The 56,977-nt window shown below is 71.3% G+C and carries 51 protein-coding genes (2 of these 51 cut by a window edge); 29 read left to right on the top strand and 22 right to left on the bottom strand.

The features are described 5' to 3' along the window. Window positions 1-66: the start of an SPFH domain-containing protein gene (locus tag ACGFNN_RS11890; protein ID WP_393554968.1), read on the bottom strand. 906 nt of this gene lie to the left of the window's left edge; only the first 66 of its 972 coding nucleotides appear in the window; the start codon lies at window positions 64-66; its stop codon lies off the left edge, out of view. Window positions 67-301: 235 nt separating this feature from the next. Here ACGFNN_RS11890 and ACGFNN_RS11885 point away from each other — a divergent pair, with 235 nt between their 5' ends. Further along, window positions 302-2,503 (top strand): transglycosylase domain-containing protein, encoded by a 2,202-nt coding sequence (locus ACGFNN_RS11885; protein WP_393554966.1) that lies wholly within the window; start codon window positions 302-304, stop codon window positions 2,501-2,503. Between the two features lie 52 nt (window positions 2,504-2,555). Here the strand turns inward: ACGFNN_RS11885 and ACGFNN_RS11880 are convergent, their stop codons facing one another. The 6 genes from ACGFNN_RS11880 to ACGFNN_RS11855 all read right to left on the bottom strand — a co-directional run bounded on the left by ACGFNN_RS11880 (window position 2,556) and on the right by ACGFNN_RS11855 (window position 11,392). Further along, the gene (locus tag ACGFNN_RS11880) at window positions 2,556-4,019 is read right to left on the bottom strand and encodes a catalase (protein ID WP_393554964.1); all 1,464 of its coding nucleotides are present in this window, start codon (window positions 4,017-4,019) and stop codon (window positions 2,556-2,558) included. Between the two features lie 232 nt (window positions 4,020-4,251). Beyond that, entirely contained in the window at window positions 4,252-6,159 is a 1,908-nt protein-coding gene (locus tag ACGFNN_RS11875) for a SpoIIE family protein phosphatase (RefSeq protein ID WP_393554962.1), read from the bottom strand. Window positions 6,160-6,559: 400 nt separating this feature from the next. Continuing rightward, window positions 6,560-7,276, bottom strand: a complete 717-nt coding sequence (locus ACGFNN_RS11870; protein ID WP_393554960.1) for a DUF402 domain-containing protein — start codon at window positions 7,274-7,276, stop codon at window positions 6,560-6,562. A 44-nt stretch (window positions 7,277-7,320) separates the two neighbouring features. After that, window positions 7,321-8,724 (bottom strand): class II fumarate hydratase, encoded by a 1,404-nt coding sequence (locus ACGFNN_RS11865; RefSeq protein ID WP_393554958.1) that lies wholly within the window; start codon window positions 8,722-8,724, stop codon window positions 7,321-7,323. A gap of 183 nt (window positions 8,725-8,907) precedes the next feature. Then, complete coding sequence (locus ACGFNN_RS11860) at window positions 8,908-9,423, bottom strand: hypothetical protein (RefSeq protein WP_393554956.1); 516 nt, start codon at window positions 9,421-9,423, stop codon at window positions 8,908-8,910. Window positions 9,424-9,724: 301 nt separating this feature from the next. Further along, a complete protein-coding gene (locus ACGFNN_RS11855) occupies window positions 9,725-11,392 on the bottom strand; it encodes a fumarate hydratase (RefSeq protein WP_362539075.1) in 1,668 nt (555 codons plus the stop codon). Between the two features lie 230 nt (window positions 11,393-11,622). Here ACGFNN_RS11855 and ACGFNN_RS11850 point away from each other — a divergent pair, with 230 nt between their 5' ends. Both ACGFNN_RS11850 and ACGFNN_RS11845 read left to right on the top strand, forming a co-directional pair. Further along, window positions 11,623-12,294, top strand: a complete 672-nt coding sequence (locus tag ACGFNN_RS11850) for a DUF1707 domain-containing protein (protein ID WP_393554953.1) — start codon at window positions 11,623-11,625, stop codon at window positions 12,292-12,294. A 163-nt stretch (window positions 12,295-12,457) separates the two neighbouring features. Further along, window positions 12,458-12,829 carry a WhiB family transcriptional regulator gene (locus tag ACGFNN_RS11845; protein ID WP_362539079.1) on the top strand — a complete coding sequence of 124 codons (372 nt, stop codon included), beginning with the start codon at window positions 12,458-12,460 and terminating at the stop codon, window positions 12,827-12,829. A 64-nt stretch (window positions 12,830-12,893) separates the two neighbouring features. Here the strand turns inward: ACGFNN_RS11845 and glpX are convergent, their stop codons facing one another. Beyond that, complete coding sequence (gene glpX / locus ACGFNN_RS11840; RefSeq protein WP_393554951.1) at window positions 12,894-13,925, bottom strand: class II fructose-bisphosphatase; 1,032 nt, start codon at window positions 13,923-13,925, stop codon at window positions 12,894-12,896. Between the two features lie 144 nt (window positions 13,926-14,069). Between glpX and ACGFNN_RS11835 the strand changes: the two genes are divergently transcribed. After that, entirely contained in the window at window positions 14,070-14,594 is a 525-nt protein-coding gene (locus ACGFNN_RS11835) for a DUF4245 domain-containing protein (RefSeq protein ID WP_393554949.1), read from the top strand. Window positions 14,595-14,666: 72 nt separating this feature from the next. Here the strand turns inward: ACGFNN_RS11835 and ACGFNN_RS11830 are convergent, their stop codons facing one another. The 4 genes from ACGFNN_RS11830 to ACGFNN_RS11815 form a co-directional block, all read right to left on the bottom strand. Continuing rightward, window positions 14,667-15,257 (bottom strand): malonic semialdehyde reductase, encoded by a 591-nt coding sequence (locus ACGFNN_RS11830; protein WP_362539085.1) that lies wholly within the window; start codon window positions 15,255-15,257, stop codon window positions 14,667-14,669. A 183-nt stretch (window positions 15,258-15,440) separates the two neighbouring features. Then, on the bottom strand, window positions 15,441-15,695 hold the full coding sequence (locus tag ACGFNN_RS11825; protein WP_393554947.1) for an exodeoxyribonuclease VII small subunit: 255 nt from the start codon (window positions 15,693-15,695) through the stop codon (window positions 15,441-15,443). 40 nt (window positions 15,696-15,735) lie between these two features. Beyond that, complete coding sequence (gene xseA, locus ACGFNN_RS11820) at window positions 15,736-16,947, bottom strand: exodeoxyribonuclease VII large subunit (protein WP_393554946.1); 1,212 nt, start codon at window positions 16,945-16,947, stop codon at window positions 15,736-15,738. A gap of 30 nt (window positions 16,948-16,977) precedes the next feature. Further along, on the bottom strand, window positions 16,978-18,327 hold the full coding sequence (locus ACGFNN_RS11815; protein ID WP_393554945.1) for an APC family permease: 1,350 nt from the start codon (window positions 18,325-18,327) through the stop codon (window positions 16,978-16,980). Window positions 18,328-18,475: 148 nt separating this feature from the next. Here ACGFNN_RS11815 and ACGFNN_RS11810 point away from each other — a divergent pair, with 148 nt between their 5' ends. Continuing rightward, window positions 18,476-19,465, top strand: a complete 990-nt coding sequence (locus ACGFNN_RS11810) for a 4-hydroxy-3-methylbut-2-enyl diphosphate reductase (protein ID WP_393554944.1) — start codon at window positions 18,476-18,478, stop codon at window positions 19,463-19,465. A 286-nt stretch (window positions 19,466-19,751) separates the two neighbouring features. Continuing rightward, the gene (gene ppgK / locus ACGFNN_RS11805; RefSeq protein WP_362539095.1) at window positions 19,752-20,489 is read left to right on the top strand and encodes a polyphosphate--glucose phosphotransferase; all 738 of its coding nucleotides are present in this window, start codon (window positions 19,752-19,754) and stop codon (window positions 20,487-20,489) included. Between the two features lie 56 nt (window positions 20,490-20,545). Here ppgK and ACGFNN_RS11800 read toward each other — a convergent pair whose 3' ends face one another. Continuing rightward, a complete protein-coding gene (locus ACGFNN_RS11800) occupies window positions 20,546-21,163 on the bottom strand; it encodes a DUF6542 domain-containing protein (RefSeq protein WP_393554943.1) in 618 nt (205 codons plus the stop codon). A gap of 229 nt (window positions 21,164-21,392) precedes the next feature. Here ACGFNN_RS11800 and ychF point away from each other — a divergent pair, with 229 nt between their 5' ends. The 3 genes from ychF (at window position 21,393) to ACGFNN_RS11785 (ending at window position 23,430) form a co-directional block, all read left to right on the top strand. Then, the gene (ychF, locus tag ACGFNN_RS11795; protein WP_362539097.1) at window positions 21,393-22,481 is read left to right on the top strand and encodes a redox-regulated ATPase YchF; all 1,089 of its coding nucleotides are present in this window, start codon (window positions 21,393-21,395) and stop codon (window positions 22,479-22,481) included. Window positions 22,482-22,750: 269 nt separating this feature from the next. After that, window positions 22,751-23,035, top strand: a complete 285-nt coding sequence (locus tag ACGFNN_RS11790) for a hypothetical protein (protein WP_028438980.1) — start codon at window positions 22,751-22,753, stop codon at window positions 23,033-23,035. After that, on the top strand, window positions 23,017-23,430 hold the full coding sequence (locus ACGFNN_RS11785; RefSeq protein ID WP_037661709.1) for a PIN domain-containing protein: 414 nt from the start codon (window positions 23,017-23,019) through the stop codon (window positions 23,428-23,430). The genes ACGFNN_RS11790 and ACGFNN_RS11785 overlap by 19 nt, the downstream gene beginning before the upstream one ends. A gap of 40 nt (window positions 23,431-23,470) precedes the next feature. Here the strand turns inward: ACGFNN_RS11785 and ACGFNN_RS11780 are convergent, their stop codons facing one another. The 3 genes from ACGFNN_RS11780 to ACGFNN_RS11770 form a co-directional block, all read right to left on the bottom strand. Beyond that, window positions 23,471-23,710 (bottom strand): type II toxin-antitoxin system RelE/ParE family toxin, encoded by a 240-nt coding sequence (locus tag ACGFNN_RS11780; protein WP_393554941.1) that lies wholly within the window; start codon window positions 23,708-23,710, stop codon window positions 23,471-23,473. Further along, window positions 23,703-23,972: a type II toxin-antitoxin system Phd/YefM family antitoxin gene (locus ACGFNN_RS11775; RefSeq protein WP_393554939.1), complete on the bottom strand. Its 270-nt coding sequence runs from the start codon at window positions 23,970-23,972 to the stop codon at window positions 23,703-23,705. The genes ACGFNN_RS11780 and ACGFNN_RS11775 overlap by 8 nt, the downstream gene beginning before the upstream one ends. Window positions 23,973-24,181: 209 nt before the next feature. Next, window positions 24,182-25,840 (bottom strand): helix-turn-helix domain-containing protein, encoded by a 1,659-nt coding sequence (locus tag ACGFNN_RS11770; RefSeq protein ID WP_393554937.1) that lies wholly within the window; start codon window positions 25,838-25,840, stop codon window positions 24,182-24,184. A 142-nt stretch (window positions 25,841-25,982) separates the two neighbouring features. Here ACGFNN_RS11770 and ACGFNN_RS11765 point away from each other — a divergent pair, with 142 nt between their 5' ends. The 8 genes from ACGFNN_RS11765 to ACGFNN_RS11730 all read left to right on the top strand — a co-directional run bounded on the left by ACGFNN_RS11765 (window position 25,983) and on the right by ACGFNN_RS11730 (window position 36,930). Further along, window positions 25,983-27,866, top strand: a complete 1,884-nt coding sequence (locus ACGFNN_RS11765) for an SIP domain-containing protein (RefSeq protein WP_393554935.1) — start codon at window positions 25,983-25,985, stop codon at window positions 27,864-27,866. Between the two features lie 119 nt (window positions 27,867-27,985). Continuing rightward, entirely contained in the window at window positions 27,986-28,999 is a 1,014-nt protein-coding gene (locus ACGFNN_RS11760) for an ABC transporter substrate-binding protein (RefSeq protein ID WP_393554933.1), read from the top strand. Window positions 29,000-29,040: 41 nt separating this feature from the next. Then, window positions 29,041-30,039 carry a FecCD family ABC transporter permease gene (locus ACGFNN_RS11755; RefSeq protein WP_393554931.1) on the top strand — a complete coding sequence of 333 codons (999 nt, stop codon included), beginning with the start codon at window positions 29,041-29,043 and terminating at the stop codon, window positions 30,037-30,039. 44 nt (window positions 30,040-30,083) lie between these two features. Next, complete coding sequence (locus tag ACGFNN_RS11750) at window positions 30,084-31,148, top strand: FecCD family ABC transporter permease (RefSeq protein WP_393554929.1); 1,065 nt, start codon at window positions 30,084-30,086, stop codon at window positions 31,146-31,148. Between the two features lie 51 nt (window positions 31,149-31,199). After that, window positions 31,200-32,405 carry an alpha/beta hydrolase gene (locus ACGFNN_RS11745; RefSeq protein ID WP_393554927.1) on the top strand — a complete coding sequence of 402 codons (1,206 nt, stop codon included), beginning with the start codon at window positions 31,200-31,202 and terminating at the stop codon, window positions 32,403-32,405. Further along, entirely contained in the window at window positions 32,402-34,195 is a 1,794-nt protein-coding gene (locus ACGFNN_RS11740; protein WP_393554925.1) for an ABC transporter transmembrane domain-containing protein, read from the top strand. The genes ACGFNN_RS11745 and ACGFNN_RS11740 overlap by 4 nt, the downstream gene beginning before the upstream one ends. Beyond that, window positions 34,192-35,973 (top strand): ABC transporter ATP-binding protein, encoded by a 1,782-nt coding sequence (locus ACGFNN_RS11735; RefSeq protein ID WP_393554923.1) that lies wholly within the window; start codon window positions 34,192-34,194, stop codon window positions 35,971-35,973. Before ACGFNN_RS11740 ends, ACGFNN_RS11735 begins: the two co-directional genes overlap by 4 nt. A gap of 240 nt (window positions 35,974-36,213) precedes the next feature. Next, window positions 36,214-36,930: a haloacid dehalogenase type II gene (locus tag ACGFNN_RS11730; protein ID WP_393554921.1), complete on the top strand. Its 717-nt coding sequence runs from the start codon at window positions 36,214-36,216 to the stop codon at window positions 36,928-36,930. A 132-nt stretch (window positions 36,931-37,062) separates the two neighbouring features. Here the strand turns inward: ACGFNN_RS11730 and ACGFNN_RS11725 are convergent, their stop codons facing one another. Both ACGFNN_RS11725 and ACGFNN_RS11720 read right to left on the bottom strand, forming a co-directional pair. Continuing rightward, the gene (locus ACGFNN_RS11725; protein WP_393554919.1) at window positions 37,063-37,527 is read right to left on the bottom strand and encodes a DUF1772 domain-containing protein; all 465 of its coding nucleotides are present in this window, start codon (window positions 37,525-37,527) and stop codon (window positions 37,063-37,065) included. A 146-nt stretch (window positions 37,528-37,673) separates the two neighbouring features. Next, window positions 37,674-39,254: a hypothetical protein gene (locus ACGFNN_RS11720; protein WP_393554917.1), complete on the bottom strand. Its 1,581-nt coding sequence runs from the start codon at window positions 39,252-39,254 to the stop codon at window positions 37,674-37,676. Window positions 39,255-39,537: 283 nt separating this feature from the next. Between ACGFNN_RS11720 and ACGFNN_RS11715 the strand changes: the two genes are divergently transcribed. Further along, on the top strand, window positions 39,538-40,266 hold the full coding sequence (locus ACGFNN_RS11715) for an AroM family protein (RefSeq protein ID WP_393554915.1): 729 nt from the start codon (window positions 39,538-39,540) through the stop codon (window positions 40,264-40,266). 15 nt (window positions 40,267-40,281) lie between these two features. Here the strand turns inward: ACGFNN_RS11715 and ACGFNN_RS11710 are convergent, their stop codons facing one another. Next, complete coding sequence (locus ACGFNN_RS11710) at window positions 40,282-41,055, bottom strand: IclR family transcriptional regulator (RefSeq protein WP_393554913.1); 774 nt, start codon at window positions 41,053-41,055, stop codon at window positions 40,282-40,284. Between the two features lie 234 nt (window positions 41,056-41,289). On the opposite strand from ACGFNN_RS11710, the gene ACGFNN_RS11705 reads away from it, so the two are divergent. From ACGFNN_RS11705 to ACGFNN_RS11690, 4 genes are all read left to right on the top strand, one after another. Next, on the top strand, window positions 41,290-42,924 hold the full coding sequence (locus tag ACGFNN_RS11705) for an OPT/YSL family transporter (RefSeq protein WP_393554911.1): 1,635 nt from the start codon (window positions 41,290-41,292) through the stop codon (window positions 42,922-42,924). A gap of 79 nt (window positions 42,925-43,003) precedes the next feature. Beyond that, complete coding sequence (locus tag ACGFNN_RS11700; RefSeq protein WP_393554909.1) at window positions 43,004-44,068, top strand: DUF917 family protein; 1,065 nt, start codon at window positions 43,004-43,006, stop codon at window positions 44,066-44,068. Continuing rightward, window positions 44,061-45,515: a M20/M25/M40 family metallo-hydrolase gene (locus ACGFNN_RS11695; protein ID WP_393554907.1), complete on the top strand. Its 1,455-nt coding sequence runs from the start codon at window positions 44,061-44,063 to the stop codon at window positions 45,513-45,515. The genes ACGFNN_RS11700 and ACGFNN_RS11695 overlap by 8 nt, the downstream gene beginning before the upstream one ends. A gap of 171 nt (window positions 45,516-45,686) precedes the next feature. Next, a complete protein-coding gene (locus ACGFNN_RS11690) occupies window positions 45,687-46,187 on the top strand; it encodes a cupin domain-containing protein (protein WP_362539135.1) in 501 nt (166 codons plus the stop codon). A gap of 48 nt (window positions 46,188-46,235) precedes the next feature. Here the strand turns inward: ACGFNN_RS11690 and ACGFNN_RS11685 are convergent, their stop codons facing one another. Next, window positions 46,236-47,531 carry a DUF2993 domain-containing protein gene (locus ACGFNN_RS11685; protein WP_393554905.1) on the bottom strand — a complete coding sequence of 432 codons (1,296 nt, stop codon included), beginning with the start codon at window positions 47,529-47,531 and terminating at the stop codon, window positions 46,236-46,238. A 118-nt stretch (window positions 47,532-47,649) separates the two neighbouring features. Further along, window positions 47,650-49,002: a glycoside hydrolase family 18 protein gene (locus ACGFNN_RS11680; RefSeq protein ID WP_393554903.1), complete on the bottom strand. Its 1,353-nt coding sequence runs from the start codon at window positions 49,000-49,002 to the stop codon at window positions 47,650-47,652. Between the two features lie 276 nt (window positions 49,003-49,278). On the opposite strand from ACGFNN_RS11680, the gene ACGFNN_RS11675 reads away from it, so the two are divergent. From ACGFNN_RS11675 to ACGFNN_RS11645, 7 genes are all read left to right on the top strand, one after another. Beyond that, window positions 49,279-50,031 carry a GntR family transcriptional regulator gene (locus tag ACGFNN_RS11675; RefSeq protein ID WP_362539141.1) on the top strand — a complete coding sequence of 251 codons (753 nt, stop codon included), beginning with the start codon at window positions 49,279-49,281 and terminating at the stop codon, window positions 50,029-50,031. 201 nt (window positions 50,032-50,232) lie between these two features. After that, window positions 50,233-51,954: a purine-cytosine permease family protein gene (locus tag ACGFNN_RS11670; RefSeq protein ID WP_393554901.1), complete on the top strand. Its 1,722-nt coding sequence runs from the start codon at window positions 50,233-50,235 to the stop codon at window positions 51,952-51,954. Window positions 51,955-52,138: 184 nt separating this feature from the next. After that, window positions 52,139-52,339: an SPOR domain-containing protein gene (locus ACGFNN_RS11665; RefSeq protein WP_362539247.1), complete on the top strand. Its 201-nt coding sequence runs from the start codon at window positions 52,139-52,141 to the stop codon at window positions 52,337-52,339. Window positions 52,340-52,464: 125 nt separating this feature from the next. Continuing rightward, complete coding sequence (locus ACGFNN_RS11660; protein ID WP_393554899.1) at window positions 52,465-52,860, top strand: NUDIX domain-containing protein; 396 nt, start codon at window positions 52,465-52,467, stop codon at window positions 52,858-52,860. Beyond that, the gene (locus tag ACGFNN_RS11655; RefSeq protein WP_393554897.1) at window positions 52,857-53,474 is read left to right on the top strand and encodes a hypothetical protein; all 618 of its coding nucleotides are present in this window, start codon (window positions 52,857-52,859) and stop codon (window positions 53,472-53,474) included. The genes ACGFNN_RS11660 and ACGFNN_RS11655 overlap by 4 nt, the downstream gene beginning before the upstream one ends. A gap of 219 nt (window positions 53,475-53,693) precedes the next feature. After that, complete coding sequence (locus ACGFNN_RS11650; protein WP_362539148.1) at window positions 53,694-54,128, top strand: ATP-binding protein; 435 nt, start codon at window positions 53,694-53,696, stop codon at window positions 54,126-54,128. A gap of 193 nt (window positions 54,129-54,321) precedes the next feature. After that, entirely contained in the window at window positions 54,322-56,901 is a 2,580-nt protein-coding gene (locus ACGFNN_RS11645; RefSeq protein WP_393555126.1) for a SpoIIE family protein phosphatase, read from the top strand. A 41-nt stretch (window positions 56,902-56,942) separates the two neighbouring features. Here ACGFNN_RS11645 and ACGFNN_RS11640 read toward each other — a convergent pair whose 3' ends face one another. Then, on the bottom strand, window positions 56,943-56,977 hold the 3' end of the coding sequence (locus tag ACGFNN_RS11640; RefSeq protein ID WP_393554895.1) for a PspA/IM30 family protein. Its footprint extends 679 nt past the window's final position; 35 of the gene's 714 nt are visible here — the last part of the coding sequence; its start codon lies off the right edge, out of view; the stop codon is at window positions 56,943-56,945.

Here is a 56,977-nt window from a genome sequence, read left to right as displayed (position 1 = left end):
GGGTGTGTCAGGTGCGAGATCGGCGCCAGGGCTGTCGGTGCCGGGAAGGCCGTGCGGTGCGGACATGTTTCCCCCGTCTCGTGCGACCGTGCGTCGCGCTAGCAATGTGATTACACATTAATCCATGTCGCAACCCTTCGCAGCCCCCGTGAGTCGGTTCCTTCGGGGGTGGGTGCTGATTCTCACGTCCGGAAAAGGCCGGATCGACTGCCATTTGTCCGAGTGTCCGGTGTTAGCTGGAACGTCTGTCCGGAACGAACCGGAACGGACGAGACGAGCAGAGAACGGGAGCACCGGAGCGATGGGTCGAGCGGATGCACGCCGGGCCGCCAGGAGTGGTGGCATACGCCGGCTCTTCACCTGGCGGAAGATGCTGGGGACGTTCTTCGGGCTCTGCCTGCTCGTGATGGGGGCGTTCGTCGCGCTCTACGCCTTCGTGGACGTACCGAAGGCCAATGCCCAGGCCGAGAAGCAGAGCAACGTCTACAAGTACAGCGACGGCAGCGTCCTGGCCCGCACGGGCTCGGGCGTCAACCGGGAGATCGTCGACCTCGACGTCGTGCCCAAGAAGGTCCAGCACGCCTTCGTCGCCGCCGAGAACAAGTCCTTCTACCGGGACCGGGGCGTCGATCTCAAGGGCACCACCCGCGGCCTGCTCAACACGCTGTCCGGCAAGGGCAAGCAGGGTGGCTCCACCATCACCCAGCAGTACGTGAAGAACTACTACCTCACGCAGGACCAGACGGTCACCCGCAAGCTCAAGGAGCTGGTGATCTCGCTCAAGGTCGACCAGCGCATGGAGAAGGACGACATCCTCGCCGGGTACCTGAACACCGTCTACTACGGCCGGGGCGCCAGTGGCATCCAGGCGGCGGCACAGGCCTACTACGGCGTCGACGCCAAGGATCTCGACACCGCCCAGGGCGCCTATCTCGCGTCCCTGCTCCAGGCCCCCAGCCAGTACGACTGGGCGTACGCCTCGCCCACCGGCAAGAGGCTGGTGAAGGAGCGCTGGGCGTACACCCTGGACAACATGGTCGAGGAGGGCTGGCTGGACCGGGCCGAGCGGGACAAGCTGACCTTCCCGGTGCCGGACGCCCCGAAGGGCACCCCCGGCCTGGACGGGCAGGCCGGCTATCTCGTCGAGGCGGCCAACCAGGAGATGAAGCGCCAGGGGATCACCGAGGAGCAGCGCGAGGCCGGCGGCTGGACGATCACCCTCAACATCGACAAGAAGAAGCAGAAGCAGCTCGAGAAGTCGGTGAAGCGGCAGCTGGAGGACCACCTCGACCGCAAGGGCAACAAGGTCGACGCGACCGTGCAGGCTGGCGCGACCTCGGTGGACCCGAAGACGGGCAAGGTCGTCGCGCTGTACGGCGGTGTCGGTGCCACCGAGCACTACATATCCAACGCCACCCGCCGCGACTACCAGCCCGCCTCCACCTTCAAGCCGCTGGTGCTCGCCTCCGCCCTGGAGAACGAGTCGACCACCCAGAACGGCGACCTGATCGGCCTGAACACGGTCTACGACGGCACCAGCAAGCGCCCGGTCGTCGGCAGCGACACCCCGTTCGCCCCGCAGAACGAGGACGACCGCAGCTACGACGACCCGACCGTCCAGACGGCGATGAACAAGTCGATCAACTCCGTCTTCGCGCAGATGGTCGTCGACGTCGGTCCCGCCGAGGTGAAGAAGACCGCCCTCGGCCTGGGCGTGCCCGACCTGAACTTCCCCGAGCGGCCCGCGATCACCCTCGGCACCATGAACGCCTCGACGTGGGACATGGCCGGGGTCTACGCGACCCTCGACAACCACGGCAAGAAGGTCACCCCGACCATCGTCAAGTCCGCCGAGCACCGCGACCGCACCATGGAGCCCGTCGACGGCATCGGCGGCCAGGTGATCAGCCGGGCCTCCGCGGACACCGTGACCAAGGCCATGACCGGCGTCGTCGACTCCGGCTCCGGCCACGAGGCGAACACCACCGCCTACGACGCGGCCGGCAAGACGGGTACGTCCGAGAACAACAAGGCGGCCCTCTTCACCGGCTACACCCCGGAACTCGCCACCGCGGTGGCCCTCTACGGAGAGTCCCCCAAGGAGGGCGGCGGCCAGGTCAGCCTCACCGGCACGGCCAGCTCGGGCCGGGCCAACGGTGGCGGATTCCCCGCGAAGATCTGGGCGGACTACACCCTCGGCGCCCTCGGCGGCGGCTCGGACGCCACCTTCGACCTCCAGGGCGTGGAGCGCGGCGAGACCCCGGTGACCGAGACCCCCTCGACCACCCCGTCCGAGACGGAGGAGCCTTCCGAGACCCCGTCCGAGGAGCCCGAGGAGCCCTCCGAGTCGCCGAGCGGGACGCCGAGCGAGGAGGCTCCGTCGCAGACGCCGAGCGAGACCCCCTCGTCGACCCCGAGCGGGACGCCCGGCACCACGCAGGAGCCAGGTGAGGGCGAGCAGCTCCCGGGATGGCCCGGCGGGGACGCGGTCCCCGGGCAGTGACCACGGGTGAGGGGCGGTACCGGCCGGTACCGCCCCTCACCCGTGTCCTGCGTCAGCCGCCGTCGACCTTCTTGGCGACGCGGTCACCGAGGTCCTTGTCCACGTTGCGCCAGTACTGCAGCGCCCGCGCCAGGACCGGCTTGCTCACACCGTCCAGCAGATGGCCGGAGATGTTGCCGACGAGCCGCAAACGGGCCGCGTCGTCCATCACCTCGCGCACCAGGGTGCCGGGCTGGCCCCAGTCGTCGTCCTCGCTGCGCAGCTTGTACGCCTCGTGGACCATCTCGCCCGCCGTCGCCCAGCCCGCGGGGTCGCCGAAGCGCTCGGTGTCCGCCGCGGGGCCGCCGTACGAGTTCGGCGCGTAGACGGCACCGGTGCGGGACGGCTCGTACCGCATGGGCCCGTCCTTCGCGTACGAGTGGACCGGCGAACGCGGCCGGTTCGGCGGGAGCTGGAGATAGTTCGGGCCGATCCGGTACCGGTGGGTGTCCGGGTACGAGAAGAGCCGGCCGAGCAGCATCTTGTCGGGCGAGGGACCGATGCCGGGCACCATGTTCGACGGCTCGAAGGAGGCCTGCTCGATGTGGACGAAGAAGTCCTCCGGATTCTTGTTCAGCGTCATCCGGCCGACCTCGATCAGCGGGTAGTCGCCCTGGGGCCACACCTTGGTCAGGTCGAACGGGTTGAAGCGGTAGTCCGGAGCGTCCTCGAACGGCATGATCTGGACCTTCAGGGTCCAGCTCGGGAAGTCGCCGCGGCCGATCGAGTCGAACAGGTCGCGGCGGTGGACGTCGCCGTCCTTGCCGGCCATGGCGTCGGCCTCGTCCTGGGTGTAGAAGTCGATGCCCTGATCGGTCTTGAAGTGGTACTTCACCCAGAACCGCTCACCGCCCGCGTTCACCCACATGTAGGTGTGCGAGCTGTAGCCGTTCATGTGGCGGTACGTCTTCGGGATGCCCCGGTCACCCATCAGCCAGGTGACCTGGTGGGCGGACTCCGGCGACAGCGTCCAGAAGTCCCACTGCATGTCGTGGTCGCGTACCCCGCTGTCGGGGCGGCGCTTCTGGGAACGGATGAAGTCCTGGAACTTCATCGGGTCACGGACGAAGAAGACCGGCGTGTTGTTGCCGACCATGTCGTAGTTGCCGTGCTCGGTGTAGAACTTCAGCGCGAACCCACGGGGGTCGCGCCAGGTGTCGGGCGAACCCTGCTCCCCGGCCACCGTGGAGAAACGGGCCAGCATCTCGGTGCGCCTGCCCGGCTGGAAGAGATCGGCCTTGGTGAACTGACTGACGTCATTCGTCACTTCGAAGATGCCGTACGCACCGGAACCCTTGGCATGGACCACCCGCTCAGGCACCCGTTCACGGTTGAACTGGGCCATCTTCTCGATGAGGTAGTGGTCCTGCAGCAGGATCGGGCCGTCCGGGCCGACGGTGAGCGAATGCTCGTCGCTCTCCACCGGGATCCCGGCACTGTTCGTGGTGTACGGAACCTTCCTGGCTTCCTCGGTCACGAGCGTCCTCCCGTCGGTGTGGGGTTTCGGTCAGGTCGCTTCGTTCACCCATGCAGTCAACTCCGCCGACAAGGTGTCGGCAACACGGGAAGGGGAGGGGCCGGTGCGAATCCGGAGGATGCGGGCACCGGTGATGCCCTCTCGAAGCCTGATCGACGCCTGCCGGAGCAGGCCGGCGGACTGTCCGCGTACCGCCCGCCTACCCGCGCGCGGCCCGCCGATGCCCGTCGGCTCAGGGGGTGCTCATCTCGAACCAGACCACCTTGCCCGTCGAAAGCCGGGTGGCTCCCCACCGCCGGGCCAGCCGGTTCACCAGGAACAGTCCTCGTCCGCCCTCGTCCGTCTCCCGCGCCCGCCGCTGCCTCGGCAGCTGCGGAGAGTCGTCACCGACCTCGCACCGCAGCGTGTCCGTACGCAGCAGCCGCAGGGTCACCGGCCGCTCCGCGTAGCGGACCGCGTTGGTCACCACCTCGCTGACCAGGAGCTCGACCTCCTCCGAGAGGCTGTCCAGACCCCACCGGCTCAGCGCCCTGCGCGCCAGCCTGCGGGCCCGCCCCGGGGCCGCGTCCTCCGGTTCCAGGAACCAGTACGCGACGTCGCTCGGCGCGATCCCGTCGAAGCGCGCCGCGAGCAGGGCGATGTCGTCGTCGCGGTCGCCCGGGCCGAGCATGTCCAGCACGTCGTCGCAGAGCGCCTCCAGCGGAGGCGAGTGGTCCGGCCCGGTCAGCTGGGCGGTCGCGGCGAGCCGCTCCCGCAGGATCTCGATGCCCGTCCACACGTCCCGCATCCGCGACTCGACCAGCCCGTCGGTGTACAGCAGGAGGGTGGCCCCGGCGGGCGCGTCCAGCTCGACGGCCTCGAAGTCGACCCCGCCCACGCCGATCGGAGCGCCCGGCGGCACCCGGAGGACCTCGGCCCGGCCGCCCAGATGGAGAAGGACGGGCGGCGGGTGGCCGGCGTTCGCGACGGTGATGCGGTGCGCGACCGGGTCGTACACCGCGTAGAGGCACGTCGCCATGCGGTCGCTGCCGAGCCGCTGTGCCTGCTCGTCCAGATGGTGCAGGACCTCCTGCGGCGGCAGGTCGAGCCCGGCCAGCGTCTGGGCGGTGGTGCGCAGCTGGCCCATGATCGCTGCGGAGGTCATGGAATGACCCATCACGTCCCCGACGACCAGGGCGACCCGGCTCCCGGGCAGCGGGATCGCGTCGTACCAGTCGCCGCCGACCCGGGCCGTCTCGGCGGCGGGCAGGTAGCGCGAGGCCAGGCGCACCCCGGTGGGCTGCGGCAGGGAGTCGGGCAGCATCGTGCGCTGGAGCTCGTCCGCGATGTACGCCTCGCGGCCGTACAGCACGGCCTTGTCGATCCCGAGGGCGGTGTGTGTGGCCAGCTGGGCCGCCACCAGCAGGTCGTCGGCCTCGAAGGGCGGACGGTCGGCACCGCGCAGGAAGACGGCGGCACCGATCACCCTGCGGCGCCCCCGCAGCGGCGCCAGGATCGCGCGGTGCCCGCTCGGCACGGTCCGGCCCGGTCCCAGCAGCTCGGGCAGGGCGACGCGGGCCGCGGCGGCGTCGCCGAAGACCGGGCGCACCCCGCGCAGCACCTCGTCGAGCGCGCCGCCCGTCACGACCTCGCACAGCTCGGCGGCAGGCAGGAGCCCGGCCGGCTGATCGCTCACCGGCAGCCGCAGCCGGTCGCCCTCCGGCCCGCTCTCGCTCTCCTCCTCCGGCGTCCTCAGCCGGTCGGTGCGGCGCAGCCTCAGGACGAAGGGAACGACCGGCCGCTCGTCGCCCACCGGAAGCGGATCACGGAGGTAGACGAGTATGGCGTCGGAGAACGTAGGCACACTCGCCCGGCACAGACCCAGCACGATCTCGTCCAGGTCCATGCCCCGGGCGATGCGGCGGGTCGCCGCTCCGACGAAGCGCAGCCGGTCGCCCTCCCGGGTGACCGTCTGGGTGTCCGCCACGGGCCTGCCGGCCGCGGCGCCGGGCGCCGGGGCGGGCAGGGAGTTCGGGACCGGGGAAGGGCCGGGGATCGCGGCGGCGGTGGCGGGCGCCTCCTGCTGCCGCGGCCGGGCGCGTTCCTGAGGCCGGGCAGTCAGCGGCTGCCGGCCTTCGTGGGAGGTGGGATGCTCCGTCACGCGTGGGATTCCGTCCGTCCGGGCCGGTTGTATGAGGCGGGCGCAGTCACCTCGGGGCGTCGCGCCACTGTGCCCCGGCGAGAGCGGTGAGAACAACGGCTGTCACCGGATGCCCCCTGGGAAGGGGCCGAAACCGTACGGCCGTCCGGGGGCCCCGTGTCGGGTCTTCCCGTGGCCGGGCAGCGGACAGCGAACATGTCTCCACCCCCTCGTCGTGGTTCTCGTAGTGGTCCGGGCAGCCGCACGCCCGCCCGGCCCGCGGGCCGTGTGACGCGTGCGACCTGTGTGGTGACTGTCGGTCAGACCCTTGGCTGGATACGGCGGTTGCGGCGCATCGGTCCGGAGGAGCGGTTCATGGGGGGTGATCCTACGTTTACCCCCCTGGGGTGCGACAAGGGTCTCACGACCGTGTGGGGGCGGGTGTGCGGTCCCAGTCATCCGGCAGCGGCGGGACCTGCCACCCGGAGTCCGGCCGCCAGTGCTCCCAGCCGTCGCTGAAGGGCGCGCCCCAGCGCTGGATCACCTCGACCGCCGCCAGCCCGGCCTCGCGCACCCGCCGCGCGGTGGCCGCGTCCATCAGTCCGACCCGCTGGGCCTGGGCGAACTCGTCCTCGTCCAGCCACTCCCAGCTGTGGTCGGGGCGTACGGAGATGTCCAGGAAGTGGTCCTGCGAGTCGACGCCCCCCTCCCAGCGTGAGTGGGGCTCCTCGAGGTTGACGTACCAGTTGCGGAAGAGCCAGCCCCGGTCCCAGAACAGCCACACCGACCAGGGGTCACCGGGCCGGGCCAGCTTCAGCACACCCGAGCCGAACCACCGCGAGCGCACCGTCGTCCGGGGCCGGGTGTAGCGGGTGGCGAGCGGCTCGGCGTGCACCTGCGTCCCGTCGGCCAGCACCGGTCTCACGCACTCGGTGCCGGACGCCATCCAGACCGCCAGCAGATCCTCGGTGTCCTGGACGACGGTGACCGGCCGGCAGATGTGCACCGCGTGCCCGCCGTCCGAGGACCGCTCGTTGGCCCGGTAGCGCCACAGAATCCGGTCCCCGGGCGCCCATCGCGCACCGTCCCCCGCACCCGCCCCGGTGCCTGCTCCCGTACCCGCGTCCGTCGCTGTCATGAAGAGATCTTAGAGACGCGCGGGGCGAAGAGGTGATCCACTCCTCAAGGACGGGTCATACGCAACACGTCCAGGGCCTCGTCCAGCTGCTCCCGCGTCAGGTCGCCCCGCTCGACGTACCCGCCGGCCAGGACCGTCTCCCTGATCGTGGTGCCTTCGGCAAGGGACTTCTTGGCCACCTTCGCGGCCTCCTCGTAGCCGATGTACTTGTTCAGCGGGGTCACGACCGACGGCGAGGACTCCGCGTAGCGCCGGGCCCGCTCGACGTCGGCGGTGATGCCGTCCACCGTGCGGTCCGCGAGCAGCCGGGAGGCGTTGGTGAGCAGCCGCACCGACTCGAGGAGGTTCTTCGCGATGACCGGGAGCATCACGTTGAGCTCGAAGTTCCCGGCCGCGCCGGCGGCGGCGACCGTGGCGTCGTTGCCCGTCACCTGCGCCGCGACCATCAGTACCGCCTCGGGGATGACCGGGTTGACCTTGCCCGGCATGATCGACGACCCGGGCTGCAGGTCGGGCAGGCTGATCTCGGCCAGCCCGGTGCGGGGCCCGGAGGCCATCCAGCGCAGGTCGTTGGAGATCTTGGTGAGCGAGACCGCGACGGTACGCAGCTGCCCCGACGCCTCGACCAGCCCGTCCCTGGCCCCCTGCGCCTCGAAGTGGTTGCGCGCCTCGGTCAGCGGAAGCCCCGTCGTACGGGCCACCTCCGCGATCACCGCCGCGGAGAAGCCGGGCGGGGTGTTGATCCCGGTCCCCACCGCCGTGCCGCCCAGGGGCAGTTCGGCCAGACGCGGGATCGAGGACCGCAGCCGCTCCACGCCGTTGCGGATCTGCGCCGCGTAGCCCCCGAACTCCTGGCCCAGCGTCACCGGGGTGGCGTCCATCAGATGGGTGCGGCCCGACTTCACGACGTCCGCGAACTCGGCCGATTTCCGTTCCAGGGCCGCGGCCAGGTGTTCGAGCGCGGGGATCAGGTCGGTGGTGACGGCCGCCGTCGCGGCGATGTGGATCGACGAGGGGAAGACGTCGTTCGACGACTGCGAGGCGTTGACGTGGTCGTTGGGGTGCACCTCGCGTCCGAGCCGCTCGGCGGCGAGCGTGGCCACGACCTCGTTGGTGTTCATGTTGGACGACGTGCCGGAACCCGTCTGGAAGACGTCGACGGGGAAGTGCTCGTCCCAGCGCCCCTCGGCCACCTCGGCCGCTGCCTCCTGGATCGCGGCCGCGATGTCCGGATCCAGCACCTTCAGTTCCGCGTTGACCTTCGCGGCCGCGGCCTTGATCCGGGCCAGCGCCTCGATGTGGGCCCGCTCCAGCCGCTGCCCCGAGACCGGGAAGTTCTCCACCGCCCGCTGCGTCTGCGCCCGCCACTTGGCGTACGCGGGGACCCTCACCTCGCCCATCGAGTCGTGCTCGACGCGGTACGCCGTTCCGCCGGCGGTTTCGTCCATGGTGTTCAGACCTCCTGATGCGATGAGCACGTGCGGTGTTCCCCGTATTCCCCGGAGACCGCCCGCTCTCCCGGACACCGCACTGCCTGGCCGCCTCCGCCGGAACATACCGGGAGAGGAGGCCGGCCCGCCCGACACCCGGAGCGGGCGCCGGGGACGCGCCCGCTCCTGAAGCCGGCCGCGTCAGTTGCAGGGGAACACGTAGTCGCTCGCGTAGTTGATGAAGAGGCTGCTGGACGAGGTGCCCATCTTCGCCGTCACCTTGGCGCAGGCGATGCTCGAGACGTAGACGGGGCCGGCGTACTGCGAGAAGTTCCCCGTGTCGGTGTCGCAGCCCGTTCCGTCGACCTTGCAGACCTTCAGGGACATGTAGCGGGAGGCGCCGACGTTGTTGTCCATGATCGCGCACCCCTTGCCCCCGTTGGTGTACGAGAACAGGGTGGCCAGGCGCATGCCGGGATCGGTGCCCTCGGGCAGCGGTATCGCCTTGTTCAACGCGTATCCGGTGCCGCACACCGTCGCGGCGGCGGCCGCCGCCTGGGGGTCCTGCCGGGCCAGGGTTCTGGTGAGGGAATCGGCCTTCGCGGAGATGGTCACCTCGGGCCGGTCGGCGGCGACGGCCTGGGGCGCACTGAGCGCCGCGGAGGCGAGGGCGGCGACGGCGAGGGCCGTGCGGACGACTGCTGCGGATCGGGACATGGCTGAGCACGCTTTCTGCCGGAACGGGTGTGTGCCCGGCAGCCTGGAGGCGTTCCGAGCGCCATCAATCTAGGTGCGGCCTGCACAGGAAACCGTGAGTGCGGCGATCTCTGGCGCGAACTCGTCCTGCCCGCCGCGGCAGCCGCGCCCGGGCGCCCTTCCGTCCGATGCCGCCGCACTCGGGGCCGGAGAACGAGGCCGCGCGGGTGGCCGGAACCGCTCCTCCGTCCGGCCGCCCCCGGAACACCGCAGGGGTGCCCCGGCCGGTCGGCCGGGACACCCCTGGAGGGCGGAGCGAGGGTCAGGCGAGGCCGGGGCCGCGGACCGGGATGCTGGTGAAGGTCGGTGCCGGGGCGGGCTCGGTGAAGAAGTCGTTGCCCTTGTCGTCGACCACGATGAAGGCGGGGAAGTCCTCGACCTCGATGCGCCAGACGGCCTCCATGCCGAGCTCCTCGTACTCGACGACCTCGACCTTCTTGATGCAGTCCTGGGCCAGGCGCGCCGCGGGACCGCCGATCGAGCCGAGGTAGAAGCCCCCGTGGGCGTCGCACGCGTCGGTGACCTGCTTGGACCGGTTGCCCTTGGCCAGCATCACCTTGGAGCCGCCCGCCGCCTGGAACTGCGCGACGTAGCTGTCCATGCGGCCGGCCGTCGTCGGGCCGAAGGAACCGGAGGCGTAACCCTCGGGGGTCTTCGCCGGGCCGGCGTAGTACACCGGGTGGTCCTTGAGGTACTGCGGCATCTCCTCGCCCGCGTCCAGCCGCTCCTTGATCTTGGCGTGCGCGATGTCGCGCGCCACGACCAGCGGGCCGGTCAGCGAGAGCCGGGTCTTCACCGGGTACTTGGTGAGCTCGGCGAGGATCTCGTCCATCGGGCGGTTCAGGTCGATCCGCACGACGTCCCCGGCCTCGTCCAGGTGCTCGTCGGTGGTGTCGGGCAGGAAGCGTGCCGGGTCCTTCTCCAGCTGCTCCAGGAAGACGCCCTCGGCGGTGATCTTCGCGGTGGCCTGGCGGTCGGCCGAGCAGGAGACGGCGATGGCGACGGGCAGCGAGGCGCCGTGCCGGGGGAGGCGGACCACCCGCACGTCGTGGCAGAAGTACTTGCCGCCGAACTGCGCGCCGATGCCGATCTTCTGGGTCAGCTCGAAGACCTTCTGCTCCAGCTCCTTGTCACGGAAGCCGTGGCCGGTCGGGGAGCCCTCGGCGGGCAGCTCGTCGAGGTAGTGGGCGGAGGCGTACTTCGCGGTCTTCAGCGCGAACTCCGCGGACGTCCCCCCGACGACGATCGCCAGGTGGTACGGCGGGCAGGCCGCCGTACCCAGCGAACGGATCTTCTCCTCCAGGAACTTCATCATGGAGGCCTCGTTGAGGACCGCCTTGGTCTCCTGGTAGAGGAACGACTTGTTGGCCGAGCCGCCGCCCTTGGCCATGAAGAGGAACTTGTAGGCGCCGCCGTCCGTCGCGTACAGCTCGACCTGCGCCGGCAGGTTCGAGCCGGTGTTCTTCTCGTCCCACATGGTCAGCGGCGCCATCTGCGAGTAGCGCAGGTTGAGCTTGGTGTAGGCGTCGAAGATGCCGTGCGACAGGGCTTCCTCGTCGCCGCCCTCGGTGAGCACGTTCTGGCCGCGCTTGCCCATGACGATCGCCGTACCGGTGTCCTGGCACATCGGCAGGACGCCGGCCGCGGCGATGTTCGCGTTCTTCAGCAGGTCCAGCGCGACGAACTTGTCGTTGGACGAGGCCTCCGGGTCGTCCACGATGCGGCGCAGCTGCGCCAGGTGGGCGGGCCGCAGGTAGTGCGAGATGTCGTGCATGGCCTCGGCGGCAAGGGTGCGCAGGGCCTCCGGGTCGACCTTGAGGAACGTACGGCCGTCGGCCTCGAAGGTCGAGACACCCTCGGCGGTCACCAGCCGGTACGGCGTGGTGTCCTCTCCCAGCGGGAGCAGATCGGAGTACGCAAACTCTGGCATTACGGCCATTCCTCACTCGGCGACAGCGGCTGACCACCCTTGGGCAGCGCATCCACCAGGGTAGAGCTCCGGGGGTGCGCCGAGCCTGTGAGGTAAGGCTCACCCGGGGCGGGCCCGCCGACGGCCCCGGAAGTACCGCCCTGGGCGGGCCGGGCGCGGGCCGGACAGGGATCGCGGACAGGCCGGAGAGCCACCTGTCGCGATCTATCGCGTTTGGGTACGCTGGTCCGGTGGACCTCGAGAAGCAGCCCCAGCAGCCCGTCGCTCCGGCCGGTCCCGCGCCCGCCGGGATCCGCGCGTCCGACGCGGACCGCGACCGGATCGCGGACATCCTGCGGGAAGCCATGGCCGAGGGCCGGCTGACCGCCGACGAGCACGCCGAGCGGGTCGACCTGGTCTACCGGGCCAAGACCGTCGGTGAACTCCAGCCCCTGATCCAGGATCTGCCCGTACCGGGCGGCGGCACCCAGCAGTCCGCAGGGCTGTACGCGTCCGGTCCGGAAGCGACGCCCGGACCCGCCGAGAACCTGGTGGCGGTGTTCAGCAGCTCCACCCGCAGGGGGCGTTGGCGCGTCGGCGGCCGCACCAACGCGTTCGCGCTCTTCGGGAGCGTCGAGATCGACCTGACCGAGGCCCTGTTCGGCCAGCGGCTCACCGTCGTCAACGCGACGTCCATCTTCGGGAGCGTCGAGGTCAAGGTCCCCGAGAACATCTCGTTGCGCGGCAGCGGAACGGGTGTTTTCGGCAATTTCGAGGTCGAGACGCTGGAGTCCGCCGACCCCGAGGCGCCGGTGGTCGTGGTGAACGGCTACTCCGTCTTCGGCAACGTCGAGGCGAAGCCCAAGCGTGGCAAGCTCATCGCCAACCTTCACAAGCATTTGCGCAAGCACCTCGGTACCTGAGCCGGTCCGGCCGGTCAACGGCCAATTCGAGCCATGGGGTGACGCGGGGTCACCGTGGCGGGGGTGCGGCGGCACCACGCAGTGCATAGGCGTGCGTACAGCGGGTAGGGAGTGCTGCATCGCCTCTCGCTCACGAAGCCCAAGCCGTCGTCAGGAGTGGACCGTGCTGCACATCCCGCATCAGCCCCTGCAGGTAGCCGCCGCGCCGTCCCAGCGCGCCCCCGCGCGGGAGGACCAGGCGGGCCCCTGGCACTCGGAGGCGGTGTGCCGCCGCGACGAGGCCGGGCTGTTCTTCGCCCCGTCGAAGGAGCCGACCGCCGCCCGGCTGTCGCGCGAGGAGGCCGCGAAGCAGGTCTGCGCGAGGTGCCCGGTGATGGTGGAGTGCCAGGAGCACGCCCTCGTGCAGCCGGAGCCCTACGGGGTGTGGGGCGGACTGACCGCCGCCGAGCGCCGTGTGGTGCTCGCCCGGCGCCGCAGGCGCGACATGGAGCTCAAGGCCGCCGCCCGCGCGGGACGCATAGCCGCCGCGGGCTGAGGCCCGTACGTACGGATGTGGGGCCGCCTGCACCGGGCGGCCCCACATCCGTATGCGGCCGCCCCTACTTGGCGCGGTCGAAGTCGATCGCGCTGTAAGCGCGCAGCTTCGAGAGCCGGTGCGTGGAGTCGATCGTCCGGATCGTGCCCGACTTGGAGCGCATCACCAGGGACTGGGTGGTGGCCGTCTCGGCGCGGTACCGCACACCGCGCAGCAGCTCACCGTCGGTGATACCCGTGGCGACGAAGAACACGTTGTCCCCGCTGACGAGGTCGTCCGTCGACAGCACCCGGTCCAGGTCGTGGCCGGCGTCCAGGGCGCGCTGCCGCTCCGCGTCGTCCTTGGGCCAGAGCTTGCCCTGGATGACACCGCCGAGGCACTTTATGGCGCAGGCCGAGATGATCCCCTCGGGGGTGCCGCCGATCCCCATCAGCAGGTCGACGCCGGTGCCCTCCCGGGCGGCCATGATCGACCCCGCGACGTCACCGTCGGAGATGAACTTGATGCGGGCGCCCGTCTCGCGGATCTCCTTGACGATGCCGTCGTGCCGGGGCCGGTCGAGGATGACGACGGTCACGTCCTCCGGGGTGGAGCTCTTGGCCTTGGCGACGCGCCTGATGTTCACGGACACGGGTGCGTTGATGTCGACGAAGTCGGCGGCCTCGGGGCCGGTGACCAGCTTGTCCATGTAGAAGACCGCGGACGGGTCGAACATCGCGCCGCGGTCCGCGGCGGCCAGCACCGCGATGGCGTTGGGCATGCCCTTGGCGTTGAGGGTGGTGCCGTCGATGGGGTCGACCGCGATGTCGACCTCGGCCCCGGTGCCGTCGCCGACGCGCTCGCCGTTGAACAGCATGGGGGCTTCGTCCTTCTCGCCCTCACCGATGACGACGACGCCGTTCATCGACACCGTGGAGACGAGCGTGCGCATGGCCTTCACGGCAGCGCCGTCGGCGCCGATCTTGTCGCCGCGGCCGACCCAGCGCCCCGCCGCCATGGCTGCGGCCTCGGTGACCCGTACGAGTTCCATGGCCAGGTTGCGGTCGGGGGCCTCGGGGGAGACCTCGAGCTGGGACGGCAGATGATGCTCGGACATCGGAGCGCACCTTTCTGTACGACGACGACCGGAAAAGAGGGTGCTGTGACTCTATCGGTAGGTCGATAAAATGAGCAGAGCGGGTCACCGATGAGCGGGTGCCCGCCGGTCGGGCGGCCGAGGGGCCATGCCACCATTGACCCCGTGGCAAGCAAGCGAGGCAAGCAGACCGTCCGGGACATGTTCCTGTCGATGCTCGTGATCACCGCGGTGGCGGGCGTCGTCTACATCTTCATCCCGCACGACGACAAGGCCGACCCGATCAAGGCGGTCGACTACAGGGTCGAGCTCGCGACGGCTCGTCGCGCCGCCCCGTACCCGGTCGCGGCCCCCTCCGGCCTGCCGCAGGGGTGGAAGCCGACCTCCGTCTCGTACACCGGGCAGGACGGATCCGGCTGGCACCTCGGCTTCCTCGACCCCGACGGCAACTACGTCGCGGTGGAGCAGTCCACGACCCCCGCGAAGAAGTACGTCCCCGACGTCAGCCAGGACGCCGAGGACACCGGGCGCACCGAGCGGGTGGCCGGCCGGGAGTGGCAGCGCTGGGAAGGGCCGAAGTACGACGCCCTCGTGCTGCACGCCGAGGACGTGACCACCGTGGTCACCGGCTCGGCCCCGCGCGAGAGCCTGGTGGAGATGGCCGCGGCGCTGAGGACCGCCTCCTCCTGAGGCACTGCTCACGTACGACGAAGGGGCCCGCGGCGCACAGCGCTGCGGGCCCCTTCGTCGTGCGGGCGGGGATCAGACGGTGGTGACGACCTCGTCGTAGGAGAGGCGCGGCAGGCGCGGGAACCAGGCGTCCTCGCCGGGCTTGCCGATGTTGACGGCCATGAGCAGCTTGTGGTCGCCGTCCAGGAACTCCTTCTCGATGCCCGCGGCGTCGAAGCCGGTCATCGGGCCGGCGGCCAGGCCGGCCGCGCGGACGCCGATGATGAAGTAGGCGGCCTGGAGCGCGGCGTTCAGCGCGGCGGACTGCTCGCGGACCGGGCGCTCGGAGAAGAAGGCGTCCTTGGCCTGCGGGAAGTGCGGCATGAGCGCCGGGAGCTCCTCGTGGAACTCGTGGTCGGCGACGAGCAGTGCGACCAGCGGGGCGGCCGTGGTCTTCGGGCGGTTGCCCTCGGCCATGTGCTTGACCAGGCGCTCGCGGCCCTCGGCGGAGCGCACCAGGACGACGCGCAGCGGCGACTGGTTGAAGGCCGTCGGCCCGTACTTGACCAGGTCGTAGATCGCCTGGACCTGCTCGTCGGTCACCGGCTCGTCGGTGAACGTGTTGGCGGTGCGGGCCTCGCGGAAGAGGAGGTCCTGAGCGGCGGGGTCAAGAACGAGAGACATCTGGGGCGTTACCTTCCGGACGGATACGGGCTGAGCCGTGGGGCGAACTCATGGCACCGTAGCCGAAAGATAGATTAAAGTTCAACTAAATCTCGCCCGTAGTGATCCACGGCACAGGAGTAGCGCGCGGGTCCGGTCTTCGGTGGAACGACGGTGCCGGACCGCACGGCCCGGCCCCTCGGCTCACTCCGCGGGGTCGGCCTCCGGGGAGTCCTCCTCCGGCCGGGCAAGCGCCGCGTCCAGACGGGCGCGCGCGCCCTCCAGCCAGCGCCGGCACACCTTGGCCAGCTCCTCGCCGCGCTCCCACAGGGCCAGCGACTCCTCCAGGGTCGTGCCGCCCGCCTCCAGGCGGCGTACGACCTCGATCAGCTCGTCCCGCGCCTGCTCGTACCCGAGCGTGCCCGTCGCGGCAGGCGCCGTCGTCCCGTCGTCCGTCATGACGCCCACCCTATGCGGGGGCTACGACAGCGCAGGCCGTTCATTCGGCGACCTGAACGGTGAACTCACCTTCCGAGACCCGCGCCCGCAGCTCCTCGCCCGGCGCCCCGGCCTCCTCGGGGGAGCGCACCACATGGCCGTCGGGCCGCTGGAGGACCGCGTAGCCGCGTTCGAGCGTCGCCGCGGGGGACAGCGCCACGACCCTGGCACGGGTGTGCGCGAGCTCGGAGTCCGCGCGGTCCAGCAGATGTCCGAGTACCCTGCGACTGCGTCCCGTCAGCGCCTCGATCTCCGCGGCACGCTCGTCCACCATCCGCTGCGGCCGCTCCATGGAGGACCTGCCCAGCGCGTGGGCCAGGCCGCGCTCCTCCCGGTCGATCAGCCCCCGCACCGTGCGCAGCGCCCGGTCCCTGAGCTGCTGCACACGGTCGAGCTCCTCGCCGACGTCCGGGACGACCTTCTTCGCCGCGTCCGTGGGCGTCGAGGCGCGGACATCGGCCACCAGGTCGAGCAGGGGCGAGTCCGGCTCGTGCCCGATGGCGGACACCAAAGGCGTGCGGCACGCGGCCACCGCCCGGATCAGCGCCTCGTCGGAGAACGGCAGCAGGTCCTCCACACTGCCGCCCCCACGGGCGACGACGATCACATCGACCTCGGGCATGCCGTCGAGCTCCTGGACGGCCTGGACCACCTGGTTGACCGCGTGCACCCCCTGCACAGCGGTGTTGCGCACCTCGAACCGCACCGCCGGCCAGCGCCGCCGCGCGTTCTCCAGGACATCGCGCTCGGCCGCCGACGCCCGCCCGGAGACCAGGCCGATCAGCTGGGGCAGGAACGGCAGCGGCTTCTTGCGGTCCAGGGCGAAGAGGCCCTCGGCGGCCAGCGACTTCTTCAGCTGCTCCAGGCGCACCAGCAGCTCGCCGATGCCCACCGGCCGTATCTCCGTCGCCCGTAGCGACAGCTGCCCCCGGGGCGCGTACCACTCGGGCTTGGCGAGGACGACGACCCGCGCGCCCTCGGTGACCACGTCGGCGATGCGGTCGAAGACCTGGCGGAAGCAGGTCACGCTCACCGAGATGTCGTGGGACGGATCGCGGAGCGTCAGGAACACCACCCCGGCGCCCGGCCTCCGCGACAGCTGGGTGATCTGCCCCTCTACCCAGACCGCACCGAGCCGGTCGATCCACCCGCCGATCAGCCGCGAAACGTCGCCGACGGGCAGCGGGGCTTCCGGAGACGTAGTGAGAGCCATACGGGCGAGCGTATAGGCCGGAGCCGACAGTCAGGCGGCCCGCCGCCCCCACTGCAACGCCAGCACCACCAGGCCGATCCCCAGCCAGCACACGCCCACCAGCTGCGCGCTCGTCGTGGCCTCCAGGATCACCGCCACCAGGACCGCCGCGCCCACCACCGGCACCAGCACATGGCGCCACCAGCTCGGCGGGCCCTCCATCCGGCGTACGGCGAACCAGCCCACCACCGAGGCGTGCAGCAGCACGAACGCCGTCAGCGCGCCGACGTTGACCACCGACACCAGATGGTCCAGTCCGTCGTCACGCCGGGCCGCCCACACCGCCGCCACCAGAGTCACCGCCGCGGCACCCGAGATCGCCACGCGCGGCACACCGGACCGCGCGTCGACCCGGGACAGGAGCGACGGCAGCCTGGCGTCGCGCGCCATGGCGAACACCAGCCTCCCCGCCGCCGCCTGGCCGGCCAGAGCCGCGAAGGCGGCGCCGATCGCCTTGCTGACGGCGACGAGGTCGTGCAGCCACGTCCCCACGGACGCGTCGACCGCGTCGTAGAACGCCGACCCCTGCTTCACCGGATCAGCCGCCAGTTCCGCCGAGGAGACCGGCTCCAGCAGAGCGGCCAGATACGACTGCGCCACGAACAGCGCACCGGCGAGGACCAGGCAGAACAGCACCGCGCGCGCCACCTTCGTAGAACCGCCCGTCACCTCCTCCGCGAACGAGGCGATGGCGTCGAAGCCCAGGTAGGACAGCACCGCGACGGAGACCGCCCCCAGGACCGCCGACGTCGAGAAGCCGGAGTCCCCGGTGAGCGGGGTCAGCCAGCCACGCTCGGCGCCGTCCCTGACCAGCACCACCACCGCCGACACCACGAACACCAGCAGCACCACGATCTCCATGGCGAGCACCGCGAAACCCACCCGGGCCGCGGCCCTGACCCCCCAGAGGTTCAGCGCGGTCGTCACCACCACCGCGATCGCCGTCCACACCCACCGCGACACCTCGGGGACCAGCGCGTTCATCGCGATCCCGGAGAAGAGGTACGCGACCGCCGGGATGAGGAGGTAGTCGAGCATCGCCATCCACCCCGCGATGAACCCCGGTCCCTCGCCGAGTCCCTTGCGGGCGTAGGCGAAGACCGACCCGGCGAGCGGGGCGACCCGCACCATCTGCGCGTAGCTGAACGCGGTGAAGGCCATCACCACCGTCGCCACCAGGTACACCAGGGCCACGGCCCCGTCGGACTTGGCGTCCAGCGTGCCGAAGACGCCGACCGGGGCCATCGGGGCGATGAACAGCAGCCCGTAGACCACCAGGTCCCGGAACCCGAGTGTGCGCCGCAGCCCTCCTTCGGCCGTGCTGCCGCCGCTGCCCGCCATGAACCCCTCCGTCGCTGGATTGCGTTCGCCCCAGTCTCCCGACGTCGAAGGGCCCGCGCCTGTTCGGTACGTCGTTAGGGGGTGTCCGGCGCGTCGGGCCCGCGGCCACGACCTCCGGACCCGAGACGCCCGTCCGGCACCCCCTACGATGGGACGCATGACTGCAAAGCCTGCCCGCCGTGTCCTGCTCGCCGCACCCCGGGGGTACTGCGCGGGCGTGGACCGCGCCGTGATCGCCGTCGAGAAGGCCCTGGAGCAGTACGGCGCCCCCATCTACGTGCGTCACGAGATCGTGCACAACAAGTACGTCGTGCAGACGCTCGAGAAGAAGGGCGCGATCTTCGTCGACGTCACCGCCGAGGTGCCCGAGGGCTCCATCGTGATGTTCTCCGCGCACGGAGTCGCCCCGACCGTCCACGCGGAGGCCGCCGAGCGCAAGCTCGCCACCATCGACGCGACCTGCCCGCTGGTCACCAAGGTCCACAAGGAAGCCGTGCGCTACGCCAAGGAGGACTACGACATCCTCCTGATCGGCCACGAGGGCCACGAGGAAGTCATCGGCACCAGCGGCGAGGCCCCCGAACACATCACCCTCGTCGACGGCCCCGACGACGTCGCCAACGTCGAGGTCCGCGACGAGAACAAGGTCGTCTGGCTCTCCCAGACCACCCTCTCCGTCGACGAGACGATGGAGACGGTCGGCGCCCTGAAGAACAAGTTCCCGAACCTCCTCTCCCCGCCGAGCGACGACATCTGCTACGCCACGCAGAACCGCCAGGTCGCCGTGAAGAAGCTGGCCGAGGACGCCGAACTGGTCATCGTCGTCGGCTCCAAGAACTCCTCCAACTCGATCCGCATGGTCGAGGTCGCCCTCGACGCAGGCGCCCCCGCCGCCCACCTGGTCGACTTCGCCGCCGAGATCGACGAGGCCTGGCTTGAGGGCGTCACCACGGTAGGCCTCACCTCGGGCGCCTCGGTCCCCGACGTCCTCGTCGACGGGGTGCTGGAGTGGCTCGCCGAGCGCGGCTACGCGGACGTGGAGACGGTCAAGACCGCCGACGAGTCGATCACCTTCTCGCTGCCCAAGGAGCTCCGGCGCGACCTGCGCGCCGAGGCCGCGGCGCTGTCGGCCGAGTAGTACCCACCCGGCGCCCCGGGCGCGGTGCGGGGCGCGGGAGCGCACCGGGAGCCCCGGCGGGGCTCCGAGCACCACGCTCACGGCGGGGCGCCGGGCGGCTTCCGGGGGAGCGTGGGCCGGGTCCGGGGCGCGAGGGCTTTCCCGAGGCGCGTGGGCGGGCCCTGGCGCAGGGTCTGCCCCGAACGCGCATGCCGGCGCCCCGAGGTGCACGGTCTGCCCCCGGGGCCGCCGCCGGATCGGCCGCTCCGGGGAGTGATCCGCGCCACCTGGCCGTACCGTTGGTCCCATGGAGATCTTCGGTGTGGACATCGGCGGTTCGGGCATCAAGGGTGCGCCCGTGGACCTGGACCGCGGAGAGCTGGCGCAGGAGCGCCACAAGGTACTGACTCCCCACCCGGCCACGCCCGACAGCGTCGCCGACGGCGTGGCCGAGGTCGTCGGCCACTTCGACTGGCAGGGGCCGATCGGCATCACGTTCCCCGGGGTCGTCACCGGCGGGATCACCCGGAGCGCGGCCAACGTCGACAAGGGCTGGATCGACACGGACGCCAGGGCCCTGCTCGGCGAGCGCATCGGACAGCCCGTCACCATCCTCAACGACGCGGACGCGGCGGGAGTCGCCGAGATGACCTTCGGCGCGGGCCGCGACCGCAAGGGCACCGTGATCATGCTGACCCTCGGCACGGGCATCGGCAGCGCGCTCTTCACCGACGGGCACCTGGTCCCCAACACCGAGCTCGGCCACCTGGAACTGCACGGCCACGACGCCGAGAAGCGCGCATCGACCAAGGCCAAGGAGGACGAGGACCTCAGCTGGCACCACTGGGCGCACCGGGTCCAGAAGTACCTGGTCCACGTGGAGATGCTGTTCTCGCCCGAGCTCTTCATCATCGGCGGCGGCGTCAGCCGCAAGGCGGAGAAGTTCCTGCCGCACATCGAGCACGTACGGGCCGAGATCGTCCCCGCCCAGCTGCAGAACAACGCCGGCATCGTGGGTGCCGCGATGGCCGCCGCGGGCAAGTGACCACCGGCGGACACCCTCCGCAGGGTCAAGGCCGCTGAACCGGCCCCGGGAAGGGTTCAGGCGCGGGGGCGGCGGGTGGCGGTCCTGGCCAGGTGCCGCTGCCGCTCCCGCATCTGCCGCACCTTGCGTACGGTCGCGATGAGGCCGGCGACGAGGGTGCCCCCGTAGAGCCAGCCGGCGTGGACGGCGAGCGCCGTCACCACGGCCATCGCCTGCCCGCCGAAGCCGCCCGTGCCTCCGGCCACCGGGATCACGCCGACCGCGAAGGCGATGGGCACGATGATCGGGGCCGTCACCAGGTCGGCGGGCCGCACCCAGAGTGCCGTCAGCGCGCTGACCGGCAGGAACAGCACCCCGTAGACGATCGCGGAACCGCCGAACAGCAGCCGGTCCACGCAGGCGAGCAGGAACATGGTCAGAGCGGCGAACAGCCCGGCGCCGATCCCCGTCAGCCGCGGGTTGGGGAACCTCCGCAGCGCCAGGACCACCGGCGGTACACCGCCCTGCCTCGACCCGGGCACCGCCCCGCCGCCCGACGCGGGAGCCGGGGCGACGGCCACCGACACCGCCGGACCGGAAGCCGGGACCGGCGCCTCACCGGCGCCGCCGGACGGTGCGGGCCGGACCTGCGCGGCCTGCCTGCGCTGCGGGGTACGAGTCCTGTGCTGCTCCACCCCGACAACCTAGGTCGCCGGGTACGTTCTTTCGGGCGTTGGACACGCCCTTTGGCCGACCTTGGCGTTGCGTTCGATCCCACACGGCCGAAACACCACCGTTCGGCTGTGGAGGGACCTCCGCCCCCGCGCCCGTGACAGGCCGGCGGCCCCCGCCCGTAAACTGGAGAATCGGCCCACCCCGGGCCCGCCCGCACAGCCCCGCTCCTCACTCCAGGAAGTCGCCAAAGTGTCGCTCACGATCGGAATCGTCGGTCTGCCGAATGTCGGCAAGTCGACCCTGTTCAACGCCCTGACCAAGAACGACGTGCTGGCGGCCAACTACCCGTTCGCCACCATCGAGCCGAACGTCGGCGTCGTGGGCGTCCCCGACCCCCGCCTGGACAAGCTCGCCGAGATCTTCAGCTCCCAGAAGCTGCTCCCCGCCACCGTCGACTTCGTCGACATCGCGGGCATCGTGCGCGGCGCCAGCGAGGGCGAGGGCCTGGGCAACAAGTTCCTCGCGAACATCCGCGAGTCCGACGCGATCTGCCAGGTCATCCGCGCCTTCAAGGACGAGAACGTCGTCCACGTCGACGGCAAGGTCTCGCCCAAGGACGACATCGAGACGATCAACACCGAGCTGATCCTCGCCGACCTCCAGTCCGTCGAGAAGGCCGTCCCGCGCCTGACGAAGGAGTCCCGCCTCCAGAAGGACAAGGTCGCGGTCCTCGCCGCCGTCGAGGAGGCCCAGAAGATCCTCGAAGCGGGCGACACCCTCTTCTCCCGGGGCATCACCGCCGGAACCGAGAAGGGCCGCCTTCTCCACGAGCTGCACCTGCTCACGACGAAGCCCTTCCTCTACGTCTTCAACGTCGACGAGGACGAGCTGGTCGACGAGGACTTCAAGAACGAGCAGCGCGCCCTCGTCGCCCCGGCCGAGGCCATCTTCCTGAACGCCAAGATCGAGTCCGAGCTGATCGAGCTGGACGACGAGGAGGCCCTCGAGCTCCTCCAGTCCATGGGCCAGGAGGAGCCCGGCCTCGCCACCCTCGGCCGCGTCGGCTTCGACACCCTGGGCCTCCAGACCTACCTCACGGCAGGCCCGAAGGAAGCCCGAGCCTGGACGATCAAGAAGGGCGCCACGGCCCCCGAGGCGGCCGGCGTGATCCACACCGACTTCCAGAAGGGCTTCATCAAGGCGGAGATCGTCTCCTTCGACGACCTCGTCGAGACCGGCTCCGTCGCCGAGGCCCGCGCGAAGGGCAAGGCCCGCATGGAGGGCAAGGACTACGTCATGCAGGACGGGGACGTGGTGGAGTTCCGCTTCAACGTGTAGCGGGTGACTTGTCACCGCGTTGCTGATCTGGCAAAAATTCAGGTCAGATGGGGCCCGACTCTTAGGAGTCGGGCCCCTTGTTTTTCCCGTGCTGGGATACCTGACCCATCGTCACCTGTCGTCATCCCTGGTCATCCGTACCGTGCTGGGATCGTGTTGGGCTGGGACGGGGATGCGCGTGCTGGGATTTGTGCGAGCGGGGCGCTGACCGAGCTGTGAAGGTAGTGCGGACGTGGCGCTTTTCCTACTCGTTTGACACAATCGGGGGCATGGCTGAGGCGACGTACAGCATCGGGGAAGGGCCGGCGACGCGGGTGAGCCTGTCGCTGCCGGAGGGGACCGCGGAGGCGATCCGGGCGCGGGTGGGGAAGCGGGAGTTCTCCGCGTTCATCGCCGAGGCGGTCGAGCGTGAGCTGCGCGGGCAGGTCCTGGACGAGTACCTGGCGGACTACGAGAGCCGCAAGGGGCCGGTCTCCGAGCCGGCTCGTCAGCGGGCGCGGCAGGTCTTCGACGAGGTGTTCGCCGAGGAGGCTGAGTGGCCCGCCGCAGGCTGAGTCACGAGGGGACGCTCGTCCTCGACAGTGAGGGACTCTCGAAGCTGCTCGCTGACGAAGAACAGGTGGTGGCTCTGATCGCTGAGGCGCGCTCGCGTGGCATGGAGGTCGTGATCAGTGCGCTCACCATCATCGAGGCCGTCCACGCCCGTACGAACAAGTCACGCCTGAACTGGGTGCTTTCCGGGCTGCGGGTCGTCCCGGTCGGTGACGAGGAGGCGAGGGCTGCCTCGAAGTTGCTGATGAATGCCGGATTGCACGGACACAAGTACGCGATCGATGCGGCCGTCGCCGAGGCCGCGCTGCGACAGCACCGCCCCGTGGTCATGCTGACTTCCGATATTGACGACATGGCCAAGCTGTGCGGCGAGCGGGTCCGGCTCGTGGCGGTGTGATTTCCCCGGCGCGGCTGTCCGGACGGTGGTGCCACCACCTTCAGCGGATCTGACCGACCCAGATCACCAGTTCTCCGTTGTCGATCGTGTACACGATGCGATAGTCGCCGACTCGCAGGCGACGCCGTTCGGGCTGCGAGACGAGTGCCGTGGTGTTGAAGCCGAGAGGGTCGGTCTCCAACTCGGTCAGCTTGGCCAGGATGCGCAGCGCGGTGTCGCGGGGGATCTTGCGGAGCTCGGCCTGCGCCTCGGGACGGAAGACGGTTCGGTACTCACTCACCGCGCGCCAGCGTCTCCCTCATGATGTCCTCGACCGGGATGCCGGGTGCCGGGTTGGCCATGCGCTCGTCGATGATCCGGTTGATCTCGCGCTCTTCCCACTCCTGGTACTTGCGCAGTACCTCGATGGAGACGACGGCGGCTACTTCCTTGCCCCGGCGCGTGATCACCGTGGGTAGGTCGTCTCGATCGGCGCGCTCCACGACCTCGGCGAGGTGGGCACGCACATCGCGGATGGACTCTATGGGTAGCGGCTGTGACATGCGCTCAATGGTACCGAGTGTCTCATGTGTACACAATGCGTCGAACGGAGGGCCTGAGCCTGCAGCGACCCAACGCGAGCTTCGAGACCTGGTCGCGGGGGAGGTCCTGACACCGGTCGGCCGGACCCGTGCCCGCTTCTGCGCTGCCGGGCCCGCCTTTCCGGGCCCGCCTGACGAGAACCTCCCTGTCGCCCACCGCCAACGCGTTCTCAGCGGCTCCTCGCCGCCTCGCGTTCCTGGTACTCGCGCGGGGAGAGTCCGTGGAAGCGGGAGAAGGCGGTGCTGAACGTGGGGAGGTGGGCGTACCCGGTCCGGCGCGCGACGGTGCTGGGCGGGGCGCCCCCGGCGAGCAGGTCGCGGGCGACGCGCATGCGGGCGGCGTAGCGCCAGCGGCCGAGTGTCATGCCCGTCTCGTCGCGGAAGGCGCGGTGGATCTCGGCGCGGATGCCGGCGGCGTCCTGTGTCCCGTCGGCCGTGACGTCAACTGCCCCGCCTGCTTCGCCGATGCGCCGCAGGAACTCCATCGCGACGGCGCGCGCCTGCGGATCGGTGGGCATCGGTACCGAGAGGGCCCGCTGGGCGGCGACCTGTTCCGTGAACAGGTCGAGGATGTGGCGAGGGTCGTGGTCGTCGGGGCGCAGAGCGGACCGGGCGCTGATCGAGCAGAACATCAGGTAGTCGTCCCACGCGGGGGAGAACCGCACTTGCAGCGGCGCCGTCAGGTGGAGGTCGGCGGTGCTCGCGTTGCCCAGCGGCAGGGATACGGAGTTCTCTCGGAGGCCGGTGACATGCTCCAGCTCTGCCGGGATCCAGGTGGCCACCCCTCGCTCCCGCTCGTAGCGCCGGTCCCCGATGTCCAGGTACCCGCTGCCCCGGTACATCCAGCTGAGGACGTGGATGTCGTTGGTGTGTGAGGGCGTGTTGGCCGGAGGCAGCATCTCGGGCGCGGTGGGTGTTCCCGTCTCGCGCATCATCCGGATCAGGTCGTCGGTCTGCCGTGCCGCCGCCGCCCGTCGGGTCATCCCACCGGCCCCGGGCCGGGCGAAGACCTTCCGGCCGAACTCGTGCGGGGTCATTCCGAACCGCCCCTTGAACGCACGGGTGAGGCCGTTGCGGCTGGCGAAGCCCACCAGGGCGGCCACTTGGTCCACGTCGTAACCGGCGGCGAGGAACTCCGCGGCGGCGCCGAGCCGGCAGTGCAGCCGCCACTGCTCGAAGGTGAGCCCGGTGCCGGCGACGAAGTCGCGGCGAAGGGTGCGTGCGCTGGAGAGCACCCGCGCCGCCCATCGCTCGACGGTGAGGTCGAGTCCGGGGTCGCGCATCAGTTCCTCGGCGACGGCTCTGGCGCCGCGGGCCCGCGGCATCGCGGGCGAGGCGAATCCCTCGGGGCTCGGGTCCCGTCCGGGCGCGGGGAGCGCCGGCGGGTGCGTGCCGGGGCGCCGAAGGAGCTCCGCGACCGACTCGGGGGAGTACCCATGGCCACTGAACGGAGTGACCTGAAGATTGAAGAGCTGGATCAGCCAGTCCTGCCAGTCGCCGGGAACGTCGAACCGTGTCAGTTCCGGCAACTCCCGGGTGCCGACGCCTACGTGGGGACACAGCGGGAAGGCGACCGTGCCCGGCTCGGTGGTGATCGCCCATCCCGCCCGGGCCTCCGCGGGAATCTCCGCCCTGTCGCCCGCCGGGATCCAGGCGCCTTCGCCGGACCCGAGGTGGAGCGTAGGCCCGTCGTCGAGACGCACGTGCGCCGTGCCGGTGCGTACCCACAGCAGCAGTGGTCGGACGTGTCCGTCCGCCGGACTCCACCGTGCGCCCGGAATCGCCGGAGGGCAGGCGGAACCCGCGGCGAACGATGAGGGCAAGGACATGCCCCAACCTTAGGCCCTAACTACGCGGCAGTCTGCGCACACTTTTCGAGGTAAGGTTCCCCTAACCTTACCGGAGTGCGCCCCCTTCGATGCCGGCGTGCGACTCCTCCCCTCGAAGCGATGAGAAAGTTCGGTTTCCCGCATGCCCAAGACCTCGCGCCGGCTCACCGTGCACCCGCCGACCCTGCGTGAGGTCGAGGTGGTCCGGATCGTCGACCTCACCCCGGGGATGCGACGGGTCACGCTGAGCGGCGAACAGCTGCGCGCCTTCACCACGGCGGACGGCCTCACGCGGCCCGCCTTCGAGTCCCAGGGCTTCGACGACGACCTCGGGCTCTACTTCCCCTACCCGGGGCAGAGTGACCCGGTGCTCCCGGTCCAGGGCGAGGCGAAGCTGATCGCGCCGAAGGACCCCCGACCCCTGTCGAGGGCCTACACGGTCCGCAGATGGGACCCGGAGGCCGGCGAGCTGGACGTGGACTTCGCCAGGCACGGGGTGGGAGTGGCGACGACATGGGCCTACCGCGCCGCGCCGGGTGACCGGATCCACCTCAGCGGCCCGCGCACCTCGAAGACGCTCCCGGCCGGCGCCGACTGGTGGCTCGTGGCGGGCGACGACACCGCGCTCCCCGCGATCGGCCGCCTGCTCGACGAGCTTCCGGCCGACGCGCGGGCGCAGGTGTTCATCGAGATCGCCGAGGACGCCCACCGCCAGGAGCTTCGCGAGCTGCCCGGGGTGGAGGTGACATGGCTGGTCCGCTCCGGCTCGGCGGACGGGAGCGGGGCGCCGGCGGCCGGGACCGCGTCGCCGCTCACCGAGGCGGTCCGCGGCACAGGATGGTGGCCGGGCCAGGCGTTCGTGTGGCTGGCCGGCGAGCACACGGCCGTCCGGGACATCCGCCGCCACCTGGTCGAGGACCGTGGTGTGCCCAAGGAGGACATCGACTTCACCGGATACTGGCGCCGTTCCACGGTCGTCGCCCTGGAGAGCGACGGGGCGGTGCCCGATCCGGAGAGGACGGTCACCCCGTTCCAGAGGCTCCACGACCTGACCGAGCTGGTCGCGCCGCTCGCGATCCGTACAGCCGTCGAGCTGGGTGTTCCCGATCTGATCTCCCGCGGAGTGACCGGCGTGGCCGAGCTCGCCGCCAAGGCCGGTGCCGACGAGCGGGCTCTGGGCAAGCTGCTGCGTTATCTGCACACCCTGGACGTGGTGACCGAGACGGAGCCGGGCCGGTACGCCCTGACTCCGGTCGGTGATGTCCTCACGCTCGACTTCATCGCCGACAGGCTTCACTCCGCGGGGGTGGTCGGTCGCGAGATGCTCGGGCTGTACGGACTCACGGAGTCGGTCCGCACCGGCCGGCCCGCCTACCCCTCGGTCACCGGCCAGACCTTCGCCGAGGTGCGAGCCGAACAGGACTACGAGGACCGCCACCTGGAGCGCCTGGCGAAGTTCCAGCCCGCGCTGGCCGGATCGATCGCCGCGTCCGATCTGCTCGCCGGAGTCCGGCACCTGGTGATCCACTCCGGTGGCGCGGGCGCGCACGCCCGTGAGTACGTCGCTGCCCACGAGGACCTGCGCGTGACGATCTGCGCCCTGCCCGCCCAGGCCGACTGGCTGCGCCGCGACCTGCCCGACACGATTCCCGACGAGCGGCAGCGCGCGCGGGTCGGCGTCCTCGAGCAGTCCGTCTTCGAGCCCGCCCCGGCAGCCGACGCCGTGCTCATCAGCCGCGCCTTCAAGACCCTGCCCGACGCCGACGCCGCCCACGCGCTCCGCAGGGCGGCCGAGAACCTCACCCCCGGCGGACGGGTGCTGCTGATCGAGGAGGTCTTCGACACCGACGACCTCGACGAGCACGACGGCGAGGAGGACCTCGTCGGGCTCGTCTGCCACGGCTCAGGTCTTCGTACCGCGGCCGAGCTGGACGCCGTCATCGCCCGTGCGGGCCTGACGCGAGGTTCGGCGCGGACCGTCGGGCTGGGCACCACCGTCCACGAACTCGTCCGCCCCACCGGCTGATCCCCTCACCTTCTTCCCGAACCGTCCCGACCCGCCCCAGCTCATCCGAGCCACCCCTCAACTCCCCTTCACCCCGGCAGACCCCTCCCCGCCGGGGCACAAGAGAAAGAACGACCACCATGAGCAGCACCCTGACCACGAGACGCGGCATGGCCGTCGCAGCCGCGCTGATGAGCGCGTCGCTCCTCCTCACCGCCTGCGGCAGCGACGGCGACGGCACCGGCGACAAGGCCGCCGGCGAGACCAGCGGTGACAAGGCCGCCAAGACCCGCAGCGTCAAGGCCGAGAACGGCACCGTCGAGATTCCCGCCGCCCCCCGGCGGATCGTCACGATCGGCAACACGAACCTCCCCTTCATCGACCTCGGCGGCAAGCCGGTGGGCGTCACCGAGGTGTCCGACTCCGACCTCGCCGTACTGCCGGAGGACCAGAAGGCCGCGTACCAGGCAGCCACGGTCGTCGGCAGCAGCGGCGGTGACGTCGACCTCGAGAAGCTCGCAGCCCTCAAGCCGGACCTCATCCTGGTCCAGTTCCACTCGAACGACTGGGACAAGGTCGGCAAGCGGCTCGAGTCGATCGCCCCGACGGTGCTCTGGGGGCTCGACACCGAGTGGAAGGCCTTCGCCGGCGAGATCGCCACGGCCGGCAACGTCACGAACGAACTCGGCCGGCAGAAGGCGGAGTTCGAGAAGAAGGTCACCAAGATCAAGGAGACCTACGGCAAGATCATCGACGACGCCAAGTTCGTCGACGTCTCCCGCGGAGACTGGAGCGATCCCGGAACGTTCTACATCGCGGACATCGGCTGCTCGGAGATCGCCCGGGACGACATCGGCCTGGACCTGCCCGAGGCGGCCGAGGGCAAGGACCCGCTGGCGTACGAGTCCCTGCCGTTCGAGCAGATCGCCGAGCTCTCCGAGTACGACGTGATCACCTACCCCGTCGATGCCGAAGGCCGCACGACCGAGCCGTTCGTGCCGGTGACCGAGACCAACACCTGGAAGGCACTGCCCACCGTGACCTCCGGTCACGCGCTCGGGGTCTTCTGCCCCGGCAACAACTCCTACGGGCCGGTCCTGCAGTACCTGGACTCGCTGGACGGCGCACTGGCGACCCTCGCCGACAAGCGGTGACGACTCTCGCCCCGCGGCAGCGAGGTCGGGGCGCCGAGACGGTGTCCCGGCCTCGCCGGCGTCTGCTCGGCCTGGTACTCGCGCTGGTGGTGCTGACGGCCCTGGTGATGCTGAGCGTCATGATCGGGTCCACGGCGATCGCGCCGTCCGTGGTGTGGGACGCACTGTTCAACCCGTCCGCCCACCCCGACCAGTTCGCCGTCCGCGACTTCAGGCTGCCGCGCACGGTCGTGGGCCTGGCCGTCGGCGTCGCACTCGGTCTGTCGGGCGCGCTGATCCAGGCGCTCACCCGCAATCCCCTGGCCGATCCGGGTGTCCTCGGCGTCCACGCCGGGTCGTCCTTCGCGGTGACGGTCGCCGTGGGACTGCTCGGTGTGCGCGAAGCCCAGGGCTACATGTGGTTCGCGTTCGCGGGGTCGCTGGTCGTCACGCTCCTGGTGCTCGCCCTCGGCTCGACACGGAAGGGCTCCTCGCCGGTGGTGATGGTGCTCGCCGGGGTCTGTGTCGGCGCGGTGCTCGGCGGTGCGAGGGAGGCGCTCCAGCTGACCGACCCGGACGCCTTCGACGCGATGCGGAACTGGAACGCCGGGTCGATCACGGGCCGTCCGCTGGACGTCCTCTGGCCGATCCTGCCGTTCCTCGTGGTGGGACTCCTCCTGGCCTTCGCGGTGTCGGGCCCGCTCAACGCGCTGGCTCTGGGGGACGAACTGGCCCGCGCCCAGGGGGTCCGGCTGGCACGCACCCGGGTGCTCGCGGTGATCGCGCTCACCTTCCTCTCCGGTGGCGCCACCGCGATAGCGGGACCCATCGGATTCGTCGGGCTCATGGTGCCGCACGTGGCCCGCTGGATCGTCGGCCCGGACCAGCGCTGGATCTTCGCGTACAGCGTCCTGCTCGCCCCGAGTCTGCTCCTGGTCTCCGACGTCCTCGGCCGCGTGGTGATGCGCCCCGGCGAGATCCCCGTGGGCATCGTCACCGCCTTCGTCGGCGCTCCCGTCCTCGTCGCGCTGGTGCGGCGGAAGAAGGCGAGCGGACTGTGAACACGACGACGCGCCCTTCGCGGGTGAAAGAAGGCGAACGGACCATGAAGCCGAACGCGCAGCCTCCACGGGTGGAATTCGGGCGGCGTGCGCTGGTGCTGCGGCACGGGCGGATCGCGGTCCGGCTCCCGTGGCGCTCGGTCGTCGTCTGTACGGTGCTCGCGCTCGCGAGTGCCGGTACGGCGGTGCTCGCGCTGATGACCGGCTCGTACGCGCTGAGTCCCGGGCAGGTGCTCTCCGCGCTGACCGGCCGGGAGACCGGCTTCGTCCAGGAGCTCGTGCTCGACTGGCGACTGCCCAGGGTCGCCGCGGCGCTGGTGTTCGGCGCTGCTCTGGGCGTGAGCGGGGCGGTCTTCCAGTCGCTGTTGCGCAACCCGCTCGCCGACCCCGGCATCATGGGGTTCACCCAGGGCTCCTACACCGGCGCGCTGATCGTGATCCTGGTCGTCAACGGCACCTACACGCAGCTGGCCGGCGGGGCGCTCCTCGGCGGGATGGCCACCGCCGTGGCCGTGTACGTGCTCGCCTACCGGCGAGGGGTGAAGGGGTTCCGGCTGATCGTCGTCGGCATCGGCGCGTCGGCGATGCTCGATTCGCTCAACACCTGGCTGATCCTCAAGGCCGACCTGGACCAGGCGATGTCCGCGGCCGCGTGGGGCGCCGGGTCGCTCAACGGCGTGTCCTGGGACCGGGTCACCGTCGGCGGTGTCTGTATCGCCGTACTCCTCGTGCTGGCCGGGACGCTGAGCCGGCCGCTGCGGCAGATGCAGCTGGGCGACGAAGTCGCCGCCTCGCTGGGAGTACGGGTCCCGCTCGTACGCCTGGGCCTGATCCTGGTGGGGGTGGCGCTGACGGCGACGGTCACGGCCGCGTCGGGGCCGATCCTGTTCATCTCCCTGGTCGCTCCGCAGATCGGACGCCGGCTCACCCGCAGCGCGGGGATCACCCTCGTCCCCGCCGCCTTCGTCGGTGCGCTGCTGTGCCTGGCGTCGGACTACCTCGCCCAGCATGCCGCCCCCACCCCGCTGCCGGTCGGCATCGTCACCGTCGTGCTCGGCGGCGGCTACCTCGGACGCCTGCTGTTCACCGAAGCAAGGAGACGCCTGTGAGCGCGACCCCGCACAGGTCCGCCGACACCACCGAAGCAGAGAGCGCGATACATGTCTGATCCGACCGTCGAGAAGCTGTCGACAGGTGAGTGGAGCCCGGAGAGGTTCAGACGCCATCTCGGGGAGACGGGGACACCCCTCGTCGAGCGGGTCGGTGCGGACGAGGTGGAGGTGACCTTCGTCGACGAGCCCGGAGACGGCTCGACGGTCACCCTCTCGGTGGTGATCGGTCCCAGAATCGGCTTCAATCCGGTCGAGGGGGAGTTCACTGCCGTAGCGGGGACGCCGTTCCGTGTTCGCACCCTGCGCATGCGTTCCGACCTGCGCTTCTCCTATGTGTTCGTACGACGTGGGCCGACGGGTGCGGGGGAACAGGTCCCGGACCCGTTCAACCCGCCGCCGAGGTTCTCGGAGTGCGCGGTGGAGCGGTTCTCCGGGGCCTCGGTGGCCGTGCTGCCCGACGCGGTGCCGCTGCCCTGGCTCGATCAGGCCGAGGCACGACCGGCCCTGGCCATGGAAACCGCCCTGCTGGCGAGCGAGTCGCTGGGCGACGAACGCCGCATCTGGGTCTCGATGCCCCCCGGCGAGTTCTCGGACGACAGCGCGCTGCCCTTCGTGATCCACCTGGACGGGACACCGGAGCACAGCGCGCCGGCCGTGCGTGACGCCCTGGTCGAGGCGGGGATGATCCGGCCCTGTGCGGTGGTCCTCGTCGACCAGCTCGGACAGCGGCGCTACAAGGAGCTGCTCTGCGACCCCGCGTTCTCGGCCATGCTGGTCGAGGAACTTCTGCCGTGGCTGCACCACCGGTATCCGCTCTCGCGCGACCCCGCCGACGTGGCGCTGGCCGGTGAGAGCTTCGGCGGCCTGTGCGCCGGCTGGACGGCGCTGCATCACCCCGGCGCCTTCGGCAACGCCATCCTCCAGTCCCCGTCGTGCGGGTACCACCCCGACCTCACGTGGGGCACCGGGGCCGGCGAGCTGCTGCGGCGCACCCCCGTACCGACACTGATCGCCGACTTCCTGGCCGCGGAAACGGCGCCGGTCCGCGTCTTCCACGACGTCGGTGGGCTGGAGAGCTCGAACACCCACAGCCGCTGGCTCGACCAGGTGCTGACCGCCAAGGGCTACGACACCGAGTACCGGGAATTCGCCGGCGGACACGACTACGCATGGTGGCGGGGACTCCTCGCCGACGCCCTGCTCTGGTGCTTCCCGCCCGAAAGCCCCAGGAACAGAGACCGGAGCCACGCGTGAGCAACTCCTCGCGTTTCGCGGGTGCCGACCGCGCCGGACTCGGGCGAGGACCGCTGACCCGCCGGCTGCCGGTGCTGCTGCAGGCACCCCCCGAACCGGTCGAGTCGGCTGCGTTCGAGGCCGGGGCGGGGACCACACCGGGGAGGTTCCTGCTGCGCGCGATCCTCTCGGTGAAGCGGGCCACCGTCCCGGCGACGCTCCTCGCGGTCGTGTGGCAGGTGGGCGAGTCGGCGGTCCCCGTGGTCATGGGCGTCGCCATCGACCGGGCGCTCGCGACCGGGAACACGGCGCAGCTCGTGCTGTGGCTCGGCGTGCTGATGGCCCTTTACATCACGCTGACGCTGGCGGCGAAGGTGACGAACCGGCTGACCTCGTACGCGGTGCAGCTGCTGCAGCACAGGCTGCGGAGCACCCTGTCGACCGCCGTGCTGCATCCGGTCGGCGGTGTGGGCCGGGCGCCGGACGGCAGCGTCGTCTCGGTGATGACCAACGACGTCGCCCGTCTGGCCAACGGGGTGATCCTGTTGATCATGCCGGTCTCCAGGGTCGCGGCCATCGCGTTCATCGCGGTGTCGCTGCTTGCGACGCACTGGCTGCTCGGGCTCGTGGTACTGCTGGGAGCGCCTGCCGCGGTGTGGCTGATGGGCGTGCTCAGCGAACGGCTCTCCCGGGACACCCGTGCGTACCAGGAGCTCCTGGCCTCCACCGTCGGGCGGGCCACGGACCTGGTCGCGGGCTACCGGGTGGTCAAGGGGATGCACGCCGAGGCCGAGGCGACCAGGAGGTACCGGCAGGCGAGCCAGGAGACCCTCGTCGGGGCCGAGCGGAACGCGGGGCTCCTCGGGAGGTTCCTCGTGGGCTCGGGGGCGGTCGGTGGCGTGTTCGTCGCCGCCGTTATGGGGCTCGCGGGCTGGTTCGCCGTGGACGGGCGCCTCAGCATCGGCGAGCTGATCGCCGCCGTCGGCCTGACGCAGGCGCTGCTGCCGCAGATCCAGTCGATCGCGAGCATCTCCATCCCCAACCTCGCCGGGGCCCGCGCCGCGTCCGCGCGCGTCATCGACGTGCTGCGCGGCAACGGCGGCCGGGAGCCCGGACAGGACGACACGAAGCGGGCGGAGGTCGCGCCGCTGCCCGTACTGGAGGTGGCCGCGCCGGCTGCGACGATCCGGGTCGATCCCGGCGAGCTCGTGGGAGTGCGCGCCGACGACCGGACCGCCGCCCGCATCGCGCGGGCGCTCCTCGATCCGTGCGCCTCCGACGAGGTGGAGGCGCGGCTCGACGGGCGTCCGGCACGAGAGCTGACCGCGCACGAATACCGCTCCCGGGTCACGGCCGCTCCGCACCGGACCACACTCTTCAGCGGAACGATCCGCGACAACCTCACCGCCGGCTCCGGTGCCGACGCGTCCGCACGGGTCGATGCCGCGGTGCGCGCCGCGGCGTGCGACGACTTCGCCGCCGACCTCGACCATCCGGTCGGAGAGAACGGCAACCGCCTCTCCGGCGGTCAACGCCAGCGGATCGCGCTGGCCCGCGCCCTGGCGAGCGACGCACCCGTACTCGTGCTGCACGACCCGACGACGGCGGTGGACCCGGTCACCGAGCACACGATCGCGCAGCGTCTGCCGGGCGTACGCGCGGGCCGCTCGACGCTGCTGATCGCCTCGTCCCCGGTGCTGCTCGGACGCTGCGACCGCGTCGTCGACCTGTTCGAGGACGTGCCCCCGCAGAAAGAAGACGTGCCCCCGCAGAAACGGGACGCACCCCTGCACGGAAGGACGGTGGGATGAGCGTGACATCCGCTGCGACCCGGTACGCGCTGCCCGTCGCGGGAGGCAGGGCGACGGTCGGAGAGGTGTGGCGGCTCAGCCGCGGACACCGGCTCCGGCTCACCGCCGTCGGCCTGGCCGGGGTCGTCAGCACCGCCGTCGACCTGATCCCGCCGGTGGCGATCGGGTATCTCGTCGACCAGGTGCAGACGGGTACCGCGGATCTCGGCACCGTGCTGACGGTCACGAGCGTGATGGCGCTCTCGGCCGTACTCGGTGCCGCGGGCACCGCGATGACGATCGCGCACGCCACCCGCGTCTACCACACCGTCCTCGCCACGCTGCGCGAACGGCTGGTGAGCCGCGCGATGCTGCTCCCGCAGCACCTCGTCGAGCGCGCCGGTACCGGCGACCTGATATCCCGGTCGAGCGACGACGTCACCGCCGTGGCCGATGCCGCCCCCGCGGTGATCCCCGCGCTCACCGTCACCGCGTTCACCATCGCCGTGTCGCTGGCCGGGCTCGCGGCACTGGAATGGCCCTATGCCGCCGCCTTCGCGGTCGTGCTGCCCGTGTACGCGCTCGCCATGCGGTGGTACCTGCGCGTCGGCCCCCGGGTGTACCAGGCCGAGCGGGCGGCGATGAGTGCGCGTGCCCAGCAGATCCTCGAGTCCCAGCGAGGTCACGCCACCGTGCTCGGCTTCGGGCTCGCCGAGCACCGTCATCGCGCCGTGCTGACGGCCTCCTGGGGTGTCGCGGTGCAGTCGATCCGGGCACGCACCGTGCAGAGCATGCTCAACGCCCGGCTCAACCTCGGCGAATGCCTGAGCCTGGCGGCGGTGCTCGTCGTCGGATTCGTTCTCGTCGACCACGGACTCTCCACCGTCGGTGGTGCCACGACCGCCATGCTGCTCGTGCTGCGCCTGCTGGGGCCGGTCAATCAGCTGCTGTTCGTCATCGACACCCTTCAGTCGGCCCTCGCCTCGCTGAGCCGCATGATCGGAGTGGTCACGATCCCGGCCTCGGAGACGGCCGACACGTCGACGACGCCGGCGGGCGCGGCGCACCCGGCGGGCGCGGCGGAGGCAGCCACCGCCGTCCGGCTCCGCGGGGTCGCATTCCACTACGCCGACGGTCCACCCGTACTCGACGCCATCGACCTCGACATCCCGGCCGGTCAGCGCCTCGCGATCGTCGGCCCGTCCGGAGCGGGCAAGACCACGCTCGCCTCCGTGATCGCGGGCGTTCACCGGCCAGACGCCGGGACCGTGACCCGTCCCCACCGCACCGCGGTGATCTCCCAGGAGGTACACGTGTTCGCCGGGACGCTGCGGGACAACCTCACACTCGCCGCCCCCGATGCCACCGACCGCGACATCCGCGCCGCGCTCGAAACCACCGGCGCGGCCGATCTGCTGGACCTGTCGGCGGATGCCCTCGACACCGTGCTCGGCACCGGCGGGCATCCGCTCACCGATGCACAGGCGCAGCAGCTCGCCCTCGCCCGCCTGCTCCTCGCCGACCCCGAGCTGGCGATCCTCGACGAGGCCACCGCCGAGGCTGGTTCCGCCCACGCCGAACGGCTCGACCGAGCCTCGGAGGCGGTCCTCGCCGGACGGTCCGGCATCGTGATCGCCCATCGGCTCTCCCAAGCCTCTCCGTGCGACCGGATCGTGGTCATGGACGCCGGCCGCATCATCGAGACCGGCACCCATGACGAACTCCTCACCGCCGGCGGTACGTACGCCCGGCTGTGGGCGGTGTGGCACGCCGGACAACAGGTCGGCCCGGGCAGGTGAGGGTGGCGTCGGATCGTCGGGCGACGCGAAGTCGTAGCCGATCCTCTTGACCATGGTGCCTGCCCGGTCGTCCCGTGGGATCGGACGGCGGGCCGAGGGCCGCACAGGCGTGTCGGGGCCTCGAGTCCGGAGGTGAGGGCGCCACGGCGAAGGGCAGGAGCGACCTGGAGGGACAGCCGGTCCCCGGCCGGGGACGGCGTTCGCGTGGCGTGGGGTACAGGCATGGGAAAAGGTATGGGGATGGCTACGACAGGCACGGTGGAGGTCGCCGTCTTCGATGTCCTCGGCACGATGGTCGACCAGCCCGGCGGGCTGCGGAACGCGATCCGTGAAGTGCTCACTCCGGCGGACGAGGCGACCGTCGACCGGCTGCTCGCCGACTGGGAGGAGTACGTCGCCCATGAGGAGGGCCGCGTCGCGAGAGGCGAGCGCCCCTATGCGAACTCCGCCGTCCTGGACAGAGAGGCCGTCGAGCGACTGGCCGGCCGTGCCGGGCTCACGGACCCCGACGCCGTGGAGCTTCTCGCCACGGCCAACCAGCGCCTGGCGCCCTGGGAGGACTCCCTGTCCGGCCTCGCCGCTCTGGCGCGCCTGTTCCCGGTCGTCGGTCTGACGAACGCCGGTCGGGCGACCCTGCTTCGCCTCAACGCCCACTCCGGGCTGCGTTGGCACCAGGCGCTCTCGGCGGAGGACGCCCGCGCGTTCAAGCCGGCGGACGCCGTCTACCAGCTCGCCATCGACACCGCGGACTGCCCGCCCGACCGTATGGTCATGATCGCCGCCCACGCCTGGGATCTGCGAGGCGCCCAGGGCCTGGGCATGCGTACGGCCTATGTGCACCGTCCCGGCGGGGACGCCCCGACGGACGCCGACACCTTCGACTGGCGGGTCGGCGGCCTGGAGGAACTGGCCGCCGTGCTCGCCCCCTTCGCCCCGGTCCGGGAGTCCTCCACCTGATCGGCCGGTCGACGGCACCCGAGGCCGAGACCGCCCCGTACGTCGAGGCCCTCGCCGGACTCGCCGCGGTGGGCGTGCCACCGAGGCGCGCGGCACAGCGGGGGCGGATCACCGGGCGCCGTCGCGGGCGGCTCACCGGACGACGGCGACGGCCATCAGCGCGAAGGCGGCGACGGCGAACAGGGTGCGCACCAGGTGCAGGGCGTTCCAGCGCTTCTCGAACGCCACGCGGGCGGTCCGTTCGTCGCCCTGGCCCCGCGAGGACTCCAGGGCGTTGTTCAGCGGGATGTTGCCTGCCGAGGTGATCAGGTGACCTATGAGCGCGCAGACCGCGGCTGCGCCCACGAGCGCTCCGGCGCTCCCGGCACGCCCGTCCGGGGCGACGAACCACGAGGCGGCCGGGAAGGCCGGCGACCCGAGGAAGAGGAGGAGGAAGAGCGGCCCGGGCACCTTCCGGTTGATGCCCCGCATGACGAGGGTGAAAGTGGCGTCGTCCACCTCCTTCAGGGCGGGCATGACACCCGAGAGGAAGGCGAACATGTAACCGGCGTAGAGCCCGGTACAGACGAGGGCGCAGATTTCGAGGATCTCCGACATGCCGATCATCCTCATCGGCCCCTGCCGCTCTCCGCAGGGCCTCTGGCCGATTGGTGCCGGAGGCGGACAGTCCGTTGCCGTGGTCGGCGTGCTCGGTCCGTGCGCACTCGGCGACCGAACGGCCGCTCCCGTTCCGGGTACGCCGGTCACGCGGAGGACAGCTGTTCCGCGATCTCCTTCACCCAGGCAGCCGTCTTCGCCGGGTCGTCGAGCGAACCGGCCCATTCCTCAGGGCTCAGCCGGTGGTCGGCGGGACCCGCTTTGAGGGCGATGAGCAGGGCGCGGGCCGATTCGCGCATCTCGGCGGTGGTGTCACCGCTCCCCGGGACACCGGGCCCCGCCGCCAGGGCGTAGATCTTGCGGGCCATGGCCTGACGTTCGCCGTTCTCCACCTTCTTCCAGAACTTCAGCGCCTCCTTCAGCGCGTCGCCGCGGGAGGCCGGCTCCGCCGCTGTCCCCTCCTCCGCCCAGCGCTCGGGGTGGCGGGCCCCTTCGTACCGCTTCACGCCGGCGCGCCCCGCACGGTAGGCGGTGACCCCGAGGATGAGTCCGGCCGCGCCGGCGGCCAGGCCCCATCCGACCGGGTTGCTCGCCAGTCCGGCTCCGCCCGCGGTGGCCGCCACCGCGGTCACGATCCCGCCGGCGGCCTTGGTGGACTCGCCGACGGCGGTCAGGGCCTGCTTGCCCATCTTGTTGCGCTGCTTGCCGAGTGCGTACGAGTGCACCGAGTTGATCGTGTTGACGTCCTCGGCACGCCGGAGGTCCCGGGCCGCGTCGCGGGCGTCCCCCATCGCTCCCCAGGCCGTGTCGATGGCTTCGGCGACGCGGTCCAGCCGGCCCTCCTCGTCATGGTCCCACTGCATGTCCAGAGCGACGTACGCCTCGGCCGCCGCCCACTCGGCCTGCTGCCGCGCCTGGTCGAGGCGGGTCAGCGCCGCGTCCTCGGTGCGCTCCGGCATGGGCAGCTTCTTGAGGGCGCGGTGCTTGCGGGCCGTTCCCCCGGTACGGATGGCGGCACGCGCCCCCTTCACGCCGCCGGTGACGCCGGACGCGATGCCGCTCGCCTCGGTGACGGCCAGGGCGTTCGCGGCCTTCTGCGCCTTCGTCGCCTCCTTGGCGATGCCGAGGGCGTAGGTCGCAGTGCCGACGGCGCCGACGACGGAGTCCGCCCCCTTGGAGTTGAACTTCTTCTTCGATTCGTGGAAGGCCGCCCCGCTCCCGGCCTTGTCGGCCTTCTCCTTCGCCTTGACCGCATCCATGCCGCTGAGCACCGTGCCGGTGGCCTCGGTGAGGAGGTTCCCGGACGTGGCGGCCGCGCCCGAAGCGGCGGCGGAGTGCTTGAGGCCCTCGTTCGCGGTGGCCGAAGCCTCTTGGGAGAAGCCTGCGTTGGCCGGGACGTGGACGTTCTTGACGAAGGTGTCGACGACTTCGAAGTTCTTCTTGATCCTGTCGAGGATCGCCGCGATCCGGTCGCGGAAGCTCGTGGACGCGGCTGGAGCCGCGGGGGCGGGGGCGTCCTCCCTTTCCTCCCCCTTCGCGCCGCCCCGGGCGCGCTGAACCGCCGCGGTCGCGGCCCGGTTGCCGGCGCCGGCCTGGATGCCGAGGAACGTCGCGTCCGCAGGGTTCCCGAACGAACCACCGGCCCGGGTCCGGTCCCGGCGCCCCTGGGCCTGCGTAGGGGCGGACCTGGACTGCCGGGTCGAGGCGCGGTGGACCGGGGTGCTCATGGAGGTACCTCTCCTGCGGCGGACCGGGGGCGAGGGGAGAGTAGCCGCGCCCGGCCAACAACAGGGGAGCGGAAGGGAAATGGCGGGGGTCGCCACGTCGGACGGACATCTCCGCGGTTCCGTGTTCGTCCGGCACCCGGCAGGAGCGGACGGCTCGCGGGACCCGCACGTCGCGCGGGACCTGCGGTGCGAGGAGTACCGGTGCGCCTGTGGCCGTCGATCCACGGGTATACATTTTCCGGAACTCATTTCCAGAATGTAGAACCCAGGGGAGTTGGTTCGGGTGGGAAGCACCTTGGTCTTCGTGACCATCGGTCAGGCGCCGCGCAAGGATCTGTCGGAGGCGATCGAGGCGACACTGCCCCCGGACGTGCGAGTGCGGCACGCCGGTGTGCTGGACGGGCTCGAACGCGCCGAGGTGCAGCGGCTCTTCGGCGTCCCGGCGGGTGGTTCCGCCACGCTGATCAGCCGCCTCGCCGACGGGGAGGCGGTCACCCTGGACGCCGGTGCCGTTGCGGACGGGCTCCAGCGGTTGATCGCCCGCCTCGAAGCCGGAGTGGGGGAGGAGGGCGTGGGGCCCGACGGGGCCGGTGCGTCCGGGGGAGCCGATGTGATCGTGGTGCTGTGCACCGGGGAGTTCCCCGGACTGCGCGCCCGCCGGGCGCGCCTGATCGAGCCCGACGCCCTGGTCACGGCGTACGTGTCCACGCTCCTGGGTGGCAGTCCCGTCGGAGTGGTGGTGCCGCTGCCGGAGCAGGTGGCGGAGGCCCGCGAGAAGTGGCGCGGGCTCACCCCGGCACCGGAGTTCGCGACCGCCTCGCCCTACGGGGACGAGAACCGTCTGGTCGAGGCGGCCCGTGCGCTCGTCGACGGGGGAGCAAGGGCGGTCGTCCTGGACTGCATGGGCTACGCCGACCGGCACCGCCTCGCGCTGCGGCGCGCGGGCGTCACCGTGCCGGTCCTCACCTCGGGAGCCATGGTGGGCGCCTGGACCGGACCGCTGCTCCGCTGAGGGCCGTCCCGGCCGTCAGTCGCCGGCCGTGAAGCGCAGCCAGTACGGGTCGCCGATCCGCTTGCCGACGCGCAGGGCGGCGTCCCGTACCGCCCGGCCGAAACGGTCCGGCATGTCGTCCCGGAGCTCGGGCGCGGGCAGGGCGATGCCGATGCCGAAGATCTGCCCCGTGTCGCCGTCCACGACCGCCGCCGAGATGCCGGCCACCCCGGGCACGTACTCCCCGCGGGAGAACTCCCATCCGTCGGCCCGTACCCGGGCCAGCTGCGCGAGGAGATCCTTGCGGGTCTTCGGCGCCCCGCCCGCGCTGCTCTCGATCCGCGCGTCGACCAGGCGCATGACCTGGGCGTCCTCCAGCCGGGCCAGCAGGGCCCGGCCCATGGAGCTGGCGTACGCGGGTGCCCGGGTGCCCGCCGGGGTGTATGCCTGGAGGGCACCGGTGGTGCTGATCCGCATGTGCAGCACGAGGGATTCGCTGCCGTCGAGGACGTCGACGTAACCGGTGTACCCGGTGTCGGCGACCAGCCGGGCCACCTCCTCCTCCAGCAGTGAGACCGCCCCGCGCGAGGCGCGGAAGTGGTACGAGGCCTCCATGATCAGCTCGCCGGGGCGGTAGGCGCGGGTGAGGGGGTCGCGCTCCAGGAAGCCGTACTCCGCCATCATGCTGAGCGTCCGCGACACGGAGCTCTTGGGGAGCCCCAGCTCACCCGCCACATCGGTCACCGTGACGTCGCGCTGCAGATGCGCCATGAGACGCAGGACGTCCCGCGCGTTGACGAGTGTGCTCACCGTCTGCCCTTTCCTTCCTCCGCGGCCTCCCCCGGCCGTCCGCGTCCGATGGTATGCGGCCGCCGCTCGGGGCCGGACCGCCCACATCCTGAGACTCCTTGACGCCGGGACCCTTCCGAGCCGATGATCCTGACTAGTCCAAATTATTGGACACGGTTCTAGAATGTGGAACTACAGAGAAACTCTCCCAGTGACCGGCGGGGCGAACGGCCCGCCGCCCCGTCAGGAGCACCCATGAGCCATCACGCCGACACCGCCCCGTCGGACGAGGCCACGCGCGCCGAACGGCCCGCGAGCCTCCCGCGGCGCCACCCGCGCGCCCTCGCACCGGGGAACCTCATCCTCACCGTGGTGCTCAGCCTCTTCGGTGCCGTCGTGGGCATGCAGCTGCTCGCCACGCTGGGCATCACCCCCAGCACCTCACTCGTCGGCGCGCTCGCCGCGATGACACTGGCCCGTATCCCGCTGGTCGCCTTCCGCGGCTACCGCTCGGTGCACGCCCAGAACCTCGCCCAGACCAGCATCTCCTCGGCCACCTTCGGCGCCGCGAACAGCCTGTTCCTGCCGATCGGCATCCCGTTCCTCTTCGGGCTGCCCGACATGGTGATGCCGATGCTGATCGGCGTCGCGGCCGCGATGCTGGTCGACGCCTGGCTGCTGTACCGCCTCTTCAACACCCCGGCGTTCCCCGCCGACAACCCCTGGCCCCCCGGCATCGCCGCCGCCGAGGCCATCAAGGCGGGCGACACGGGCGGCCGGCGTGCCAAGGTCCTGGGAGCCGGACTGCTGGCCGGAGCGATCGGCTCGGCCTTCGCCCTGCCCATGTCGGCGTTCGGTGTCGCCCTCATCGGCGGGCTCGGCGCGATGATCGCGTTCGGCGTCGGCCTGCTGATCAGCTCCTACGCGGACACCCTGGCCGGCGTCGACATCAACGCGATCCACCTGCCGCACGGCATGATGATCGGTGCGGGCCTGGTCGCCCTGTTCCAGGTCGGCCGCGCCGTCCTCGCCGGCCGAGCGAAGAGCGGCGGCACGGTCCAGGGCCGTCCGGAAGCCAGCCGCCGCCCCGGGCGTTCGATGGGGATCGGCGGTGGCGCCTATCTCGTCATCGCCCTGCTGCTGACCTTCGGCACCGGCATCGCCACGCACATGAGCCCCGGCATGCTGATCGGCTTCATCCTGTACGCGACGGCCGCCGCCTTCGTCCACGAACTGCTCGTCGGTATCGCCGCCATGCACGCCGGCTGGTTCCCCGCGTTCGCGATCGCCCTCATCACCGTGCTGCTCGGCATCCTCATCGGCTTCCCGCCCGAGGCCCTCGTGGTCCTGGCGGGCTTCACCGCCGCCACCGGCCCCGCCTTCGCCGACATGGGCTACGACCTCAAGACCGGGCATCTGCTGCGCACCGAGGACGGCGACCCGGCGTTCGACATCGAGGGCCGCCGCCAGCAGCTCATCGCCGCCATGATCGGCTTCGGCGTTGCCGTCGTCGTGGTGCTCGTCTCCTACCGGATGTTCTTCGACGAAGGGAAGGTCCCGCCCATCGACGCGGCCTACGTCGCCGCCATCAAGGCCGGCCCCTCCGGAGGCATCGCCGGTGACCTCGCCCTCTGGGCGATCCCCGGCGCCCTGGTGCAGCTCCTCGGAGGACCGCGCCGGCAGCTCGGCATCCTGCTGGCCACCGGTCTCCTCATCACCACGCCGATGGCGGGCTGGATGGTGGCGGCGGGGCTGGTCTGCCGGGTGCTCGCACCGCGCCTGTTCGGCGGCCGCGCCAAGGAGGACCTGGAGGTGTTCGCCGGCGGCGCCATCGCGGGTGACGCCCTCTGGTCCTTCGGCCACGGCGCGTTCGACGCGCTGCGCAAGTGACCTGTTCCTCCTCTCCCCCCGCCCTCCACCCACACCCCGGCACGTACGCAGGACCGGCAACACCCCTCAGGAGCACCCCGTGAAGCGACAGCTGACCCATGACGACATCCGCGCCGCCGTGTACGGCGGAGCCGTGCTCGGCGGAGGAGGCGGAGGGTTCGTCGAGCGGGGGCTGCGTACCGCCGAACTCGCCCTCCAGGTGGGCACGCCCGAGCTGTGGAGCGCCGACGAGTTCGCCCCCGAGGACCTGACCGCCACCGTGGCCCTGGTCGGCGCGCCCGCCGCCGTCGACCCGCTGGTCCTGCCCACCCACCTGCTGCGCGCCCTCGAACTGCTGCGCAGGGACCTGCCGCGCCCGCTCGCCGCGATCCACACCAACGAGAACGGCGCCGAGACCACCATCAACGGCTGGTTCCACTCGGCGATGACCGGACTCCCCGTCATCGACCTGGCCTGCAACGGCCGCGCCCACCCCTCCAGCGTGATGGGCGCGATGGGCCTGCACCGGGAGGAGGGCTACCGCACCGTCCAGGGCTACGCGGGCGGCAGGCCGTACACCTACGTCGACGGCGCCGTGGCCGGCGGGCTGGAGGGCACGTCCTCCGTGGTCCGGCGCGCCTCGGTGGAGGCCGGCGGCTGGGTGGGCGTCGCCCGCAACCCCGTCGAGGTCGGCTACGCCGTCAAGCACGGGGCGCCCGGCGCCATCGGCTTCGCGATCGAACTCGGCCGCCGCTACCTGGCCGACGGCCCCGCGGGCGCCGCGACCCACCTCGGCGGCGAGATCGTCGCCACCGGGACGGTGCGCGAGTACCGCTGCGAGACGCGCGAGGGCCTCGACGTGGGCGTCGCCGTGCTGGACGACGCCGCCGGCACCACGCTGCACTTCGTCAACGAGTACATGACGCTGGAACTCGACGGCGAGCGCCGGGCGGCCTTCCCCGACCTCATCACCACGTTCGGTGAGGACGGCGCCCCGCTGGCCTCCGCCGACGTCGCCGTCGGCAAGCGGGTCGACGTCCTGCTCGCCCCGGCCGCCAACCTGCTCCTCTCCTCGACGATGTACCTGCCCGAGGTGTACGCGCCGGTGGAGGAACTGCTCGGCTTCCCCTTCGCCCCCGCGCCCCGGGTCCCGGCCCATGCCTGAGCGGGGAGCGGACGCCCGCCGCGTACAGGACTTCTGCGACGCGCGCTGGGACGGAGAGGTGCTGCCCCTCGTCCGGGAGCACATCCGTCTCCGGGCGCTCAGCCCGGCGTTCGACCCGGACTGGGAGACGAACGGCGTCCTCGACCGGAGCGCCGACGCGGCGGCCGCCTGGCTGCGCACGGTCACCCTCCCCGGCCTGCGCGTGGAGGTCCTCCGCGCCCCGGGACGCACGCCCCTGGTCTTCTTCGAGGTCCCCGGGGACGGCGCGCGGGCCGAGGAGACCGTCCTGTTCTACGGGCACCTCGACAAGCAGCCCGAGGGCGACGGATGGGCCGAGGGCCTCTCCGCGTGGGAACCGGTCCAGGACGGGCCACTGCTGTACGGGCGCGGCGGAGCCGACGACGGCTACGCGCTGCCCGCCGCGATGACCGCCGTACGCGCCCTCGCGGCGCAGCAGGCGGCCCGGCCCCGCTGCGTCGGCGTCTTCGAGGCCGGTGAGGAGTCCGGCAGCCCCGACCTGGACCACTGGTTCGCCGAACTGGCCCCGCGGCTGGGCGAGATCGGCCTCGTCGTGTGCCTCGACTCCGGCGCGGGTGACTACGAGCGGCTGTGGCTGGTCACGTCACTGCGCGGCCACTGCGGAGGCACGCTCGACGTCCGGGTGCTCGGTGACGGCGCACACTCCGGCGACGCGGGCGGTGTAGTGCCCTCGTCCTTCCGGGTGCTGCGCCACCTCCTCGACCGGCTGGAGGACAGCCGCACCGGGGAGATCCGCCCCGACGCCCTGCGGTGCGCGGTGCCGCCGGAACGCCGCGAGCAGGCCCGTACGGCGGCCGCTCTCCTGGGCGACCAGGTGTGGCGGCGTTTCGACTGGCACGAGGACGAGGACGGCCACCGCACGGGACCGGTGACCCACGACCCCGAGGAACTGCTCCTCGCCCGTGCCTGGCGCCCGAGTCTCGCCGTCACGGGCGCCGACGGACTCCCGCCGGTCGCCAAGGCGGGCAACGTACTGCGTCCGCACACCCGGGTGAAGCTCTCCCTGCGCCTGCCTCCCGAGGCGGACAGCGCCGCCGCCGTCGAGGAGATCGGCCGCCTCCTGGAGTCCGATCCTCCGCACGGGGCCCGCGTGCGCTTCACACCCGACCGGGTCCTGGCCGACGGCTGGCACGCCCCGCCCGAGCGGCCGTGGCTGAGGGATGCCCTGTCCGCCGCGAGCCGTGCCTGCTTCGACGGGGCCGACGTCGCCCGGATCGGGCAGGGCGGCACGATCCCCCTGATGGGGAAGCTGACCAGGCAGTTCCCCGAGGCGCAGTTCCTGGCCTGCGGGGTGCTGGGGCCCGGTGCCAACGCCCACGGACCGAACGAGTCCCTGCACGTGCCGTACGCGAAGCGCCTGACCGCCTGCCTGGCGCTCACCCTCAACGCGTTCGCCCTGGTTCCCTGAGCCTGCCCGAACCGTCCTCCCGACCGTGTACGACGGCCCCCGGCGCCGAGGAGCCCGGGGCCCGGGGCCGTCGTACCGTGGTGGGGGAGGAAGCACCCCGGTGACGGGCGGCTGCCGCCCGGCGCGCGGGGGGACGCGGACCGGTCCGAGACCGGAGGCAGGGAGAACGCGATGTCCTACCCGGACCCCGTGTACCTGGACGGCACGGGGGAGATCAGCGCGCGGTACCGCCCCACGGACACCACCCCGAACCTGTTGACCCGCGGTGGCGGAAGCACCGACTACCTGGCCACCACCGAATCCACGCACGGTGAGTTCGGGCTGTACCGGATCACCATGGGCCCGAGGGCCGGAGGCCCGCCCGAGCACTTCCACCGGTCGATCTCGGAGTCCTTCTACATCCTCGACGGGACGGTGCGGATCCACGACGGCGAGCGGTGGACCGACACCGGGCCGGGAGACTTCCTGTACGTCCCCCAGGGCGGCCTGCACGCCTTCCGCAACGACTCCCCGGAGCCCGCCACCATGCTGCTGCTCTTTACGCCGGGAGCGCCCCGCGAGGAGTACTTCGAGAAGGTGGGCCAGGTGTCCGACTGGCCGGAGCACCAGCGCGCGGAGTTCTTCTTCCGGCACGACACCTACTGGACCGACCCGGGGCACCGCTACCCGTGACGCCATGACCCGTCTTGGCGGTTCACCGGCGTCCTGACAGCCCTGCGCTCAGCCGCCCACGCTCAGCCCCGAGCCGGAGAGCCGTACCCGGATGCCGTCCTCCTCGACCCGGACGTCCCGCAGCCGGATGTCCCCGTGCGGAGGCTCCGGCAGCTGGAAGGCCAGGGACAGCTTGTCGGCGAGCACCGGCCGGGTGAGCCCGGTCAGCGCGTCGAGCAGGTCGGGGGAGATGCCCAGGGCGCTGAGCACCGCGGGGTCGTCCTCGGCCAGGTCGATGAGGTCGAGGTTCCGTGCCTCCCGGGCCAAGTGCGGGGAGCCGGTCAGTCCGGCGAGCTTCCCGTCGTCGCCGAGACCTTCGCGGGCCACACCTTCCGGTACGCCCAGCCGCTGCGCGATCGAGGGGACGGACAGCAGTGCCTTCGCCTCGCCGTTCTCCTCGGCGAGGTCGGCGGACGCCTTCCGGGTCAGGTGGAGGCCCTCCGAGGGGCGGGTGCCGGGGCGGTAGGTGGCCAGATCGCCGATGTCCAGACGCATGTTGCCGATGTCCGTGGCGATGCCGCGTTCGGCCTGCTGCCTGACCGTGGCCTCGGCGTGCACCCGCAGGTCCTGCCCGGCGACCGGCAGGGTGCCGCCGGCCCTGACCTTGTCGCCGCCCTCCCCGCGGAAGGTGATCTGGGACGAACCCAGCTCGCGGCTCAGGTCGTCGAAGGACAGCAGGACATCGCCCTCCAGCTCCGGTATGTCCGCACCGTGCACGGAGGTGAGACCGTCCGCGTCCAGCCGGACGTCGTGCGCCGTGGCCGACACCTTCTGCAGCGAGACACGGTCGGCCGGCACGTCGGGCACGGTCACCCGTACCGAGTCGAACTTCTTCTCGGCGAGCTGGTCGACGAAGGGGAAGCCCCCGATCTCCACCTCGGGCGCGGCTGCCAGATCCAGCTGGTTCTTGATGGTGTCGGCCGCCTTCCCCTCGGCGTACAGGACCGCCCAGCGGTCGGCCAGGGCGACGAAGGCTGTGAGGACGGCCAGGGCCACCACGGTCTTCGCCGCGCGCGACAGCCCGGTCAGGCGCCACCAACGCCGCCCCTCGCGGGGTTCCTCGCGCCGTGTGTCGCGGGGCTCCGGTCGTGCGGCGCGCCGTGCCTCGCGCCGTGCCTCACGCTGTGCCTCGCGCCGGACCACCCGGCGGGAGCGGCCCGACCACCGGTGGCCGGGTTCCTCACCGCCGGGGAACTCACCCCCGGGGGCGCCGGCGAGGGACCCGAGTTCCTCGTAGGGATCGAGGGGCGCGGTGGAACGGTTGTCGGGGACGTCGAGCGGATCGGAGTGGCGCGGAGTGTGCATCAACTCATCCGAACACGACAACCGGCCCTGTCCGCAATCCGGATCGGCCGGATGCGATCCAACTCACGATCTTCGAGCGGTGGGGGCCGCACGGCGCGAGCCGGCGGCCCCCGGTCCGTCAGCGACGCCCGCGCAGCCCGCGGTCGACCGCCGTCATCAGCTCGCCGTCGTCCGTGTCGCCGTCCAGCGACCAGAACATCGCCCCGCCGAGGCCGCGTTCACGGACGTACGAGGTCTTGGCGCGCAGCACCTGCGGATCGTCGTACGTCCACAGGGTCGTGCCGTCGAAGAGCCAGGCGTGGCCGTTCCTGGTGTCCCGGTGCACCTTGAACGCCCCGGAATCGGCCAGCTTCTTCAGGGCCTTGTAGTCCTCGTAGCCGGCCGCCCAGGTGGCCGGCGCCGGTGCCGCCGCCGGCTGCCCGAGTCCGTCGCCGCCTCCGGTGACACCGGTCCAGCCCTGCCCGTAGAACGGCATGCCCATCACCAGCTTGCGGGCAGGGGCACCGCGCCGGATCCAGTCGCGGACCGTCTGGTCCACGCTGAAGTCGCCCCTCGCGTACAGCGCGGACTGCTGGGCGGTCGTCGCCTCGCCGGAGACGTGGAAGTCGTACCCCTGGAGGTTGACGAAGTCGAAGTCCCGCATGATGCGCGGCACGTCGAACCCGGCGTCGATCTTCGCGGGTGCCGTGGGGACGAACGCCGACAGCTCGTAGTGCTTCGGCTTCCCCTTGCGGGAGCTCTTGGCGTAGGCGTCGAGCTGGGTGCGGAACTCGTGCACCAGGGCCGTGAAGTTCCGCTTGTCCTCGGGGCGGTACACGGTGTCCGTGTCGCCGGCCGAGCCCGGCCACTCCCAGTCGAGGTCGATGCCGTCGAAGAGGCCGGCCGCGGCGCCGTCGCCCCCGCGGGCGCCGTCCACCGGCAGGTTGCCCTTGATGTACAGGTCGATGCAGGAGGAGACGAGCGCCTTCCGGGACTCCGCGGTGCGGGCCGCGTCGGAGAAGTGGGTGGACCAGCTCCAGCCGCCCAGGGAGATCATCACCTTGAGGCCGGGGTGCGCGGCCTTGAGCTCGCGGAGCTGGTTGAAGTTGCCCGCGAGGCGCTGGGTGTCGGTGTCGGCGACGCCGTCCACCGATCCGGCGGCGTCCAGCGGACGGGCGTAGTCCGCCCAGGCGTCCGCCTCGCCGGGGACGTTGCCGGTGAAGCACCTGCCCTCGGCGCTGACGTTGCCGAAGGCGTAGTTGATGTGGGTGAGCTTGGCCGCCGTGCCGCTGGTCTCCAGGTCCTTGACCTGGAAGTCGCGTCCGTAGACGCCCCATTGGGTGAAGTAGCCGACAGTCCGGTACGAGCGGTCGTGGTGGCCCGGGCCGCGGTCGTGGTCCGCGGGGCCCGCCGAGGCCGCGGGCGCGAGGCCGGCCAGCAGGGTGAGGGCGCAGGCGGCGGTGGTCAGTCCGGTCAGGGTTCTTCGGCGCATGGGGCTCGTTCCTGTGCGTGGTCCGGGGCGGATCCGGGCAAGGGGGGCCCGGGGGCCAGGGAGCTTGAAGATCAACGGGAGCCGTGCTGTGCACAGGAAGGTATTGGTCTGGACCAAAAATGGTCAAGGGTCCGTATGTGCGCCGTACCGACCTCGATCGGGTATGCGCAGGTGGGCGCTGAATCATCACTTCGAGTGAAACTCTGGCCCGTGCTTGCGGATCTCAACCCACGGTTGCCAGGCTGTTGCTGTCTGTCAACCTGTTGGGAGTGGCCTGTGCCTTTCGGTGAGCAGCCCGCCTATCTGCGCGTGGCGAGCGATCTCAGGGAGAAGATCGTCAACGGCGCGCTGCCGCCCCATACACGCCTGCCGTCGCAGGCGCGCATCCGCGAGGAGTACGGCGTCTCCGACACCGTGGCGCTGGAGGCGCGCAAGGTGCTGATGGCCGAAGGGCTCGTCGAGGGGCGCTCGGGCTCGGGTACGTATGTGCGGGCGCGCCCGGTCCCGCGCAGGATCGCCCGCTCCGGGTACCGGCCCGAGTCGGGTGCCAGTCCCTTCCGTCAGGAGCAGACGGCGGACGGCGTGCGGGGGACCTGGGAGTCCCGCAGCGAGCAGGAAGGGGCGAGCGCCGAGGTCGCCGAGCGGCTCGGTATCGAACCGGGTGACCGGGTGATGCGCACCAGGTACGTCTTCCGCGACGCGGGCGAGCCCATGATGCTCTCCACGTCCTGGGAGCCCCTGGCCGTAACGGGCCGTACGCCGGTGATGCTGCCGGAGGAGGGCCCGCTGGGCGGGAGCGGGGTGGTCGACCGCATGGCGGCGATCGACGTCGTGGTGGACAACGTGGTCGAGGAGGTCGGCGCGCGCCCGGGGCTGGCGGAGGAGCTCCTGGCGCTCGGCGGTGTACCCGGGCACGTGGTGATGGTGATCGGCCGGACGTACTACGCCTCGGGGCGGGCGGTCGAGACCGCCGACGTCGTCGTTCCCGCCGACCGCTACCGGATTGCCTACCATCTGCCGGTCCGTTGAGCGCCGCAGGGGATGTGGTGACAGGTGGGACGGCTGTGGTGACCGCTGGGCGCGACAGCCTGTCCGCCCCCGGTGATCCGGAATTAACACCTCCGCGCGCTGTGTAACCCGCGGGCAATGCCGCGCCGTCACGACTTGTCATGTCCCGGTTCTACCTTCCCGTTCGTCACGCACACCGGACCGACGGACGGGAAGTCACCGATGACGGACATCGCAACGCCCAAGGCGGGCGAGGCGCCGCCCCAGGAGCCGCAGGGTGGCCCGGAGCTGCCCCGCCGCAGTTACGCCAAGCTCGCGGCCGACGAGAGCCGCGAGGACTACTCGCTCCGTTACGCGCCGCACTCGTTCCGGCGTTGGTCCCCCTCGATGGTGGCGGGCACGGCGCTCGGCGGCATCGCGTACCTGGCCGACTTCGCCATCGGGGCGTCCATCGTCTTCACCTACGGATTCACCAGCGGATTCGCCTCCATCCTCACCGCGGCCGCGATCATCTTCCTGACCGGCATCCCGATCGCGCGCGCGTGCGCCAAGTACGGCCTGGACATGGACCTGGTCACCCGGGGTGCGGGCTTCGGCTACTTCGGCTCCACGCTGACCTCGCTGATCTACGCGTCCTTCACCTTCATCTTCTTCGCGCTCGAAGGCTCGATCATGGCGCAGGCCATGCATCAGGCGGTCGGGCTGCCGGTCGAGATCGGCTACCTGGTCACCACGCTCATCGTCATCCCGATCGTGTTCCGGGGCATGGGCGCGCTGGCCAAGGTCCAGGCGTGGACGCAGCCGGTCTGGATCATCGGCATGGTGCTGCCCTTCGTGGTCCTCGCCTTCGAAGCGCCCGACTCCTGGGGCGCCTTCGGGTCGTTCACCGGTACCGAGGGCGCGAGCCCCGGCTTCTCCTGGGTCGCCTTCGGGCTCGGTACGGGCGTGGCGCTCTCGCTCATCGCCCAGATCGGCGAACAGGCCGACTACCTGCGCTTCATGCCCGCCAAGACCGAGGCCAACAAGCGCCGTTGGAACCTCGCAGTGCTGGCCGCCGGTCCCGGCTGGGTCATCATCGGTGCCGCGAAGCAGCTGGGAGGCGCCTTCCTCGCCTTCGTCGCACTGGAGGCGGTCGGCAAGACACACGCGCTGGAGCCCATCGCGCCGCAGATCGAGGCCCTGAAGCCCTGGCTCGGTTCCTTCGCCCTCCCGGCCGCGGCGATCTTCGTGATCGTCTCCCAGATCAAGATCAACGTGACCAACGCCTACAGCGGATCGCTGTCCTGGTCGAACTTCTTCTCCCGGATCACGCACAAGCACCCCGGCCGGGTCTGGTACATCTTCCTCAACCTCGCCATCGCGCTGACGCTGATGGAGATGAACATGTTCGCGGCCCTCAACAAGCTGCTGGGCTTTTACTCCAACGTGGGCATCGCCTGGATCGCCGCCGTCGCGGCCGACCTGGTCATCAACAAGCGGATCGGTCTGAGCCCCCGCTACATCGAGTTCAAGCGGGCCTACCTGTACGCGGTGAACCCGGCAGGCTTCGGGGCGATGGTGATCGCGTCGACCGTGTCGATCCTGGCCTTCTTCGGGCTGTTCGGCACCTACGCCGAGGCGTTCTCCACCTTCATCGCCGCCGGGCTGTCCCTGGTCCTCTGCCCGCTGATCGCCTGGCTGACGAAGGGGAAGTACTACCTGGCGCGCCCCAACCCGGTGAACGGCCCGGGCGTCGAGATCGCCGACATCACCGCCACCCACACCTGCGCCGTCTGCGAGACCGGTTACGAACTGCCGGACATCGCGGACTGCCCGGTGCAGTCGGGGCCGATCTGCTCGCTGTGCTGCTCCCTGGACGCGGAGTGCGGTGACGTCTGCCGCAAGGAACCCGCGGCCGGCCCCGTGCTGATGCCCATGCCCACGGTCCGGACACCGGCCGGCTGACGCCGACGGAGCGGTGATGGGGGCGCATTCGGGAGAGTGCGCCCCCTTTGGCGTGGCCGGATGCGTATCTCTTTGTGTAAACGCGCATCCGCTGAGTGAAGGTCAGGCGTACGCTCGGGCATATGCGTACTGCGGTTTCCTGGGGATCCTTAGAAGCATGCACACCAGTGGGGAGAGGGGCGAGATGCTGGAGAGTGACGCCATGACGGACAGCGGCGCCGTGCTCCCCTGGCTGGTGATCAGGCAGGACGACAACGGCAACCGGTACCGCGTCGGCCGCTACGCGACGCAGGACGAGGCGCAGAAGATCGCGGACGGCCTGGATCGCAACGGGCACAAGCAGCTCTACTGGGTGGAGCGTACAAGCCGGGGCGCACGCCCCTGAGCTCCCCCCGAGTCGGTCACGGGCCGAGCCGTCGGCGCCCGGCGGGGGATCCGACCGGGCGTCCCGGCCCGTCCCGGTAGTGTCCCTTTCGGCCAGTTTCCGGACGAGAGGGGAGAGGCACCGCTGTGCTGATCGACACGGTGGCCTGGGTGCGGGTCGTGGACGGCCGGATCCTGTGCGCGCGTCCACGGGGGAAGGACGTCTTCTACATCCCCGGCGGTAAACGGGAGGGCGCCGAGAAGGACGTCGAGACCCTGGTCCGCGAGATCGAGGAGGAGCTCACCGTGGCCCTGGACCCGGGCACGGCGCGGCACGTGGGGACGTACGAGGCGGGCGGGCCGGGGCTCCCGGAGGGTGCCGTGGTGCGGATGGCCTGTTACACCGCCTCGTACGAGGGGGAGTTGGCCCCCAGCAGTGAGATCGAGGAGATATCCTGGTTCTCGTACGCGGACCGGGACCGGGTCCCGCCCGTGGACCAGCTTCTCTTCGACGACCTGAGGGACGCCGGCGAGCTGAGGTGAACACCGGTGAGCGGCACGCGGATGTGATCGGACTGCTCCGGGCCGCTTCGCTGCTCGCCCCCGAATCGACGGCCACCGGGAACGACTTCACGCCGGACGACATCTGGGACGACCTCGTCCACGACCGGTGGGAGACCGTGCTGGGTCTCCTGGAGGAGTGCGCCGGATCCCCGGACCTTCCGGCCGCGTTCTGGGAGGGCCTCGCCCGCGCCGCCGAGCAGTCGTGGCTGCCCCGCAGCGCGGCCTGGTGCCACTGGCGCGCCGCCGAGGCGCGCAACGGGTCCGTCCGCGCCGAACTCCGGCTCCGCCCCGCAGGGGAGGCGCGGCGCAGGACCCCGTTGGCCGGGCAGGGTGTCCTGAGGCCGATGTGGGACATCGGCAACCGGGCCCCGGACGGGGCGCCGGCCTGGAACATCGCCGGGCTGTGGGTGGAGGGCCTGCCCTTCCTCGCCCCGGGAGGCCGGGCCGTGGTGCGGCTCGTCCCGCTCACCCCCGCACAGTGGGCCCACGTCGCGCCGGGCGCCCGCATCCTCATGCACGAGGACGCGAGCGTCGCCGGGGAGGCCGTCGTACTGGAGGTCAGGGCGCCCGCGGGCCGTGAGCCTCGCCGGTGACACCGGACGGCGGAAAACGTGCGGTCACACGGTCCGACGCCTCCCGGCGCGGGAGGGCGCCGCACCCGCTCGCGGCGGCTCCGGGTCCTGGGCGCGGTGGATACGCCGTGAGTGCGCCCGATCGCACCACACATCACCGAGAGTGATACATCGCGCAGCTCACCGGGTATGTCGCGTTCGCGCCCTTGATGTGGGGGTGCTGCCCTGCCGACCCGGGAGGTGATCGGCGTGACCGGTGCCGAAGGCGGCAGCGCCGAATGGAGTTTTCCGGCAGTTCCGGGCTCCGTGCGCAGTGCCCGGCACGCGGTCGGGGACACGGTGCGGCACTGGGGGATCGAGGCCGCGGTGGGTGATCTCGCCGTGCTGCTCGTGAGTGAACTGGTGACCAATTCCTTGCGGTACGCCTCCGGTCCCATCGGAGTCCGCCTGCTGCGCCCGTGTCCGGACGGTGACCGGGGGACGGGGGCCGACAGGCGCGGGCTGGTGGTGGAAGTCTCCGATCCGGTTCCGGATCCGCCCACCGAACGCATGGCCGGACCCGACGACGAGAGAGGCCGTGGCCTGCAGCTCGTGGCTCGTTCCGCGCACCGCTGGGGAACCCGGCGCGGAAAGACGGGCAAGGCGGTGTGGTTCGAGCTCGCTCTGCCTGGTTAGGAGTGTGGAGGGACGCACAGCGATCACCGGAGGTCGGGCAGGACCTGGCTGAAAGGGACTGAGACCGTGCTGTGATCGTGAACGCCGTGCCGGTGAGGCCCGTAGTGCTGAATACTGCGGGCAGGACCGGTCCGGTGTGTGAGCTGGAGGGGACGGTCGCGTGAGCGAGATACCTGGGACGGCGGGCGGCGTCGTGTGGCAGAGCAGCCCGCCCGGCTCGATCTATGACTACATCAGGGTCGCCTCATTCTCGATCGGGCCCGACGGGCTGATCGAGCAGTGGAGCCGGCGGGCCGCCGCTCTCTTCGGCATGGCGTCCGACGAGGTCGTGGGCAAGGACCCGGTGGAGGCCTTCATGCCCGCCGAGCTGCGCCCCGAGGCCCACCGGCGGGTCGGCGAGATCCTCGACGGCAAGGAGTGGACGGGACTCGTCCCGTTCCGCATCCCGGGCGAGAGCGCCGTCCGGGGACTGGCCGAGATCTACGTGATGCCGAGCGAGACGGGAGCCGGGGAGCGAGCGGCCCTCTGCATCGTCGTGGATGTCAGGGCCCTGCGGCTCATCGAGACGGACCTCGCGGCCTCACAGGCCATTTTCGGCCAATCTCCCTTCGGTTTCGTGCTCTTCGGGACGGACTTCACGGTCGTACGCGCCAACAAGCGGTTCGCCACCGTCTTCGGCGGCGAGGCGGACGACCACCGCGGCCGTACGGTGGGCGACTACCTGGCCCACCCCGAGGCCGAGCGTCTGACGGACACCCTCGAACGTGTCCTGCGAACGGGTGAGGCGGTCACCGATCTCCCGCTCGTGGGCCGGCCGCCCGGGGCTCTGGCCCGCCGCCACTGGTCGATGAACCTCTACCGCGTGCACAGCGGATCCGGACGGCCCATCGGCGTCGCCGGGCTCGCGACCGACGTCACCCAACGGCACATCGCCGCCAGGGAGGCTGCCAGCGCGCGCCGCAACCTCGCGCTGCTCAACGAGGCCAGCGCCCGCATCGGCAACTCCCTCGACCTGGAGACCACGGCCCGCGAACTGCTCGACGTCGCCGTGCCCGGATTCTGCGACCTCGCCTCCGTCGACCTGTACCAGGGGCTCCTCACCGGCGAGGAGGCCTCGCCCTCCAGCTGGGGCGGACACCACGAGTCCGGCGCGGGCTCGGCGGAGCTGCGCAGGGTCGCCCACGCCAGCGCCGTGTCCGACGCCCTCCCCGGAGTCATCCCCGGTGCCAGGAACGGCGACGACACGGAACCAGACGGCGACCCGGGCCCGCCCGCGCTCGGCTCCGTCCACCGCTACCCCTTCCACTCGCCCTGCGCCGCCGCACTGCGCTCCGGCCGGGCCGAGGACGTCCCCGGGGACGAGCGCGGTTTTGTCCACTCCACCCTCGCCGTGCCGATGGTCGCGCACGACGTCGTCGTCGGTCTCGTCCAGTTCTCCCGTGCCAAGGGCAGCGAACCCTTCGGCGAGAGGGACCGGGCGCTGGCCACCGAACTCGCGGCGCGCGCGGCCGTCTGCATCGACAACGCACGCCTCTACCGCAGGGAGCACGAGCGCGCGCTGATCCTCCAGCGCTCCCTGCTCCCGCCGGGTGACCCCGAGGCCGCCGGACTCGACATCGCCTGCCGGTACCTCCCGGGCAACACCGCCACCGAGGTCGGCGGCGACTGGTTCGACGTGATCGAGCTCCCCGGCCACCGCACGGCCCTGGTCGTCGGCGACGTGATGGGCCGCGGACTGCGCGCGGCGGTCGCCATGGGCGAACTCCGCACCGCCGTACGCACACTGGCGCTGCTGGACCTGGAGCCGGCCGAGGTGCTGTCCGCCCTGGACGAGGTGGCACGCGGGCTCGGTAACCCGGGCGGCGGTGAGCACAGCGAGGGCTTCGGCGCGGGCGGCGGCGCCCAGTGGCCCGCCCGTGCCGCCCACAAGTCCCGTGAGGCGGACCTGTCCGAGGTCTATCTGGCGACCTGCGTGTACGCGGTCTACGACCCGGTCACCAGAAGGTGCACCTTCGCCAACGCCGGCCACCTCCCCCCGGTGGTGGCCGAGCCGGGTGAGCCCGCCATGCTGCTCGACGTGCCCCCCGGCATGCCGCTCGGCGTCGGCGGCGAGCCCTTCGAGGAGGTCGAGGTGGAGCTCAAGGAGGGTGCCCTTCTCGCCCTCTACACCGACGGACTCGTCGAGTCGCGCGACCACCCGCTGGACGAAGGCCTCGACGCCTTCCGGCAGGCCCTCGCCGAACCGTCCCAGCCGCTCGAAGACGTCTGCGACCACGTCCTGACGACGCTCGACACCCGTCACGGCGAGGACGACATCGCCCTGCTCATGGCGCGGATCCAGGGCCTGGCACCGGAGGCGGTGGGGGACTGGCGGCTGCCGCGGGAACTGCGGTCCGTCGCACGGGCCCGCGAACTGGCCCGTGCGCAGCTCGTCTCCTGGGACCTGGACGACCTGGTGGACACCACCGAACTCCTCGTCAGCGAGCTGGTCACCAACGCCCTGCGTTACGGCGAGGGTGAGATCAGGCTCAGGCTGCTGCGCGACCGCACGCTCGTCTGCGAGGTGTGGGACGCCGGTCTCGTCCAGCCGAGGCGACGCCGGGCCCGTGACACGGACGAGGGCGGGCGCGGACTGCAACTGGTCGGACTCCTCAGCGCCGCCTGGGGATCGCGCCGCACCCCGCGGGGCAAGACGGTCTGGTTCGAGCTGGCGCTGCCCGACGGAGAGCCCGCACCGGAGCTCTCCGTGGAGCAGCTGCTGAGCATGTACTGACGGCCGTACGAGCCGGGGTCCGCCGCCCGTACGGGTGCCCGTCAGGAGGCGGACTTCAGGGCGGCGAGCCTGGCCT

This window comes from Streptomyces sp. NPDC048590 (assembly GCF_043199535.1).
Taxonomy (GTDB): domain Bacteria; phylum Actinomycetota; class Actinomycetes; order Streptomycetales; family Streptomycetaceae; genus Streptomyces.
The sequence above is the reverse complement of the archived record's forward strand: the minus strand, read 5'-3'. Positions and strand labels throughout refer to the sequence as shown.

Excerpts from the sequence above, each read along its gene's own strand:
- ACGFNN_RS11885 (WP_393554966.1), top strand. The coding sequence starts at position 302 with ATGGGTCGAGCGGATGCACGCCGGGCCGCCAGGAGTGGTGGCATACGC.
- ACGFNN_RS11870 (WP_393554960.1), bottom strand. The coding sequence starts at position 7,276 with ATGACAGCGACGGACGCGGGTACGGGAGCAGGCACCGGGGCGGGTGCG.
- ACGFNN_RS11865 (WP_393554958.1), bottom strand. The coding sequence starts at position 8,724 with ATGGACGAAACCGCCGGCGGAACGGCGTACCGCGTCGAGCACGACTCG.
- ACGFNN_RS11860 (WP_393554956.1), bottom strand. The coding sequence starts at position 9,423 with ATGTCCCGATCCGCAGCAGTCGTCCGCACGGCCCTCGCCGTCGCCGCC.
- ACGFNN_RS11855 (WP_362539075.1), bottom strand. The coding sequence starts at position 11,392 with ATGCCAGAGTTTGCGTACTCCGATCTGCTCCCGCTGGGAGAGGACACC.
- glpX (WP_393554951.1), bottom strand. The coding sequence starts at position 13,925 with ATGTCCGAGCATCATCTGCCGTCCCAGCTCGAGGTCTCCCCCGAGGCC.
- ACGFNN_RS11830 (WP_362539085.1), bottom strand. The coding sequence starts at position 15,257 with ATGTCTCTCGTTCTTGACCCCGCCGCTCAGGACCTCCTCTTCCGCGAG.
- ACGFNN_RS11825 (WP_393554947.1), bottom strand. The coding sequence starts at position 15,695 with ATGACGGACGACGGGACGACGGCGCCTGCCGCGACGGGCACGCTCGGG.
- xseA (WP_393554946.1), bottom strand. The coding sequence starts at position 16,947 with ATGGCTCTCACTACGTCTCCGGAAGCCCCGCTGCCCGTCGGCGACGTT.
- ACGFNN_RS11815 (WP_393554945.1), bottom strand. The coding sequence starts at position 18,327 with ATGGCGGGCAGCGGCGGCAGCACGGCCGAAGGAGGGCTGCGGCGCACA.
- ACGFNN_RS11810 (WP_393554944.1), top strand. The coding sequence starts at position 18,476 with ATGGGACGCATGACTGCAAAGCCTGCCCGCCGTGTCCTGCTCGCCGCA.
- ppgK (WP_362539095.1), top strand. The coding sequence starts at position 19,752 with ATGGAGATCTTCGGTGTGGACATCGGCGGTTCGGGCATCAAGGGTGCG.
- ACGFNN_RS11790 (WP_028438980.1), top strand. The coding sequence starts at position 22,751 with ATGGCTGAGGCGACGTACAGCATCGGGGAAGGGCCGGCGACGCGGGTG.
- ACGFNN_RS11775 (WP_393554939.1), bottom strand. The coding sequence starts at position 23,972 with ATGTCACAGCCGCTACCCATAGAGTCCATCCGCGATGTGCGTGCCCAC.
- ACGFNN_RS11770 (WP_393554937.1), bottom strand. The coding sequence starts at position 25,840 with ATGTCCTTGCCCTCATCGTTCGCCGCGGGTTCCGCCTGCCCTCCGGCG.
- ACGFNN_RS11765 (WP_393554935.1), top strand. The coding sequence starts at position 25,983 with ATGCCCAAGACCTCGCGCCGGCTCACCGTGCACCCGCCGACCCTGCGT.
- ACGFNN_RS11760 (WP_393554933.1), top strand. The coding sequence starts at position 27,986 with ATGAGCAGCACCCTGACCACGAGACGCGGCATGGCCGTCGCAGCCGCG.
- ACGFNN_RS11750 (WP_393554929.1), top strand. The coding sequence starts at position 30,084 with ATGAAGCCGAACGCGCAGCCTCCACGGGTGGAATTCGGGCGGCGTGCG.
- ACGFNN_RS11745 (WP_393554927.1), top strand. The coding sequence starts at position 31,200 with ATGTCTGATCCGACCGTCGAGAAGCTGTCGACAGGTGAGTGGAGCCCG.
- ACGFNN_RS11735 (WP_393554923.1), top strand. The coding sequence starts at position 34,192 with ATGAGCGTGACATCCGCTGCGACCCGGTACGCGCTGCCCGTCGCGGGA.
- ACGFNN_RS11730 (WP_393554921.1), top strand. The coding sequence starts at position 36,214 with ATGGCTACGACAGGCACGGTGGAGGTCGCCGTCTTCGATGTCCTCGGC.
- ACGFNN_RS11725 (WP_393554919.1), bottom strand. The coding sequence starts at position 37,527 with ATGTCGGAGATCCTCGAAATCTGCGCCCTCGTCTGTACCGGGCTCTAC.
- ACGFNN_RS11720 (WP_393554917.1), bottom strand. The coding sequence starts at position 39,254 with ATGAGCACCCCGGTCCACCGCGCCTCGACCCGGCAGTCCAGGTCCGCC.
- ACGFNN_RS11705 (WP_393554911.1), top strand. The coding sequence starts at position 41,290 with ATGAGCCATCACGCCGACACCGCCCCGTCGGACGAGGCCACGCGCGCC.
- ACGFNN_RS11695 (WP_393554907.1), top strand. The coding sequence starts at position 44,061 with ATGCCTGAGCGGGGAGCGGACGCCCGCCGCGTACAGGACTTCTGCGAC.
- ACGFNN_RS11690 (WP_362539135.1), top strand. The coding sequence starts at position 45,687 with ATGTCCTACCCGGACCCCGTGTACCTGGACGGCACGGGGGAGATCAGC.
- ACGFNN_RS11685 (WP_393554905.1), bottom strand. The coding sequence starts at position 47,531 with ATGCACACTCCGCGCCACTCCGATCCGCTCGACGTCCCCGACAACCGT.
- ACGFNN_RS11680 (WP_393554903.1), bottom strand. The coding sequence starts at position 49,002 with ATGCGCCGAAGAACCCTGACCGGACTGACCACCGCCGCCTGCGCCCTC.
- ACGFNN_RS11670 (WP_393554901.1), top strand. The coding sequence starts at position 50,233 with ATGACGGACATCGCAACGCCCAAGGCGGGCGAGGCGCCGCCCCAGGAG.
- ACGFNN_RS11665 (WP_362539247.1), top strand. The coding sequence starts at position 52,139 with ATGCTGGAGAGTGACGCCATGACGGACAGCGGCGCCGTGCTCCCCTGG.